Annotated in this window: 34 protein-coding genes and 1 pseudogene (1 of these 35 running past the window's edge); 28 read left to right on the plus strand and 7 right to left on the minus strand. The window is 63.0% G+C overall.

Going from position 1 to position 46578, the window contains the following annotated elements:
- From CHEJ32_RS0119780 to CHEJ32_RS0119795, 3 genes are all read right to left on the minus strand, one after another.
- Window positions 1–335 carry the beginning of an ABC transporter permease gene (locus CHEJ32_RS0119780; RefSeq protein ID WP_028035340.1) on the minus strand. The gene continues 439 nt to the left of window position 1, outside the view, so only the first 335 of its 774 coding nucleotides appear in the window; the start codon lies at window positions 333–335; its stop codon lies beyond the left edge, outside the window.
- A 99-nt stretch (window positions 336–434) separates the two neighbouring features.
- Window positions 435–1451, minus strand: coding sequence for an ABC transporter substrate-binding protein (locus CHEJ32_RS0119785; RefSeq protein WP_028035341.1), 1017 nt, complete (start codon window positions 1449–1451; stop codon window positions 435–437).
- 317 nt (window positions 1452–1768) lie between these two features.
- Window positions 1769–2587 carry a TIM barrel protein gene (locus CHEJ32_RS0119795; RefSeq protein ID WP_028035343.1) on the minus strand — a complete coding sequence of 273 codons (819 nt, stop codon included), beginning with the start codon at window positions 2585–2587 and terminating at the stop codon, window positions 1769–1771.
- A 201-nt stretch (window positions 2588–2788) separates the two neighbouring features.
- Between CHEJ32_RS0119795 and CHEJ32_RS0119800 the strand changes: the two genes are divergently transcribed.
- The 11 genes from CHEJ32_RS0119800 (at window position 2789) to CHEJ32_RS25435 (ending at window position 14999) form a co-directional block, all read left to right on the plus strand.
- Window positions 2789–4252: an NAD(P)-binding domain-containing protein gene (locus tag CHEJ32_RS0119800; RefSeq protein WP_028035344.1), complete on the plus strand. Its 1464-nt coding sequence runs from the start codon at window positions 2789–2791 to the stop codon at window positions 4250–4252.
- Window positions 4239–4877, plus strand: coding sequence for a 2-hydroxychromene-2-carboxylate isomerase (locus CHEJ32_RS0119805; protein ID WP_034658814.1), 639 nt, complete (start codon window positions 4239–4241; stop codon window positions 4875–4877). The genes CHEJ32_RS0119800 and CHEJ32_RS0119805 overlap by 14 nt, the downstream gene beginning before the upstream one ends.
- Window positions 4874–5875, plus strand: coding sequence for a dipeptidase (locus CHEJ32_RS0119810; RefSeq protein WP_028035346.1), 1002 nt, complete (start codon window positions 4874–4876; stop codon window positions 5873–5875). The genes CHEJ32_RS0119805 and CHEJ32_RS0119810 overlap by 4 nt, the downstream gene beginning before the upstream one ends.
- A 29-nt stretch (window positions 5876–5904) precedes the next feature.
- A complete protein-coding gene (locus CHEJ32_RS0119815) occupies window positions 5905–6981 on the plus strand; it encodes an ABC transporter substrate-binding protein (RefSeq protein WP_034658816.1) in 1077 nt (358 codons plus the stop codon).
- A 23-nt stretch (window positions 6982–7004) separates the two neighbouring features.
- Window positions 7005–8075, plus strand: coding sequence for an ABC transporter ATP-binding protein (locus CHEJ32_RS0119820; protein ID WP_028035348.1), 1071 nt, complete (start codon window positions 7005–7007; stop codon window positions 8073–8075).
- A complete protein-coding gene (locus tag CHEJ32_RS0119825; RefSeq protein WP_028035349.1) occupies window positions 8075–8941 on the plus strand; it encodes an ABC transporter permease in 867 nt (288 codons plus the stop codon). Before CHEJ32_RS0119820 ends, CHEJ32_RS0119825 begins: the two co-directional genes overlap by 1 nt.
- Before the next feature lie 7 nt (window positions 8942–8948).
- Window positions 8949–9746: an ABC transporter permease gene (locus CHEJ32_RS0119830; RefSeq protein WP_028035350.1), complete on the plus strand. Its 798-nt coding sequence runs from the start codon at window positions 8949–8951 to the stop codon at window positions 9744–9746.
- Window positions 9747–11249: a carboxylesterase/lipase family protein gene (locus CHEJ32_RS25420; protein ID WP_034658818.1), complete on the plus strand. Its 1503-nt coding sequence runs from the start codon at window positions 9747–9749 to the stop codon at window positions 11247–11249. It abuts the gene before it with no gap.
- Between the two features lie 20 nt (window positions 11250–11269).
- Complete coding sequence (locus CHEJ32_RS25425) at window positions 11270–12250, plus strand: LysR family transcriptional regulator (RefSeq protein WP_245261204.1); 981 nt, start codon at window positions 11270–11272, stop codon at window positions 12248–12250.
- 137 nt (window positions 12251–12387) lie between these two features.
- Window positions 12388–14001 carry an amidohydrolase family protein gene (locus CHEJ32_RS25430; protein ID WP_034658819.1) on the plus strand — a complete coding sequence of 538 codons (1614 nt, stop codon included), beginning with the start codon at window positions 12388–12390 and terminating at the stop codon, window positions 13999–14001.
- The gene (locus CHEJ32_RS25435; RefSeq protein ID WP_051469787.1) at window positions 13998–14999 is read left to right on the plus strand and encodes a GTP-binding protein; all 1002 of its coding nucleotides are present in this window, start codon (window positions 13998–14000) and stop codon (window positions 14997–14999) included. The genes CHEJ32_RS25430 and CHEJ32_RS25435 overlap by 4 nt, the downstream gene beginning before the upstream one ends.
- A 95-nt stretch (window positions 15000–15094) precedes the next feature.
- Here the strand turns inward: CHEJ32_RS25435 and CHEJ32_RS0119855 are convergent, their stop codons facing one another.
- Complete coding sequence (locus CHEJ32_RS0119855) at window positions 15095–16678, minus strand: aldehyde dehydrogenase family protein (RefSeq protein ID WP_028035351.1); 1584 nt, start codon at window positions 16676–16678, stop codon at window positions 15095–15097.
- An 11-nt stretch (window positions 16679–16689) separates the two neighbouring features.
- Window positions 16690–18042, minus strand: coding sequence for an aspartate aminotransferase family protein (locus CHEJ32_RS0119860; RefSeq protein WP_028035352.1), 1353 nt, complete (start codon window positions 18040–18042; stop codon window positions 16690–16692).
- Window positions 18043–18197: 155 nt separating this feature from the next.
- On the opposite strand from CHEJ32_RS0119860, the gene CHEJ32_RS0119865 reads away from it, so the two are divergent.
- Window positions 18198–19502: an FAD-binding oxidoreductase gene (locus tag CHEJ32_RS0119865; RefSeq protein ID WP_051469788.1), complete on the plus strand. Its 1305-nt coding sequence runs from the start codon at window positions 18198–18200 to the stop codon at window positions 19500–19502.
- A 7-nt stretch (window positions 19503–19509) separates the two neighbouring features.
- On the opposite strand, the gene CHEJ32_RS0119870 is transcribed toward CHEJ32_RS0119865, so the two are convergent.
- Entirely contained in the window at window positions 19510–20310 is an 801-nt protein-coding gene (locus CHEJ32_RS0119870) for an IclR family transcriptional regulator (protein WP_028035354.1), read from the minus strand.
- A gap of 296 nt (window positions 20311–20606) precedes the next feature.
- Here CHEJ32_RS0119870 and CHEJ32_RS0119875 point away from each other — a divergent pair, with 296 nt between their 5' ends.
- From CHEJ32_RS0119875 to CHEJ32_RS0119890, 4 genes are all read left to right on the plus strand, one after another.
- Window positions 20607–21791, plus strand: a complete 1185-nt coding sequence (locus tag CHEJ32_RS0119875) for an ABC transporter substrate-binding protein (protein ID WP_051469789.1) — start codon at window positions 20607–20609, stop codon at window positions 21789–21791.
- 130 nt (window positions 21792–21921) lie between these two features.
- Window positions 21922–22806, plus strand: coding sequence for a branched-chain amino acid ABC transporter permease (locus CHEJ32_RS0119880; protein WP_034658820.1), 885 nt, complete (start codon window positions 21922–21924; stop codon window positions 22804–22806).
- A 5-nt stretch (window positions 22807–22811) separates the two neighbouring features.
- A complete protein-coding gene (locus CHEJ32_RS25440) occupies window positions 22812–24608 on the plus strand; it encodes an ATP-binding cassette domain-containing protein (protein WP_051469790.1) in 1797 nt (598 codons plus the stop codon).
- On the plus strand, window positions 24601–25299 hold the full coding sequence (locus tag CHEJ32_RS0119890) for an ABC transporter ATP-binding protein (protein WP_028035357.1): 699 nt from the start codon (window positions 24601–24603) through the stop codon (window positions 25297–25299). The genes CHEJ32_RS25440 and CHEJ32_RS0119890 overlap by 8 nt, the downstream gene beginning before the upstream one ends.
- Before the next feature lie 38 nt (window positions 25300–25337).
- Here the strand turns inward: CHEJ32_RS0119890 and CHEJ32_RS0119895 are convergent, their stop codons facing one another.
- On the minus strand, window positions 25338–26252 hold the full coding sequence (locus CHEJ32_RS0119895; RefSeq protein ID WP_028035358.1) for a LysR family transcriptional regulator: 915 nt from the start codon (window positions 26250–26252) through the stop codon (window positions 25338–25340).
- A 145-nt stretch (window positions 26253–26397) separates the two neighbouring features.
- Between CHEJ32_RS0119895 and CHEJ32_RS0119900 the strand changes: the two genes are divergently transcribed.
- The 12 genes and pseudogenes from CHEJ32_RS0119900 to CHEJ32_RS0119955 form a co-directional block, all read left to right on the plus strand.
- A complete protein-coding gene (locus tag CHEJ32_RS0119900; RefSeq protein ID WP_028035359.1) occupies window positions 26398–27195 on the plus strand; it encodes a shikimate dehydrogenase in 798 nt (265 codons plus the stop codon).
- 44 nt (window positions 27196–27239) lie between these two features.
- Complete coding sequence (locus CHEJ32_RS0119905) at window positions 27240–28499, plus strand: FAD-dependent oxidoreductase (RefSeq protein WP_028035360.1); 1260 nt, start codon at window positions 27240–27242, stop codon at window positions 28497–28499.
- A gap of 18 nt (window positions 28500–28517) precedes the next feature.
- Complete coding sequence (locus CHEJ32_RS25445; RefSeq protein WP_305803859.1) at window positions 28518–30653, plus strand: FAD-dependent oxidoreductase; 2136 nt, start codon at window positions 28518–28520, stop codon at window positions 30651–30653.
- A gap of 22 nt (window positions 30654–30675) precedes the next feature.
- The gene (locus CHEJ32_RS0119915) at window positions 30676–31566 is read left to right on the plus strand and encodes an alpha/beta fold hydrolase (RefSeq protein ID WP_028035361.1); all 891 of its coding nucleotides are present in this window, start codon (window positions 30676–30678) and stop codon (window positions 31564–31566) included.
- A 2-nt stretch (window positions 31567–31568) separates the two neighbouring features.
- Window positions 31569–32528: a LysR family transcriptional regulator gene (locus tag CHEJ32_RS25450; protein WP_051469791.1), complete on the plus strand. Its 960-nt coding sequence runs from the start codon at window positions 31569–31571 to the stop codon at window positions 32526–32528.
- Window positions 32529–32630: 102 nt separating this feature from the next.
- Window positions 32631–33659: an ABC transporter substrate-binding protein gene (locus CHEJ32_RS0119925; RefSeq protein ID WP_028035362.1), complete on the plus strand. Its 1029-nt coding sequence runs from the start codon at window positions 32631–32633 to the stop codon at window positions 33657–33659.
- A 62-nt stretch (window positions 33660–33721) separates the two neighbouring features.
- The gene (locus tag CHEJ32_RS0119930; protein ID WP_028035363.1) at window positions 33722–34489 is read left to right on the plus strand and encodes an ABC transporter ATP-binding protein; all 768 of its coding nucleotides are present in this window, start codon (window positions 33722–33724) and stop codon (window positions 34487–34489) included.
- The gene (locus CHEJ32_RS0119935; protein ID WP_028035364.1) at window positions 34482–35279 is read left to right on the plus strand and encodes an ABC transporter permease; all 798 of its coding nucleotides are present in this window, start codon (window positions 34482–34484) and stop codon (window positions 35277–35279) included. The genes CHEJ32_RS0119930 and CHEJ32_RS0119935 overlap by 8 nt, the downstream gene beginning before the upstream one ends.
- A gap of 33 nt (window positions 35280–35312) precedes the next feature.
- Window positions 35313–36356 (plus strand): zinc-binding dehydrogenase, encoded by a 1044-nt coding sequence (locus CHEJ32_RS0119940; protein ID WP_028035365.1) that lies wholly within the window; start codon window positions 35313–35315, stop codon window positions 36354–36356.
- Window positions 36357–36363: 7 nt separating this feature from the next.
- Window positions 36364–37095, plus strand: a complete 732-nt coding sequence (locus CHEJ32_RS26390) for a hypothetical protein (RefSeq protein WP_051469792.1) — start codon at window positions 36364–36366, stop codon at window positions 37093–37095.
- A 731-nt stretch (window positions 37096–37826) separates the two neighbouring features.
- On the plus strand, window positions 37827–45557 hold the full coding sequence (locus CHEJ32_RS25460) for a DUF11 domain-containing protein (RefSeq protein ID WP_198023889.1): 7731 nt from the start codon (window positions 37827–37829) through the stop codon (window positions 45555–45557).
- A pseudogene (locus tag CHEJ32_RS0119955) lies at window positions 45455–46578 on the plus strand (DUF11 domain-containing protein); the annotation flags it as partial. The gene CHEJ32_RS25460 and the pseudogene CHEJ32_RS0119955, both read left to right, overlap by 103 nt.

Raw genomic sequence — 46578 nt, forward strand, 5'->3', positions numbered from 1 at the left:
ACCGGCACGACCGCCACCTTCGGGATCGAATTGAAAGCGACCAGGATCGGGTACACGGCGGAATAGATCGCTCTGTGCCAGCCGATTCCGATACCCAGAGCCACACCCACCACGATCGCCAGCCCGAACCCGACCACGGTGGTCCACAGCGTCACAAGCGCGTTGTCGAAAATCACCGCCCGGAAGGTCCACAGGGCCGCGAAGGTTTCGGTCGCGGTGGGCAGGATCATCTGCGGTATCGAGAAAGCGCGGCAGACGACCTCCCACAGGAGCAGGAGCAGAATGGTGAAGCCGAGCGGCGCGATCAGCTTTTCGGTCTTGCCTCCCCAGCTCATCGCGAACCTCCTCCGCAACGCGCCCAAACGGGTCTCGCCATTCCTAGCTGTAGTGATGTAGGCCATGCTTTCTCCCTTCCTCCCAGGGTTTCCCGCAGGTCACTCCTTGTACATGCGCTCCTCTAGCGGCGGCAGAAACTCAGGCGTGTAGATATCCTCCGCCTTCGGCCGGTTCTTGAATTCGTACGCGATCCCCAACTGGTCGATGGATTGCTCCAGGCGCTCCATATTGGCGTCGCCGAAGCCGTTCTTGCGTACGTCGTCGGTCAGGTAGTTGAGCCCGGCCACGAGTTTCAGCCGCTCCAGCTCCACGTCGGGATTGGCAACCGGATTGTGTTTTACGATGCTCTGGATCGCGCCTTCCGGGTCGCGGAAGGTTTCGAAGAAGCCGCGGATGGTGGCACGTACGAAGCCGCGCACGGCATCCGGGTGCTCCTGCATGAAAGCTGGGCTCGCCATCACTGCGCTGCCATAGAGGCTCACCCCGTAATCGCTCATCAGGAGCATGACCACGTCCTCGTCCGGCACGCCATTTGCCTTGAGCGCCAGCTTGTTGCTGGCAAAGGCGGTTACGGCGTCCACCTGACCTTGGGCGAGGAGGGTTTCGCGCACGGGGAAGCCGACATTCTCGATGGTCATCGTGGAATTATCGATGTCGTTCAGCTTCGTGAAGATCGGCCAGTGCGAATAGGCTGCGTCCGCCGCCGGCGCTCCGAGCCGCTTGCCTTCCAGGTCCTTGGGCTTGGTGATGCCCTTATCCTTGAGCGTGAGGATGGCGAAGGGCGCGGTGTTGTACGTGATGAGCACAGCCTTGATGGGCAGGGCATCGGGATTGTCGCGGTATTTGATGAGGGCGTTCAGATCCATCTGGCCCATGTCGTAAGCACCGGAGGCGATACGGTTGAGCCCGTCGATGCTGCCGGTGCCGGGCTCGATCGTGACCGCAAGCCCCTCTTCCTCGTAAAGACCTTTGTCGAGCGCCACCAGGAAAGGCGAGACATGGCCTTCGAAGCGCCACTCATGGATGAAACGCACGGGCGTCAACTCCTGCGCCATGGCCGGAACGGCCATCGCCATCAAGAGCGCCGCCATTGCAGCACGGAGAACCCTGCGCATGAAACTCCTCCCATTCATGGGCGCCAGCTGGCACCCGCGCGACCCGTTCCTGCGAACCGCCTCCGGAAAACTTTCCGGACGGTCGGGCAGGCCGAACCAACAAACCGCGATCGCTGGAACTTCAGTGGAGTTTTTTCTGGGCTTGTGCCGGGGCCAAGCGCGCTCGCTCCTTGCTGAGACCAGCGAATGAGCAATCATCTTCTAGTCGAATGACCGGAATTGATGCGCTTATACCCATGCGGCAAGTTCAGGTTAGTGCAATCTCGGATCACCTGTCAATCGGCTGAATCCCACCATCGGCCTTGTCTTGCCTTCGCTTAAGCCCCGCTTCGGTCGATGGTTTGCAGGATGAAGGCGATGCTCCTTTCCAGGGCCGGCCTTGGATCGGTCAGGCGGTGGACGGCTTCGGCGAAAGGTTCGAACGAGAAGGCGCCTTCAAAACCGGCACGGAGCAGCAGGGTTATCTGCCCCGTATTGTCCAACCTGTCCTGTTCCTCGACCAGCACGCGATGCCCGTCACGCATTTCCCTAACGGTCACGACGGGATCCGTTACGCCGGAGATGTGGACCAGCCCCGTGTGAGCGGGAAACAGGCCGGGCTCGCCTGCAACGAAGTGGTGGAAGGTATCGTGGACGAGGCGGAAGGTGTTTCCGGCTTCAAGTGCTTGGATGGCCTCGACTGCTTCTGATTTCAGCCGCAACGAGCAGGTCTCGAAACCGAGCGGCTCGATCAACCCCGTCACGCCGGCGTTCTCCAGCAACGGCCGAAGCCCCTGGAGCGCAACACGCAGGTTCTCCCTGGATACGGCTGTCCCGTCATTGGTCGGAACCAATACAACCGCCTTGGCACCACATTCGCCGGCATAGGCGATCAGCCGTCGTGCTTCTTCCTCGCGCGCTGCATTCCACTCGTTGAAGCGCTGCAGGGCGTTGATGGACAGGATGGTGAGGCCGCGCGCCTCAGCTTCCGAAGCGATCTGGCTCGGCCGGGTGCCGTCCAGGATGGCGTTGCCTTCAAGATCGTTGCGGATTTCAACGCCGACGGCGCCCACGCTCTTCGCGAGGTCCAAAAAATCGGGAATGGGAAGCGCCGGCGCGCACATATGGTTCAGCGCGAATACAGGCTTTGCTGCCATGTCTTCTTCTCCTCCTCGCCCTATTTGAACGAGGATGGCCGAGGAGAAAAGCTTTGGTCAACGGATTCCGGTGACCGCGACGGGAAGACTGGGCCGCTTGGGTGCGGCAACTCCGTCGGCAGACGCTGCCCGCTGCCTATTTACACTGCGTTTGGTGTATAATAGCGTACTTAAAATGCAAAAATAGAATTATAGAGAATTATGAGACCTTCGTCTCTCGGCGACCTGGAGCAGAGGGTTGCGCTCGACCTTCTGTGGTTGAACCAGCCGGCCAAGGACTGGGTGCCGCCGCGCGTCGTGGACGGCCAGGACGTCATCGACGTGGCGGTGATCGGAGCGGGTCTTTGCGGGCTGGCAGCGCTGGCGGCGTTGAAGAGGGTCGGCATCTACAACACCTGCGCCTTCGATCGTGCCCCCGCCGGGCGGGAGGGGCCGTGGATCACCTATGCCAGGATGGAGACCCTGCGAACACGCAAAGAAGCGGCCGGGCCGGCGCTCGGGGTGCCCTCCCTTACCTTCCGCGCCTGGTTCGAGGCTCAATTCGGTGCCGAAGCCTATGAGAAGATGGTTCTCATCCCGCGCCCGATGTGGATGGATTACCTGATCTGGTATCGCCGCATCCTCGAACTGAATGTCGTCAACGATACCGCGCTCACATCCCTCGGTCTGCGTCCCGACGGGCTGATCACCCTGGATTTGCAGGATAATGCCGGAGCCTGGCAGGTTCTCGCCCGGCGCGTCGTGCTTGCTACCGGGCTCGACGGGCTCGGCGCACCCTCCTTGCCGGACGTCGCCGGCCGGGTGCCCTCACGCTATGTCGGCCACAGCGCGGACTTGATCGACATCGCTTCCTTGCGTGGCAAGCGCGTCGCGGTGGTTGGGGCCGGGGCGTCCGCTATGGACAATGCCGCGGCCGCGCTGGAGGCTGGGGCCGCGCGCGTCGATATTTTCGTCCGCCGCCCCGATATTCCGCGCATCGACAAATTCACGGGTGTCGGGAGCCCGGGAATGACGCACGGATATCTCGGTCTGCCCGACGCCGACAAATGGTGGCTGATGGTCGAAGGCGAGCGCGCGCAGATTCCGCCCCCGCGCCACAGCGTGCTGCGTGTTTCGCGTCATCCCAACGCCTTTTTTCATGTCGCAAGCCCCATCGAAGATCTCAAGGAGGCTTCCGGCGGTGTGCTGGTCGTTACACCGAAGGGGCGCTACCCCGCTGATTTCGTGATCTTCTCGACCGGCTTTTCCGTCGATTTTTCGCGCAGGCCGGAATTTGCGATGCTTGCCGACAAGGTCCAGCTTTGGCGCGATGCGTATACCCCGCCCGCGGGCATGGAGCACGAGGGCATTGCTTCCTCGCCCTATCTTGGCCCTTCCTTCGAGTTTCTTCCCAAGGCCGGCCTTGATCCGGCCGTTGCCACGGCGATCTCCCATATTTCGTGCTTCGCCTATCCCGCGGTCCCCACGCACGGAAAGATCACCAGCGGCATTCCTTCGATCAGCGATGGCGCGATGCGGCTGGCACAGGGGCTTGCCCGGTCGTTGTTCGTCGAGGATCGAGCACATCACCTCGAGAAATTCCGCGCCTACGACACGCCGGAACTGCTCGGTGACGAATGGGAGGATGCGGATCAACGAGAGGACGCCGACCATGCTTCCATCTGACATGACCCTGCGGATCTTCTACGGCATTTCCTCTCCCTGGGCTTATCTGGGCGCGCAGCGGGCGGTCCAGATTGCACAGGAGGCGGGTGCGGCGGTTGAACTGCGGCCGATCCGCATCATCGAAGCCAATGGCGGCATTCCGCTGCGCACCCGGCCCAACGCACGCCAGCTTTATCATGAGGTGGAGCTGGACCGCTGGCGCAGACATCTTGGCATTCCGCTCAATCTCAAGCCCAAATTCTATCCCTGCAGGACAATAGAGCCTGCCGCCCAAGCCGTGATCGCAATTCAGAAAGCCGGACTTGACGCCATCGGCTTCTCCTATGCCGTCCAGCGGGCGCTCTGGGCTGAGGACCGGGACATCGCCGATCTTGCCACCCTGCGGGCGATCGCCCGCGCGACTGCGGGCGAGGAAGCAGAAGCGCTGGTACAGGATCCCCAACCGGAGCCTATTCTTGCCGAATGGCGCGGCAATCTTGCGGAAGCCGAGCGGCTGGGCATCTTCGGGACCCCGACCTATGTGGTGGGCGAAGAGCTGTTCTGGGGTCAGGACCGCCTGGATTTTGTCGCCCGTGCTCTGGCTGAGCAGAAGAAACGCGAAGCCCATAAGGAAGACGCTCAATGACCGACGCCAGGAAGCTCCACGACGAATCCATCATCATCGACGGCCTTCAGACCTGCCAATGGGGGCGCCCGATCTTCGAGGAAATGCGGGCCGGTGGTCTGACGGCCGTCAACGTCTCCTCGCTCCTTTGGGAGAATTTTCGCGAGGGCATCGCTTATGTCAGCGAGTGGAAACGCTATTTGCGCGAGAACAGCGATCTGATCCGTCCGGTCAGAACGGTCGATGACATCCACGCAGCCAAGAAGGAAGGGCGCACCGGCATCATCATCGGCTGGCAGAACACCTCTCCGCTGGAAGACAAGCTCGACTATGTGGAGATCTTCAAGGATCTGGGCGTGGGCATCATGCAGCTCACCTACAACACCCAGAACTATTCCGGCGCCGGCTATCTGGAGGAGGTGGACAGCGGGCTGACGGGGTTCGGCAAAGAGGTTTTAGCGGAGATGAACCGGGTCGGCGTGCTCTGCGACCTGAGCCATGTGGGCGACAAGACCACCGCCGACGTGATCGCCCATTCGAAAGCGCCCGTATGCATCTCGCATATCCTGCCCCGCGCGCTGAAGGATGTGAAGCGCAACAAGCCGGACGAGCTTTTCGTCGCCTGCGCGGAGAAGGGCGGCATCATCGGCGTCAGCCTTTTCGCCCCGGGACTGGCAGCCGGCAATGACGCCACGGTCGAGGATTATCTCGATGCGATGGCCTATGTTATCGATCTCGTCGGCGAAGATCATGTCGGCATCGGCACTGATTTCTCTCTCGATCGGCCACGTCCGGGCCCGTGGCTTCTCTGGGCGAACCGGGACAAGGGCACCGCGCGTAAGCTTACCGAGTTCGGCTCCGTGAAGATCAACAAGCCGAAGGGAATCGAGCGGATGACCGAGATGCCCAACCTGACCGCACGCATGCTCGCTCGCGGGTGGAGCGAGACGCTCGTCCGCAAGCTTCTCGGCCAGAACTGGTTGCGGGTCCTTGACGCCGCATGGCGTCCCGCCACCTGACCGTCAACCGCCCAACTGGAGGCACTCACATGACGATACGCACCAGCATATCCCGGCGAGCCGCAGTGGCCTCTGCACTCGCGATCGGGCTCTCTCTTCTTTCTCCCGCGGCCATGGCTCAGGATACGTCCGTCACGGGCACCGTGAACGTCATCGGCTTCAGCGGGGTCTTTGCCGAGAATTACGAGAAGTTCATCATCGAGCCGTTCGAGGCTAAATATCCCGGCATCGACGTGACATACCGACCGAGCAAGAATTCGGCCGAGACGCTGGCGCTTCTCACCTTGCAGCGCGGCAATCCGGAAATCGATGTCGCCCTGATCGACGTTTCGGTCGCCATCAAGGCCAATCAGGAAGGGCTGTTCGCCCAGCTGGATCCGGCCAAGGTGCCCAATATCGCGGATGCGCCCGATTGGGCCCGGCTGGACGGTGACCGGGCGGTGGCTTTCTCCCAGGACAATCTCGCGATCCTTTACAACACCGACAATGTGAAGGAGCCGCCGACGAGCTGGAACGATCTGACCGATCCCAAATACAAAGGCAAGATTGCGGCCAAGCTAGGCGACACCCGCGGCGTCATCCTGCTTCCGATCCTGACGAAACTGAAGGGTGGCGATTACAAGGAAAGCATCGATCCCGGCATGGAGATGCTGAAGGAGATCGCCCCCAATGTCTCCACTTGGGAGCCGGCGCCGGACTGCTACGCCGTCGTCCAGAGCGGGGAAGTGGATCTGTCGATCTGCTGGAACGGCCGCGCCCAGTATCTGCACGATACGCAGGGCGGCAAGATCGCTGTCGCGCTTCCCAAGGAGGGCTCAATCGGTCAGACCAACACGATCGGGCTGGTCGAGGGCTCCAAGAACAAGGAAGCCGCGGAGCTCTTTGTGAATTATGCGCTCAGCGCCGAGGCGCAAGCCACCTTTGCCGAGAAAAGCTTCTACGGGCCGGTGAACACGAAGGTCGAGCTTCCTGACGAGGTCGCAAGCCGCATCTACGGCTCGAAGGAGGCGCAGGCCGCGCAGATGTCGCTCGACTGGAATTTTGTCGCCGACCAGTATTCCCCCTGGATCCAGCGCATCAACCGCGAAGTCATCGCGCGCTATTGATGCGACAGGGACGGAAGGCCGCCATGGTTGATCATCACGTTGAAATCGAACAGCTCGTGAAGACCTATCCGGGCGCACAGAAACCTTCCGTCGACCGCGTCAGCTTCTCGCTGCCCCGCGGCGAGATGCTTGCCCTTCTCGGGCCATCGGGCTGCGGCAAGACCACCATCCTGCGCATGATCGCGGGACTGATCGCGCCGACCTCCGGCGCGATCCGCATCGATGGCCGGGACGTCTCGGCCATCCCCGTGCACAAGCGCAATATGGGCATGGTCTTCCAGTCCTATGCGCTTTTCCCGCACATGACCGTGGCGCGGAATGTGTCCTTCGGGCTCGAAATGCGAAAGGTGGGCAAGACCGAGATCGAGGAGCGGGTAAAAAAGGCCCTCGATCTCGTGAAGCTCACCGGGCTCGGCGAGCGTAAGGTCAGTCAGCTTTCCGGCGGCCAGCAGCAGAGGGCGGCGATTGCCCGCTCGCTGGTGATTGAGCCCGAATTGCTTCTGCTCGATGAGCCGCTCTCAAACCTCGATGCGAAGCTGCGCGATGAAATGCGGGACGAGATCCGCGAAATCCAGGCCCGTACAGGCGTGACCGCGATCTTCGTTACGCACGATCAGGACGAGGCGCTTTCCATGGCCGACCGGCTGGCGGTCATGTCCAATGGCAGGCTCGAGCAGATCGGCACCCCGCGCGAGATCTTCGACCGCCCGCAGACGGATTTCGTCGCCACCTTCATCGGCGCCGGCAATTTCTTCTCGGGCAAGGTCCGGGAGCCCGGGGTGGCTGAAGTGGAGGGGCTCGGCGAGCTTCGTTTTTCCGGCGAGGCGCCGACTGGATCTTCCGTCAAATTGATGGTGAGGCCGCACCGGCTCGTGCTTGACGGTACCGGAGCCGCCGGGGTGAACCGCTTTTCCGGCACGGTGGAACATATCGTCTATCGTGGCCAGACCCTTACGCTCACGGTGCGTTGCGGCACGCAGCGGCTTCAGGCGGATCTTCCGACCCATGCCGGCGTCCTTCCCGAAAAGGGCGGTGAGATCACCCTCGCCGTCGCGCCGGAGGACGTAACCTTCATAGAAAAGGCTGCGGCGTGATGAACCCGGCAGCCCGCTCCGCCGATGGTTCTCGCCGGGTGCTCCTGATGCTCCTTCTGCCGGGGCTGGTGGCGCTCGGCGTCACATTCGTCCTGCCGCTTCTATGGCTCTTCAGGGCTTCGTTCGCCTCGTCGGCCATCGGCGCGTTCAGCGGCGGCGATTGGACACTGTCGTCTTATGAAACGGTTCTGACCGATCCATTCTATTGGCTCGTCGCCTGGAACACGCTCGTTCTCGGCTTCAATGTCGCCGTTTTCACCGTGATCCTATCCTATCCCATCGCACTTTTCCTTGCGCGCACGGAGAGCCGCTGGCGCGGCGTTCTGACGGCACTTGCCGTCGCTCCACTCCTGACTTCCTCCGTCGTCCGCACCTATGGCTGGATGGTGATCCTGGGCGACCAGGGGGTCATCAACAGCACGCTTCAGGCGCTGTCGCTGACCGACGGAGTCGTCCGCCTCACCAACAACAGCTTCGGCGCGACGGTCGCGCTCATCGAAATCTTCATGCCCTACGCGATCCTCGCGATGCTGAGCGGCTTCGGACGCCTGAATACCCAACTGGAGGAGGCTGCCGCCATGCTGGGAGCCAACAGGCTGAAGGTCTTCACGCGCATCATCCTGCCCTTGAGCCTGCCGGGCGTATTGACGGCGGCGCTTCTCGTTTTCGTGCTCGCCATTTCCGCCTTCGTCACTCCGCGCCTGATGGGCGGCGGACGTGTCTTCGTTTTGGGTACGGAGGTATATAACGAGGCGACCGTGACGCTGAACTGGCCGCTTGCCGCAGCTCTTTCCGTGCTGCTGCTTGTCCTTTTCAGCAGCGTCATCGTCATTTACCAGCGCGCGCTTCGCGCCTTGGAAGCGTGAGGGCGCGATGAACCAGAGCACCCCATTCCTCGGTCGCTTTGCTTGGCGCACGCTCCTCGTGCTGCTTTATCTCTTCCTGCTGGCGCCGATCATCATCGTCTTCATCATCTCCTTTGATACGCGCCAGTATCTTGCATTTCCGCCTGAGAGTTATTCCTTCGGCTCCTATGCCAAGGTGTTCGCCAACCCCACCTTCATCTCCGCATTCGGCAGAAGCCTGATCATCGGGCTGGTCGTCGGTCTCGGCGCGGTGGCAGCGGGCATGCTGTTGTCGCTTTCGCTCGCCCGGCACGAGTTCCGCGGCAAGGGATCGGTCAATTTTCTCATTCTCGCGCCATTCTTGGTGCCGCATATCGTCCTTGCCGTGGGCATCATGCTCGTCATGGCGCCGATCGGCCTGCTCGATACCTATGCCGGAATCATCATCGCGCATCTGGGGATCACGATACCTTATACGGTTCGCACCATCATGATGAGCCTCATGTCGGTAGACCGGCGGGTCGAGGAGGCGGCGCTCGTCCATGGCGCGTCACCGGCGATGGTCTTCTGGCGCATCACGCTTCCGCTCGTAAGCCCAGGCCTGATCGCCGGCGGCGTCATCGCCTTCCTTATCTCCTTCGACGAAGCGACCATCTCGCTCTTCATCGTCTCGGTACGGACCTCGACCCTGCCAACGGAGATTTTCCATTATCTCGAATATTCAACCGACCCGCAGATCGCCGCCCTTTCGGTGATCCTCATCTTGATCTCGGTCGGCGTGGTCATCGCGGTCGAACGCCTGATCGGCCTGCGGAGGGCGCTTTAGATGGCTATTGTCGAAACGCTGAACGGCGCTGTCGAAGGCTTTTCCGAGAATGGGTATGAAGTCTTCCTCGGCGTTCCCTATGCGGCGCCGATCACGCCGGAACGGCGGTTTGCGGCTCCCGAGCCCGTCTCGCGGTGGGATGGAATCCGCTCCGCCCGGAGGTTGAGCGCCGTCTGCCCGCAGATCCCCACCTACGGTCCGGTTGGAAAGGCCGCCGCCTCGCAACTCGAATTCGGCACGGACTTCCTTACCGTGAACATCCGCACGCCTTCCGTGAAGGGCAGTGCTCCGGTGCTGGTCTGGATCCATGGCGGCGGCTATGCGGTCGGCTCGGCCAACGAGGCCGTACTTCAAAGCGGTGCCTTCGCCGCCAGCGGCATCGTGGAGGTGACGGTCAATTACAGGCTGGGAGCTCTCGGCTTCCTTCATCTCGACGGCGCGCCCGACAATCGGGGTCTCCTGGACCAGATCGCGGCATTGGAATGGGTGAGGGACAATATTGCGGCCTTCGGCGGCGATCCCCGGCGGGTAACATTTGCGGGCCGCTCCGCGGGCGGTTTTGCCGTAGCCGCCGTGATGGCGATGCCGCGCGCCCATGGGCTCTTTGCGAAAGCCATGCCGCAAAGCGGCGCAAGCACTGCTATCGCCTCGATGGAGGATGCGGAAAAGCTCACGCGCCGGCTGCTGCGACGTCTGGAGATAGACGCGGGTGCGCTGAAGGATCTTCCGTTCGAAGTGCTGCTGGTCGCCCAGCGCGATCTCTGCAACGAATCCTATGAGCAGCATGATTTCGACCGCGACGGGTCCGCTGCGATGCTCGGCGTTCCGTTCGTGCCGGTGATCGACGGGGTCTCCCTTCCGGAACACCCCGAGATGGCTGCGCGCCATGGCCGCACGGTCCAGGTGCCCATGATGATCGGCTGTACCACCGGTGAATATGTCACCCATGCCACGGCCCAGCCCGAGATGGATTTTGCCATTGCGGCAAAGCTCCTTCACGAGCGGGTCCGCCCGATGGGACTGACGGGGGAGGAGATCGTCCACCGTTACCGGCAGGCGCTGCCGGAGCACACGCCACGTGGCATCTGGCGGGCTGTGGCGGGTGACCTCGTCTTCCAGAACCCCGCCACGCGCTTTGCGCGGCTACATGCCGATCACCAACCCGTTTTTAAATATCTCTATGGTTCGATCGAACCTGATGAGATGGGGGCTCCGCATGGCGCCGAGGTGGGGGAAGTGTGGTATCGCGACGGCATGGATGTGAGCCATCTTCCAGCGCGCCAGACGGTGACGGATCGTCAATTCGCCAGGGATGTGCATGACGTCTGGGTATCTTTCCTTCGGGACGATGCACCGCAAGCGCCGGCCGGCACTTGGAACCGCTATTTGGCGTCGGAGCCGGCAGTTCTTTGGCTGGAGAAGGGAAACTGCCGGATGGCGCCGGATCCGTTCGATGATAGACCTGCCCTATGGAGCACGGGGGCCACAGCGGCCGCATCGTGAATCCAAGGAGATCCGAATGATTGCGGTTCCACTGTCAAAGCGTCTCCGGCGACCAACTGATCCTCACAGGCCAGTTGATGGTTCCCGATTATCTTGAAACCAGGCAGCTTGAGGCTTTCGTGGCGGTCATGTCGATCGGCAGCATGACCGGCGCAGCGAAGGCGCTCGGCAAGTCCCAGCCGGTGATAACGCGCCTTATCCAGGATTTGGAACAGGAACTCGGCTTCCCCCTCCTGCACAGGAATGGACCGCGGATCGCCCCGACCGAGCAGGGCGTGACATTTTTTGCGCAAGCGGAACTCTTCCTGAGCGGCTTGCGGACGATCAGCGAGCGCGCGCGCCAGATTGCCGAGGCCTCCGCGCGGCCGATCGAGGTCGCATCCATACCGGCCCTTGCGGCAAGCATTGTGCCGCGCGCCCTCGATGGATTGCCCGAACATTTGTTTCCCGATCATGTGCATCTGCAGAGTACAGCGTCGGAAAACGTGGTGCAGGCCGTAGCTGCGCGTACGGCAGATGTGGGCGTCGCCAGCCTGCCCTTGGACAATCCCGGCATCGACGTGCACTGGATCGGAGAGGTGCCTTGCGTCGCCGTGGTTTCAGAATCCGACGAGCTTGCATCGAGGGAAACGCTTGGCCCGCCCGATCTTCAGGGAAGGAGACTGATCGCCTCCGCCAATCCTTACCGGTTTCGGATGCGTATCAACCAGGCGCTGGATGCGCATGGGATCGAACCAAGCGGCGTGATCGACAGCAACGCCACCTATGTTTCGCTCTCCCTTGCACGGGTAGGCCTCGGTGTCGCGGTGGTGGAATCGGCGACGATTTCCGGTCTCCCGGTCGCCGGCATCAAAGTCATTCCACTCGATTTCGACATTCCCTTCCAGTGGGGCGTGATCACGGCCACAGGGCGCCCGATGGCGCCGACGATCAGCGCACTTATTGATGCCATAGAGGCGAGCGCTTCGAGAATTCAGGGCTTCCGCAAGCATTCGGGCTGATTGCTCCACATGTGAGGAGGTTGCGCCGGTTTGCCGCCCAGCGCGGGCGATCTTCTTTGCCCAGATGGATTGACGGGCATGTTTGTGCGTGCGAAATTCCGAAAAACGGAAAATAGAACCAAAATTCGGCACCAATCATGACCCAAAGCACCCTCGGTGAGACCCTTCCGGGCGATGAACTTGCAAACGCGATGGCCGCGCGTGGCTATCCCGCTGTCGAGCCAGCCAGGACGCGTGACCGCGGCATAGGCCCGTTTCGCCGGCTGGTCCTGCGCGGGGCACGCATCCTGGACGGCACGGGTGCGCCGCCGGTCGGACCATACGACATCGTGGTCGAGAACGGCCGCATCAAGGAGGTGGTTCTGGTCGGTGTGCCGAAGATGCCGATTAAGCCGGAGCGGCGGCCTGCGCCCGGTGACCACGAGATCGACTGCACGGGCAAGCTGGTGACCCCCGGCTTCGTGGATGCGCATGTGCATATCGGCACATATTACCATGCGGCGAGCGGGCCGATGCCTTCCGCCGACTATGTCTACAAGCTGTGGCTGGCGCACGGAATCACGACGGTGCGCGAGATGGCCTGCATGAACGGCGTCGGCTGGACGCTGGAGCAGAAGGAGGCTGCCGCTGCCAACAGGATCGCCGCGCCCAAGATCGTGGCGCACGCCTATTTCCCTGCGGTGGATGAGTTCGTGAAGACCATCTACACGGTCGAGCAGGCACGCGCATGGGTGCGCGCGGTGAAAGAGCGTGGCGTCGACGGGTTGAAGTTTTTCGGCGCGCCGCCGGCCATCATGCAAGCGGCTCTCGAAGAAGCGAACAATCTCGGCATGCGCTCGGGCTGCCATCACGCGCAGATGTCCGTATCGAAGGTAAATGCCCTGCGCAGTGCGAAATGGGGTCTTACCTCGACCGAGCATTTCTACGGCATTCCGGAGGCGATGTTCACCGACCGGGCGGTGCAGGCCTATCCTGTCGGATACGACTTCATGGATGAATCGCTACGCTACAATTCAAGCAGCCAGAATTTCATCCAGGCCGCCGAGCCGGGCAGCGCCAAATGGCAGGAGACCCTGGAGAAATTCCTGGAACTCGGCCATTCCTTCGTGCCCACGCTGGCGATCCTGGAGGCCAATCGCGACCTGATGCGGGCACGCCGCGCGGATTGGCACGACGAATACACGCACAAGACGCTGTGGACCTATTTCCAGCCGCATCGCGGCGGACATTGTTCGCATTGGTACCGCTGGACAACGACCAACGAAGTGCAGTGGAAGGAACACTTCCGCCGCTGGATGCGCTTCTGCAACGACTACAAGAACATGGGTGGCAGGGTTTGTCCCGGCAGCGATGCCGGTTTCACCTTCCAACTCTACGGCTTCTGCTTCATTCGCGAATTGGAGCAGATGCAGGAAGCCGGTTTCCACCCGCTGGAGATCTTTCGGGCAGCGACCTCGGAAAGCGCTGCGCTTCTCGGTATTGACCACGAGACGGGCACGATCGAGCCCGGCAAATGCGCCGACCTGCTCGTCCATCGATACGACCCGCTGGAGGACCTGAAATATCTCTATGGTACCGGCGCCTGGCGGCTCAATGACGACACCCGGCAGACGGAGTGGCATCGGGGGATCCAGTACACGATCAAGGACGGCGTCATCTATGATCCGGCCGAGCTTTTGGCGGACGTGCGGGAGATGGTTGCCGAAAGCTTTGCCGAGGGCGAGGACACGAGGCCTCGCACGCGCCGATGACGACGGCCGGCGAACTGCCTGAATTCTTCCTGCTGAGCGGATTCCTCGGCAGCGGCAAGACCACGCTGCTTCTCGACCTGCTGGGGGAGGAGGAGTTCGAGGACACCGGCGTGATCGTCAACGAGATCGGCGAGATCAATATCGACGGCTCGACAGTCGCCTCCGCCCAGTCGGGATTGCAGCTCGCGCAGCTCAGCAATGGCTGCGTCTGCTGCTCAATGATGAGCGATCTGCCTTTGACCGTGGCCGCACTCATGGACGAGAATGAGCGGCTCGGCCGCCGCCCGCTGAGACGCATCATCCTGGAGACCAGCGGCCTCTCGCGGCCCGCCCCCATCATCCGCCAGTTGCTTGGGCTACCGGTGCCCTTCCGCATCTCCGTCCTTTCCACCTATGACTGCGTGAACGGTGCGCTGACCAGCGATCAGTTCGAGGAAGCGGCGGCGCAGTTGGCGGCAGCGCAGACGATTGTGCTTACCAAGACCGATCGTGTCGCCGGGCCGGAGCGCCTCAAGGCGGTCGAACTCGTCGGCGCCCTCAACCCGCTGGCGCGTGTCGTGGACGAGGATCGGGGCCGCGAGCGGGTTCGCTCAGCCTTCAAGTTCGCTGCCGGTGAGACATGCTTTGCGGATATCATCGCGCGGGACCGAGCGGTTCCGTCCCCGCACGAACGCGCGGGCGTTTTCATCGCCCGGCCGAGCGCGCCGACCGAGCCGGACCGCCTATTCGAGTGGCTGGACAATCTCGCAGCCTATTGCGGGCCACGTCTTCTGCGCACCAAGGGCATCATGCGAATGGAGCAGGGGCAGGGCGCGATCCTGCTCCAGAGCGTCGGCACCGTCTTCGACCCGCCTCGCAGGATCGCAGATACCGGCATGGACGATGCAATCGTGATCATTGCGCGCGATCTGCAGCTGGAAGAGTTTGCCGCCATCACGCCAAACCTGCCGCTCAAAATCCGCGACACGCGCAGGCAGCGGCCGTTCGTCTGCGTCTGATCCGGTCTCGCTCGGCAGGAAGTCCACGCGATCCTGCAGTATAAGAAAAAGGCGCGGCTTTCGACCGCGCCTTTTCCGTAGCCTTGAAGGGAGCATCACCGCATGATCGTGCGGCTTTGCTCGCGCATGAACTGCGGGAGGTACCAGGAGCCGAGGCCTCCCTTGGAACCTGTGCCCGAGCCCTTCCAGCCGCAGAACGTTTGGATGCCGGGCCAAGCGCCGGTGGTGGCGCCACTGGCGCGATTGGCGTAGACCACGCCCGCTTCCACCGTATCGAGGAATTCTTCCAGCTCCGCCTGGTCCTCCGTATAGATGCCGGCCGTCAGGCCGTATGGCACAGCGTTGCCGCGTGCAATCGCATCCTCGAGATCGGTGAAAGTGCGCACCGTGAGGAAGGGCATGAAGAGCTCCTCGCGATGCAGCGCATGATCGTCGGGTAGGCCAGTCACGATGCTAGGCTGGACGAAGTACCCGTTGTCGTAGAGGCCACCTCTGAGCAACGAGCCGCCATGCACGGTCGCGCCGGCAGCTTTGGCGGCTTCGACCGAGCGAAGGAAACGATCGCGTGCGGCTTCATTGATCAGCGGACCCATGAAGACATCCCGCTCGTAAGGATCGCCGATCTTCAGCGCTTTGGATGCTTCCACCAGACGCTCTATGAAGGGCTGCGCAATGGCTTCGTGCAGGAAGACCACGGAGCCGGCGGAGCATTTCTGGCCTTGCAGGCCGAAAGCCGACCGCACCATTCCGGAGACGGCGGTATCCAGATCGGCCGAGGCAGCGACATAGGTCGGGTTCTTCCCTCCCATTTCCGCCAAAACCGGTTTGGCATGCGCGCCGGCAGTACCGAAGCTGCGCAGGAGTTGCATGCCGACCGCATGCGAACCGGTAAAGGCGATTCCATCCACGCCTGGATGGGCAGCAAGCGCTGCACCGGTCTCGTTTCCGCCATTGACCAGGTTGAAAACGCCTTCGGGGAACCCGGCCTCAATAAAGCAGTCGGTGATGAGCCTTCCCGTCAACCCGGCCATCGGGCTCGGCTTGAAGACGACCGTGTTGCCGGCAAGCAGTGCGCAGATCGACATGCCGATCGACAGCGCGACAGGGAAGTTGAACGGCGCAATCACGGCGAAGACGCCGTAGGGCCGTAGAACGTCCAACGTTTCCTCGCGCTCCTGGGCGCGCTTCAAGGCCCTGTCGAAGCCCCGATTGGCTTCCATTTCGCCGCTATAGAAGCGCAGGATATCGATCGCTTCCTCGATCTCGCCGATCGCTTCCATCCGGGATTTGCCGACTTCCAGCAGACACGCGGCGGCAACCTCGAATTTTCGGGCCTCAAGGATATCGGCCGCCCTGCGGGCCATCGCAACCCGACGCTCCCAGCCGCCCCTGCGCCATGAAGGAAAGGCCGTGCGCGCCGCTTCGACGGCGGAGGCTACGGCCTCAGGCGATGCGGCAAAGAATGTGCCAAGGCTGATCGAGCGTTCGACGGGATAGGGGGCGGTATAGGAGACGCCCTCGCGGCTGTCGCTTCCCCCTATGAAGTTCGGGTGCTCGCGACCAAGCTTCTCTTTCACCTCGGGGATCATGCGGTCCAGCACAGCATGCACGCCGGAGAAATCCTCGTTGATGTTGGAATAGGTCACGCGGGGCAGGTTGCTCGCGGCGCTCTGGCTCATGGCGGCTCCTTTCATCTTGAAATGCTCGAGGCTGGGTCAGTGCTGGCAAGGCAGCGGTCGATTGCGGTTCCAAGGCGCTCGACAGCCGTGGTCAGCTCGTCGTCGGAAACTGTGAATGGCGGAGCGAGGAGGACATGGTCGCCTCTAGCACCGTCAATCGTGCCGGCTCCCGGATAGATGCACAGCCCCGCCTTCATCGCTTCGGCCTTGATGCGCGCGGCAATGCCGAGCTTCGGGTCGAAGGGCGATGCACCCTCCCGGTCGGCCACCAGCTCGATGGCCTGGATAAGCCCACGGCCGCGAATGTCGCCGACATGGGGATGCTGGCCGAAGCGATCCTGCAGCAGAGCGGCGAGCCTTTCGCCCTGGCGCAATGCGCGCTCTACCAGTTCCTCTTCAGCGATGATCTTCTGTACCTCCAATGCGGCGGCGCAGGCGAGCGGATGGCCATTATAGGTGTGGCCATGCTTGAAGGCGCCGGAACCGCGCGCGATCGTGTCGTCGATGTCGCTGCTGAGATAGACGGCGCCAATAGGCATGTAGCCGCCGCCCAGCCCCTTCGCGTTGGTGAGGATATCCGGAACGATGCCCTCCTGTTCGAATGCGTGGAAGGTTCCGGTCCGCCCGGTGCCGCACATCACCTCGTCCAGGATCAGAAGGATGCCGTGACGGCTACAGATGTTCCTGATCTTGCGAAAATAACCGGCGACCGGCGGCACCGCCCCGGCCGTCGCGCCCACGACCGTCTCCGCCATGAAAGCCATGACGGAAGTACTGCCGAGGCGCGCGATCGTCTGCTCAAGTTCGGCGGCGAGCCGGTCGGCATAGTCTTCGAGGCTCTCGCCGGGCGCGCGGCCGCGATAATCGAAGCAGGGCGAGACGTGCTCGACGGTCATCAACAACGGGGCATAGTCGGCCCGGCGCGCCATGTTCCCGCCGACGGCAAGGGCGCCGAGCGTGTTGCCGTGATAGCTTTGGCGGCGCGAGATGACCACGCTGCGGCTCGTCTCACCACGTTCGACATAATACTGACGCGCAAGCTTCAGCGCTGTCTCGACCGCTTCGGACCCGTCGCTGACGAAATAGACCTTGGATAGCGGTTCAGGCGAGCGTGCGATCAGCAGATCCGCGAGTTCCTCCGCCGGCGCGCTCGTGAAGAACGAATTGTGCGCATATTCGACCTTCCCCGCTTGCCGGGTGATCGCCGCAATGACGCGCGGGTGGCCGTGGCCGATACAGGAAACAGCCGCGCCTCCCGAGGCATCCAGATAGCTTCTACCCTCGCTGTCGATGAGCCAGCTGCCTCGCCCCTCGACAACCATAGGCGGCATTGAGTGGCTGGAACGGTGGAGGATGTGGCTCATCCCAAAGGTCTCCGGATCATTGAACCCTTATCGACGCGATCAGCGCGATTGACGCAGACCATACATGCGAAGTATGTACCGGTAAATGGTATTTTATACCGAAAAACGGTTTAAGCATTCTCCACGGCGCGAGCGCGCCCAACACTCGGCTTTCCATGTCTGACATCACGACTCCCGACTTCAAGTTTCAGCCCTATTGGTGGGACGCCGCCGCTCCCGTTCCATTCGAGGAGCGCGATCCGAAAAACGGGTATGACGTGGTGATCATCGGCAGCGGGTTTACCGGTGTCAGCGCTGCCCTCCACCTCGCGCGTGGGGGACATGAGGTCGCTATTCTGGATCGGCAGAACCCCGGCGAGGGCGCATCGCGCCGCAATGCGGGCTTCATCGGGCGGGTGCTCAAGAAATCCTATTCGGAACTCGCAGCAGCCAAGGGTAAGGATAAAGCCCGAGCGATCTATGGCGAATTGAATGCGGCCTACCGCTTCACGTTCGATCTGATCGAGAAGGAGGATATCGCCTGTTTCGCTGCGAGGCCGGGGAGGTTTATCGGCGCGACTTCGCGCGGACATTTCAATGCGCTTGCCAAGGATCTGGCGGTTCTCGAGGCGGATATGGGGTTTGCGCACACCATGTTACCGCGCGAACGGGTGAGGGAGGAGCTTGGCACGGATGTGTATGAAGGCGGGGCGGTTATTCCCGATAGCGGCTCGCTGCATCCCGGTCTTTATCATAAGGGACTTCTGGACCGGACCGTCGCCGCGGGCGTGGGCGTGTTCGGCAGGACCGAGGTTTTGGCGATACGGGAACTTGCGAACGGCAAATGCGAGGTGCAGACCGATAGGGGGACCATCATTGCGGATCACGTGGTGGTGGGCACCAATGGCTATACCTCGCGGCTGGGCTGGTTTCGACGCCGGGTGGTGCCGTTCCGTGCCTATATGGCCGCTACCGAGGAGATGCCCCAGGAACTTCTCGACCGACTCATTCCGCACGGCCGGACGGTGATCGATTCCAACACCAATATCGACTTCTTCCGGCCCGCGCCGGATTCGCGCCGCATCCTGTTCGGCGGCGCGACGGCGGCTCCCCTTGGTGGACCGGAGGAAATTGCGAGGCGTATGAAAGGCATCATCGACCGGGTGCTGCCGGAGGCGCGGGGATTACGCCTTAGTCACGCCTGGGACGGCTATTGCGCCGGCACATTCGACCTGATGCCGCATATGGGCCGGAACGGCAATGTCCACTATGCCATGGGCTACAATTTTGCCGGCGTGACCATGGGCAGCACGTTCGGCAGGAAAATCGCTGCGCGCATTCTTGGAGAACCCGACCAGGACAGCATCTTTGCCGCCAAAGGGTTTCCGACCATGCCCTTCTACACGGGCAAGCCTTGGTTTCTCGGGCTCGCCATGCGCTATTTCGACTGGCACGATCGGCAACTGGCCCGCAGCGCCTAGTGAGACCCTAGCGGGGTTTCGGCTTAATTGCGTTTTTCCCGTTCGGGGCGAAGACATGGGCGAATTCCGCTGCCGTATGCTCCAGCTTCTGTAGCAGGGCCGGCACGGATTGCGCGCCGATCCGCTCGGCTGGTCCGGTCATGCCGAGGGCATAAATCGGTGGCTGGCCAGGAACCAGCACGATGGGGTAGGCGATCGTGAACAGGCCGCGCACATGCTCGCCGTTCTCGATCGCGTAGCCCTGCTCGCGGATCTTGCGATATTCCTCTTCCAGCTGGCTGCGGTCGAGCAGGGTCCGCGGCGTCAGCTGGTTCAACTCGGTCTCCAGGATCGCCTCGCGCAGGCTCGGCTCCTGTAGCGCCGTCAGCAGCTTGCCCGTGGCCGTCGCATGAGGCGGCAGCGGATGCCCCGGCATGACATAGACCCCCACGCTTGCATCGGGCGATTCCATGACGACCGATCTGATCGTCGCGCCATAGAGACGGGCAATGAAGCATGTCTCGCCGGTTTCATCGGCCAAGGACTTCAAGAGACGCTTGCTGGCAAGCTCGATCCAGGCGGTGTCCGACTGCAGGATCTGCGACAGCCGCCGGCCGAGCGTATAGGAGCCGCGCCGATCGCCCGGTTCCACCAATCCGCTCGCCGAAAGGGCTGCAATCAGGCGGTTCACCGTCGTCTTCGGCAGGTCGAGCATGGTCTCGAGTTCGCGTATCGTGAGACCTTCGGGCGAGCTGACGACCGCTTCGAGGATTGTGATATAGCGCTCCAACGGGCCGGATTTCGGTTCGTGGTTTCTGGTCTGCGTCACCGGTCCCTAATCCTTCCTCTGCTGATAGCCCGACTCGGGGGACTTTACCTTCAAAGGATTTGTCGAAACGGGTCAACCGGGGTTCGCAATGTCCAGCCGCGCCGTCACCGCAATTGACTCACCCGCAGTAGCTCGTCTATATCACCGGAAAATGAATTTTTGTACCGAAAAATGGTACTAAAGAAAAAGGAGCCGCTGCGGGTCGGGCGAAGGCTTCTAAACACGCATCCGAAGTTTTCGACGCGGCTTCGAATGGGTGCAAGGATTGTCGTCGAGTATCAATGGTGAGGAACCACATGAAATTGACACGTCGCATATTTGCCGCGCTCGTCGCCACTGCCATGGGCGCGGTCGCCCCGGCGCTCGCGCAATCCGATGAACCCATCAAGCTGGGCGCCTTCGTTCCGGTTACCGGTGCGGGAGCCCTGGGGGAGGCTTCGTTGGTGGCTGTCGAACTCGCGGTCAAGCAGATCAATGAGGCTGGCGGTATTGCCGGGCGCCAGGTGCAAATGACGGTCGCCGATTATCAGACCGACCCGACGATCGGCGTCGGCGAGGCCAACCGCCTGGTGCACCAGGTCGGCATCGACATGGCCGTCGGCCCGACCTACAGCCAGGTGACGCTTGCCGTTCTGCCGCTGCTGAGCGCAGCGCAGATCCCATCGATCAATGTCTCTGGTTCCTCCACCATCACCCCCGCCGCCGGCCCGTACAGCTTCAGCATGTTGCCGAATGCCGAGACGCAGGCACGCGCCATGGTGGACAATGCCGCATCGCAATTCGGCGCCAAGAAGGTCGCAATCTTCTCCGACAATGGCGCGCAGGCCAAGACTGCCGTAGCCGAGATCCAGAAAGTCCTGGAGGAAAAGGGCATCGAGCTCACCGGTATCCAGGAATACAACTACAACTCAAAGGACCTGACACCTCAGCTGCTCGCACTGCGCTCGGGCGAGCCGGATGCGATCCTGCTCTTCACGTCGACCGGTGACGATACCGCCAATGTGCTGCTCAGCCGTGCCCAGCTCAACTGGGACGTCAATATTTCCGGCAGCTACGGCGTTTCGCTTGCCACGCAGGCGCTTGCCGCCGGCGGCCCCGAGCTGTTCAAGAACGTGATCGCGTTGAACTATGCCGGCTTCACCTACTGCAAGGCGGACGGCAAGCCGCAGAAGGCGATCGATCTGGTGGAAGCGGTAAGGGCCTACAAGCCTGGTTCCGCCGATCGCTATCCCATGAACTTCCTGGCCCTCTTCTACGACTCGGTCTTTATTCTGAAGGCCGCGGTGGAGGGCAACGGTGGCGACACCTCCGGTCCGGCAGTGGCGAAATGGATCGTGGAGAACATCTCCTCCTTCGACGGTGTCAACAAAGGTCTGGCTGCAAGCGCCGAATCCCACTTCCTCGTCGGCCCTGAGGCGCTTTCCGTTGTGAAGCCCGACACGATCGATGAATACGGCATCCAGGAGCGCGCCGGCTGCTGACTTCCCATCGGGCGCCGTCTAGCGGCGGCGCCTGCAGGCCGCACAAGGACGCTGCAGGCGAGTGAAACTACGCATCGTGCTTTCCCAAGGCCGTTTGGCTTTCAGGCCGATGCTGTAGCGGAGTGTGAATATGAGCATTGACGAACTGGCGCTGATCCTTGTGCGCGGTCTGGGGCAAGGCGCGATCTACGCCCTGATCGGCATGAGCTTCAATATCGTGGTGAATTCGAGTGGAATCCTGAATTTCGCCAATGGAGCGCTCCTGGTCCTCGCCGGGGTGCTGGCCTATTTCATCCTGCCCGCAACACCGGATTGGACGATCTGGATCCTGGCGGCGGTGGGGATCGCGGCTTGCCTTTTCGTTTTCGTGTCGCTCCAGGGTGTGTTGACCCTGTTCCCGCTCAAATCCTCTGTTGAACAGCACTCCTGGCTGATCACCACCATGGCGATCTCGGTGATCCTTTCGGCAGGAATCCATCTTTATGGCGGCTCTCTGGCGTTCCGGGTGCCGAGCATTCTGCCGCCCGTTTCCGTGTTCGGGTTGAGCACGCCCTCGGCCTATTTCCTTTTGATGGCGCTTGCCGTGTTCTGGTTCGTTGTCATCCGCTGGTTCCACCAGAAGACCTTCACGGGGCTTGCGATGAGCGCGATCGCGCAGGATCTTGACGCGGCCAAGGTGGCAGGCATTTCGGTGAAGCGTATTCAGCTTGTTGCTTTCGGCATCTCCGGACTGGTGCTGGCGACCACCGGCTTCGTGGGTGCGCCCGTTATCAACATCTCCGCCGACACGGGCATAGGCTATCTACTCAGCGGCTTCACGGCCCTCGTCATAGGCGGTCTCGGCAGCAATCTCGGCGCCATGGTCGGTGGCGCGCTGGTTGGCGTCATCTCCATGTTCGCGGCCTACCGCTTCGGCGGCATTTACCAGGACACCGTCACCATGGGCCTTCTGATCGCCGTCCTCATGCTCCGGCCTGAGGGTATCTTCGGTCTCGCGGCCGCCCGGAAAGTTTAGGAACCATGTCTCAAGATATAGCCCTGGATACCGCTTCCACTCCTCCGGCCGCATCGCAGCGCCTGAAACTGCCGTCTTCCGTCTGGCTGGGCATTCTGGCGATCGCAGCTTCGATTCTTGTTCCGGGCGCGCTCGGCAATCAGTACTGGACGTACACATTTACCCTGGTGACGCTCTATATCGTCGTCGCCATCATGCAGAACATGCTGATCTCCGAAGCAGGTCAAATGTCGTTCGGCCAAGGTGCGGTCTTCGGCATCGCAGCCGTGACTGCAGCGGTGATGACAGGCCTGCACGGCCAGCCCTTCTGGCTATCGGCGATCGGCGGCGTCGGCGCGGGCCTCGTTCTCGGCGCGCTGTTTGCCGCTCCCGCGCTGCGCGTCCAGGGATATTATCTGGGCTTCGTCACCCTGAGCGCAGCACTCGTCTTCCCGCAATTGCTGATCGCGTTCGACAGCATTACCGGCGGTGTCAACGGTGTGCCGGCATTTGTCATGTCGCTCGCGACGCCCGTCTACGGTTCGATCACGCCTCTGTCCATTCTCGCGGTCCTCTTCGCCGCCTTCGCGCTGCTGTTCCACGCGGTGCTTCCGCATACGGTGCTGGGCCGCAGGATGATCATCGTCTCGAACAGTCCTGAGGCTGCCCAGGCGCTTGGCATCCATCCCGGAACGATCCGCTCGATCGCCTTCCTGATTGCCGCGTTCGGCACCGCGATCGCGGGCGTGCTTTATGTGCCTCTGGTCGGTTTCGTCGGCCCGACGGCATTCCGGGTCGATTTCTCCATCTTCTTCTTTCTCGCGGTCATTGTTGGCGGGCAGGGCAAGCTGCTCGGCCCGATCATCGGAGTGTGGCTTCTCCATCTGGTGCCCAACGTCTTCCTTGCCGATTTTTCGCACTACCGCTTGCTCATCTACGGCGTCGTCGCACTTGCGGTGATGCTGGCATTTCCTGACGGCGTCGTCGGCACCCTGTCTAAGTGGATTACCTCACGCCGCAGCGGCTCGGAGAAGGTGACCGTCTCGCTGCACGACGCGCTCAGGAAGGATGACGAGCTTGCCGCTTCGCCTGCACCGCGCCCGGAGGACGGCGCCGCCCTCATTGAGGTTCGGGAGGCACGCAAGTCCTTCGGGAACGCAGTCGCGCTGGGCGGAGCATCGCTTTCCGTGAAGGAGGGCACCATTCACGGGCTGGTCGGCCCCAACGGTTCGGGCAAGACGAGCATGCTCAATACGATCTCCGGCTTCATGCCGCTCGACAGCGGCAAGGTGGAGCTGTTCGGTCGCAACGTCACCAGGCTCGCGCCTTGGCGCCGCACGCGCATGGGGGTTGGCCGCACCTTCCAGACACCGCGCATCTTCGACCGTTTGTCGATCTGGGAAAACGTGCAGATCGGGCGTGAAGGCTTCGGTCGCGCCGGAGGTGAGAACGGCCTGGCGAAACTCGGTTCGCTTGCCGCCAGGTGGCGACGGCAGGATCCTTCGCTTCTTCCGCATGGCCAGCGGCGCTTGCTCGAAATCCTGCGGGTGATGGAATCCGATGCTCGCGTGATCCTGCTGGATGAACCCGCAGGCGGACTGTCGCCGGAGGAAAGGGCGGATCTTGCGTATCTGCTCGTCTATTTCCGCGACAAGCTGGGCAAGACGATCCTGCTCGTGGAGCATGATCTCAGGATGGTATGGAACGTCGCGGACGAAATCACGGTCATGGAGACCGGAACCGTCGCGGCATCGGGAATGCCTGAAGAGATCAAATCCAATCCCAAGGTCAGGGCGCTGTTTACCGGAGGCGGGGATGCTTGAGGTCCAGGGGCTTGAGGCCGGCTATGGCCGGGTACCGATCCTGCGCAATATCAACCTCGTTGCACCGGCTGGGCAGCTCACTCTTGTGCTGGGGCCCAATGGGGCTGGCAAGTCCACCCTGCTGCGCACACTGGCAGGGCTGAACCGGCCGACGGCCGGTAGCGTGAAGGCAAACGGGCGCGAAATTACCGGTCTGGCGCCGGAAAGAATGGTCGCGAACGGCTTGCGGCTTGTGCTGGACGGGCACCGCGTCTTTCCGCGGCTCAGCGTGAGGGAGAATATTCGCCTCGGCGTGCGCGGAGACGCTTCCGACCTGGAGACGCGGCTCAAGGATGTCTACGAGGTGTTCCCGATCCTGCATGAAAAGCTGGATGACGCCGCCTCGAGCCTGAGTGGCGGACAGCAGCAGATGCTGGCGCTCGCCCAAGCCTTCGTCGCACGCCCAGATATCCTTCTCGTCGATGAGCCTTCGCTGGGTATTGCGGAGATGCTGATCCCGACGATCCTGGCGTTTCTGAAGCGTTGGGCAAGCCTCGGGACAGCCGTGCTCCTGGTCGAGCAGCGCATCGACATCGCGCTGAAATACGCAGACGGTGTCTATGTGCTGCGCGGCGGCGAAATCGTTCTAAGCGGCGACTCCGCCACATTGTCCGAGGGCGGGGCCATCGAGCGTCTCTATCTTGGAGATTAGCATGCTGGCCGAAAGCCGGGATCGGCTTCGGAAAACGGTCAGGCGGTGCCGATCCCACGCGAACGGGCTATGCCGGTCAGCGCCTGGATCAGTTCGTCCGTCGCCTTGGGGCGCGGGCGAAACCGGCACCAGTGCACATAGGCCGGGATCTCCACGCTGTCTTCGACCGGGATCGCCACCAGCTCCATCCGCTCGCAATCCATGGCAGAAAACTCGTCGATGACCGAAACGCCGATATTCTCATAAACGAAGGAGATCGCCGCCTCCACGAAATGGACGAACACGTCGGTCTTGCGGCTGACGCCTGCCCGCGCAAAGGTGGCATCGATATAGCGGCCGTGTGGTGTTTCGGAGCCGAAGGAGATCAGCACCTCGTCCGCCAGCATCCGCGGGGAGATGGAACTGTGATGGGCCAGCCGATGGGTCCGCGGCATCAGGCAGACGAGCTTGCCCTTCGCGATCACGGCCGTCTCGAGCGTCGGGTCGTTGGCCTCCGCGATCGTGGTAACGCAGGATCCCTGCCCGAAGAGAAGATAGTCGCGGATGTCTTTTTGGGAGAGGAAATCGCAATAGAAAGTGCGCGAACTGTAGCGCTCCTTGAGCACCTTCAGGGCTTTCGGTACCAGCCGCATGCCGATGCTCGGGGTGGTGCCGAAGCGGAAGACCGACGTGTCGCCCGTGGCGATCGAGTGTATGGCTTCCGATAACCGGTCGAACTGGCCGTAGACACGCTCCACCTCAACGAGGATGAGCTTCGCTTCCTCCGTAGGCACCAACCGGCCGCCAATGCGCTCGAACAATGTGGCGCCGATCTCATCCTCGAAGCGGCGGATCGTCATGCTTAGGCTCGGCTGGGAGACGCCGAGCTGTTGGGAGGCCGAGGTAAGCGAACCCGTCGCCATCACTGCGCGGAAAACCTCGATCTGCCTTTCCTTCAATCTCGGCTTGGCCATTACTTCAGTACCCAAAAGCGCGAAGGTCTATAACTTCGCATTATAGGACGCCTTTCATATTCTATTGGCCCGCGGGAGGGAAGGCCGGCATGTTCTCAGCCGCGGCAGCAAGATTACAAAGGCGGCGGCCGCGGAGGACACGCAGATGATCAAGGGCAGCACGCGCCTCGTCGCAATAATCGGCTCGCCGGTCGCACAGGTGAAATCGCCGGAAAATTTCAACGCGGCGTTCGCGCAGTCGGGCAGTGATGTGGCGATGATTGCGATGGATATCGCGCCGGAAGGCGTAGCGGACTTCCTGTCCATGGCGCGGCAGTGGAAGAACCTTGACGGGTTCGTGGTGACCATACCGCACAAACAGGCGGTTGCAGCCGGCATTGACGAGATCACGCCGCGGGCAGCACTGCTCGGCGCTACGAATGTCGTCAAGCGCGAAGCCGGTGGCAGGCTTATCGGCGACATGGTGGACGGGATGGGTTTCGTCGAAGCAGCGCGCCGAAACGGTTTTGTGCCCGATGCCAAGCGCGCGCTCGTCATCGGTGGCGGCGGCGCGGGCAGCGCGATAGCGCACGCGCTTTGCGAGGCGGGTGTCGCCTCGCTGGCGATCTCCGATATCGACATTGCCCGGGCGGAGCGCCTTGCGGGGCTTTTGCGCGCCGAATTCCCGGCGACCCAAATCGGCACGCAAGCCGGCGATCTCGGAGCGCTCGACCTGGTGGTCAACGCAACGCCGCTCGGCATGAAGGAAGGCGATCCGGTTCCGCTCGCCGAAAATGCACTGGCCGCGTTGAAATCGTCGGCGCTCGTCGCAGACGTGGTCACCTCGCCGGAGGTGACGCCGTTCCTTAAAGCCGCGATGGCGCGCGGCCTTCCGATACAGACAGGACCACAGATGGCGAAGGCGCAACTCGCGCTCCTCGGCGGCCATATGGGCGTGCTCTAGCGCGTCCCGCGGTAATTTCCAGCAAAGGCGTATCCACGAGAGGCATGACTAAGACCGTTGAGAAATATGATGTGGTGGTGGTTGGTGCGGGGGCCGGCGGCATAGCGGCAGCCGTGGGAGCCGCCCGGACAGGCGCGAGGACGCTTCTGGTCGAACGCTACGGCTTCATGGGCGGGGCGGTCACGAATGCGCAGGTGCTCGCCTATTGCGGATTTTTCGCCCGTGGCGAGACGCCAAGGCAGATGGTGCTCGGCATAGGACAGGATCTCCTTCTGGAACTGAGGGCGCTGGGCATCGATATCGCCCCGATCGTCTCCAAAAGCGGCTACTGGATCATCATGCTCGATCCAGAGGCGGCGAAGCTTGGCTTCGATCGCCTGGCGTGCAGAAACGACGTCAATATACGCCTGCACACGCGCCTGACCGGCGCCGAAGTGGAAGGTGAGCGCATTCGTTCCGTTACACTGGTCGACCATTCCGGGATGACGACCGTCGAAGCTGATGCCTTCGTGGATGCCAGCGGTGAAGCGACGCTTGCGACGCTGGCTGGCGTACCGCTGAGCCAGCCGGGCGGCGCAAATGCGCATCTTCAGGCGGCATCCTTTCCCATCCGCATCGGCGGGGTACCCGAAGACGTGGTCTTCGACCGCAAGATCATGGCCGCTCTCATCGCCGACCATAACAAGACAGCCGAGATGCCGATTTTGCGGGCCGATGGCGGTGTCGTTTCGCGTCTGCCGCTCAGCAACGACATATGGTGGATGGCGATCGATCTGGAAACCGACGGCATCACCGGCGAGAGCCTGACGGAAGTGGAACTCAAGGCACGCGAACTTGCCTGGCGAAACCTGGAGGTCCTGCGCCGTCATCCCGGTTTCGAAAAAGCCTATTTGGTTTCAACCGGCCCGCAGATGGGGATCCGGGAGACACGGCGGCCGTTCTCGCGCGCCGATGTGGTCGAGCAGGATGTCGTGGAGGGTCGCCGCCATCCGGACGGCATTGCCCGCGCGAGCTGGCCAATGGAAGTTCACGAAGCTCCCGGCCGCGCGCGGTTCGTGGATATCGGTGGGGAAGGCTTTTTCGATATTCGCGCCGGCGCGATCGAGGCGGTCAACATCGCCAATCTGCGGCTGGCCGGAAGGGTCATAGGTGCCGATCCGAAGGCATATGGCTCCATCCGGGTGATGGGCACAGCCTTTGCCACCGGGCATGCGGCAGGCGTATCTGCGGCACTCGCCGCAGGGGGGCATACCGACATCGCAAGACTGCGAAAGACATTGGAAGAGCAGGGCGCCGTCATCTGACGGCGTGGGGAGGAGCGAATGGACCGAAGCGGCATAGCAGAGGGCTACGACCTGATCGTGCTTGGCAGCGGTGCGGCCGGGCTCTCCGCCGCCGTCACCGCTGCCCACCATGGCCTGAAGGTCCTGGTCGTGGAGAAGGAGGCGCATTTCGGCGGCGCCTCGGCCATCTCCGGCGGTACGATCTGGATTCCCGGCAACCGGCAGGCTTCGGAAGCGAAGCTCGACGCGTCTTTGGAGAAAGCCAGAACCTACCTGATCCACATGGTCGGCGAAGGTATCGATCAGACGCTGGTCGATGCCTTCCTCGAACGGGGAGGTGAGGCGCTGGCCTTCCTGGAAGAAAACTCGGAGCTGAAGTTCAAGGTCCGGCCGTTCTCTCCCGATTATCACATGGAGCTGGAAGGGGCTTCCGACGGCGGCCGGGCATTGGAAGTCCTGGAATATGACGGTGGCAGGCTCGGCGACCGCTTCAGGGAGCTTCGCAAGCCCCCTGAGGGCATGCTGCTGTTCGGTGGGATGATGGTCAACAGGGCCGACGTGCAGCATTTCCTGAATGCGCGTCGTTCGTGGAGGTCTTTCAAGCATTGCCTGGGGCTGCTCGTCCGCTATGCAAAGGACAGGCTTTCCCATGAACGCGGAACACGCCTTGTGGTGGGAAATGCGCTGATCGCCCGTCTCGCCCGCTCCGCTCTCGATCTGGGTGTCGATCTCCGGACTGGTCTGAGGGTCGGCCGGCTGATCGAGGAGAATGGTCAGGTCTGCGGCGTCGTGGTGGAGACGGCGGAAGGCGAGCGGCCGATCCGCGCCCGCGCCGGCGTGGTGCTCGCAACCGGAGGCTTCGGAGCGTCCGAAGATGCAGGCCGTTGGCGGCCAAACACCGATGCGTCACATCGGTCCATGTCGCCCGCGGGAAATATCGGCGACGGCCTTGCGTTGGCCTCCGCCGCGGGTGCCTCCCTCGGGGAAGGGCTCGTGTCGAATTTCTACTGGACTCCCGTCTCGGTGCTGACGCATGAGGACGGTCGCGAGGAGAAATTCCCTCATCTCGTCACCGACCGTGCGAAGCCGGGCATAATCGCGGTGAACAAATATGGTCGCCGCTTCGTCAATGAGGCCGATTCCTACCATCGTTTTGTGCTTGCCATGCAGACCGATCCCGAGGCAAACTCGCCCTGCCATCTGGTCTGCGATTCAGCCGCGTTGGGCGCCTACGGTATGGGCCTGGCGCGCCCCGCGCCCGTTTCCAACGCGGCGCTGGTGAAGAGCGGCTATCTCATCGAGGCCCAAAGCATCGGTGAGCTCGCCTCCCGGATCGGCATCGATCCCGGTACGCTGAAGGAGACCATCGAGCGCTATAACGACGAAGCGGCGCTCGGTGCCGATCCCGAGTTCGGCAAGGGAAACAGCTCCTACAATCGGTCGATGGGCGATCCGAACCACAGGCCCAATCCCTGTCTCGCCCCGATCCGCCAGGCGCCGTTCTATGCGATCAAGCTCGTCACCGGCGACCTGGGCTCCGCGCGAGGAGTCCGTACGGACGCGAATGCGCGCGTGCTCGATGGCGGGGGATGGCCCATCCCGGGGCTTTACGCCGCAGGGAACGATATGAATTCGATCATGAACGGGACCTATCCCGGTCCGGGCATAACGCTCGGCCCGGCCCTGACTTTCGGCTATCTCGCCGCGCTCCATGCCGTTAAAGCGGCCCAAGTCGGAGCCGATTTTAAGAAAACACCATGCGTAGGTCCGGGGGTTTACAGCACCCTTTTTACGTTCGAAAGGACACACCGCACTCCAGGCGCGTCAAGCGGTCTCAATGAAGGAACATGCACGATGATCTATGAAATGCGTACCTATACGCTGAAGCCCACCAAGATGGCGGATTGGCTCGCCCTCTACAAAAACCATGCCCTTGCCGTTCAGCAGGAATATCTCGGCAAGCTGGTGGGCTTCTTCACCACGGAGTTCGGGACCACGAACCAGGTTGTGCATATATGGGCCTATGAGAGCCTGGACGATCGCACCGCACGCCGGTCGAAGATGGCGGCGGATCCGCGCTGGGCCGAGTTCAGCGCGAAAAACAAGGAGCTCGACGCGATATTGGAGCTGAAGTCCTCGATCCTCAAGCCGACGGATTTCTCTCCGCTGAACTGAGCAAAGAAAGAATGGATTTCCGATGAACGCCACCGCCGAACTGTTTCCGGGATTTCGGGAAGTTCAGATCGAGACGTCCCAGGCACGGCTTTCCGCGGTCATCGGCGGCTCTGGCGAGCCGGTCCTGCTCGTTCATGGCTATCCGCAGACCAAGGCGGCCTGGCATCGTGTCGCCGGTCCGCTCGCGGAACGATACATGGTCGTCGCCGTCGATCTTCCGGGTTATGGCGACAGCCGCGTCCGCGGCGAACCAGCGGATCCCGGCAGCAAGCGCTGGATGGGTGCCCAACTGAACGAGATGATGGCAGCGCTGGGGCACGGAAGCTATGCTGTCGTCGGGCATGATCGTGGCGCCCGTGTAGCCTATCGCATGGCGCTGGACATGCCCGAGATGGTGAGGGCGCTTGCCTCGCTGACGGTGGTGCCGACGGTCGATGTCTGGGCGGGTGCCGACAAAAAGTTCGGCATGGGGGCATTCCACTGGTTCATGTTTGCGCAGCCCTTCGACCTGCCTGAACGGCTTCTGGCCTCGGACCCGGACTATTTCCTCGACCTCACACTGAGGAAGATGGCGGGTAGCCTCGACAACCTCCATCCAGTCGCTTTGGCCGAATATCGCCGTGCCTTTCGCGATCCAGCGGTGCGGCACGCAATGTGCGAAGACTATCGTGCCGGGGCTGGCATCGACGAGCGACATGATCTGGAGGACAGGAGCGGCGGCCGCAAGATCGATTGCCCCGTCCTCGTGCTGTGGGAAGAGGGCAAGACTTTCGCCGGGCGCATACCGATCGATATTTGGAGGGATTGGGCCGCTGATGTTTCCGGCGGCGGCCTGCATGGTGGTCACCTGCCTGCCGAACGCGCTGCCGACGATGTCCTCGCCGCTCTCCTGCCGTTCCTGGGGCGGGCGTAGCGATGGGCGACGTGCAGACACGCGAGACGAATGCTGACGGCGAGCCCGTGCTGAGCCTGCGCCAGATCGAGGTATTCCATGCCGTGGTGCTGGCCCGCTCCATCACCGGCGCTTCCAAGGTGCTGAACGTCTCGCAACCCTCTCTCAGCCGCACCATAAGGCGCATGGAAGATCTCCTCGGCGTAGAGCTTTTCGCGCGGGAGAAGGGTGGCCTTGTTCCGACCTCCGAGGCGCTGCTGATCTTCGGCGAGGTGGACAATATCGTACGTCAGATTTCCGGCCTTTCCGGTCAGATTGCACGCATCATCCGGGGGGAGGCGACCGTGTTCCGCGTCGGCGCGACGGCAAGCGTTGCACGCGCCCTGGTTCCGCAGGCTTTAAAGGCGCTTTCCGTGACGGTGCCTTCGCTGGAGCTCTTCTTTGATGTGCTCGCCGTGGACCAGATGGAGGACTACCTCGTGACCGGCCGCGGCGAGTGCCTGGTCACCATCGCGAAAATGCGGCATCCGCTCATTTCCTCCGGACAAGTCGGCAAGGCCGGTCTGGTGGCCATCGTCCCGCGCAGCCATGCCCTTGCATCGCGCGATCTGATTTCAGCGCAGGATCTGGAAGGCGTGGATTTCATCGCCTTTCCCGCCGGCGGTGCTCATCACATCGTGGTCGACAAGTTTCTCAAGGAAGCCGGCGTCTCGGTCAACATCAAAGCTGTCGTTCGCTTTTCGGACACCGCGCTGGCGCTCGCCAATCAGGGGATGGGAATCGCGCTCGTCGATGCCCTTACGGCAATGGGCCCGATCGGCGATCAAGTCGTGGTGAAACACATCGAAAAATCGCCGGATTTCGACGTATCAGTCCTCTGGAACCGCAAGCGCCCGCGCTCCAACAATCTGAAGAAACTGATTGACATACTGCATAGGAGGCTCGACGAGCCTGATCTCATCGCACGAGCAGGTATGCCATGAAGGCATGACTGGCGAATAAATCGGTTATTGAATGACGGCGTTGCGACTGCAACAAAGTTCACAACAGCCCGAAGAGGCAGAACCTGGGAAGGAAGAAACGGAATGCAGAAATTCTCACTGAATCGGCGGCAGACACTGATCGGCCTTGGAGCCGCAGGCACCATGCTGGGGCTCGGCATCCCTGCGCGCGCGAACACGAAGGTCAATCTCGGCGTGATCCGCCTGGCCAGCCACGCCCCCAGCTTCATTGCCTTCGAGCGCGGCTACTACAAGGACGAAGGCCTTGATGTAGAGCTGAAATATTTCGAAGCGGCGCAGCCGATGGCGGTCGCCATTGCTTCCGGCGATGCGGATTACGGCGTGACCGCCATGAGCGGCGGGCTCATCAGCCTGGCCGAGAAGGATGCCGTCAAAGTCATCGGCGGCGCGCTGACGGAAGAGAAGGGGCTGGTGGGAGCGATCATTCTTGCTTCCAACAAGGCTTATGAGGCCGGCCTCACGCATCCCAAGGAATTGGCCGGCAAGAGCTTCGGCATAACCACTGCGGGCTCCTCGTTCCACTTCATGGCCCACAAGATCGCGCAGGCCAACAATATTCCGCTCTCGGAGATCACCCTGCGTCCGCTGCAGAAGGTGGGTGCCGTCGTCGGTGCGCTCTCATCGGGCCAGATCGATTCCTGGGCCATCCAGTCCAGCATCGGCAAGAAGATGATCGCGGAAGGTTCGGCCAAGGAGATCGGCCTGGTTTCCGACTATGCGCCGGACTATCAGGTCACGACCGTGTTCACCTCCACCAACAATGCGGCGAACGAGCGCGAGAAGACCGAAGCCTTCATCCGCGCCTATTCCAAGGCCGTGGACGATTACAACAAGGCTTTCGTGGACAAGACCGCCGATGCCGAAGAGGTCGATGCGATTGCCCAGATCTGCCACAAATATGTGGAGGCCGATCTGCCCTTCGAACAGGCCAAGAACAACCTCGTCGAAGGCTCGATGCGGATCAACAAGAACCTTGCCCTGTCGCTGAAGTCGGTGACCGAGCAGCTCGAATGGTTCAAGTCCGAAGGCATGGTGAAGGGGAACATCACCCCCGAGATGCTTTTCGACACGTCCTACGTCGAAACCATCTGATCCATTCCCACCATTGTTCTCGAATTACGGAGGCCCCTTGCGGGCCTCCGCTGGAGTATCCCATGGATTTGCTGATCGATAATGTCAGCCACACCTATGGCGCCGTCGAGGTGTTGCGTGACATCTCGCTCGAAATCCCCCAAGGCCAGATCGTGTGTCTGATCGGCCCTTCCGGGTGCGGAAAGTCTACCCTGCTGCGTTTTCTCGGCGGCCTTGAAAAGCCGACGAAAGGCGCCGTCCTGCAAGTGGGCGAGCCAGCGAAGGATTCGCTCAACCCGCTCACCTATGTGTTCCAGCACTTCGCGCTGCTGCCCTGGCGCACCGTGGAGGGCAATATCGCGCTTGTGCTCGAGGATCACGCCATTGGCCGTGCCGAGATGGACAGGATTATCACGGACGTGCTGGCACGCACCCGCCTGTCAGACTTCCGGAAGGCATTGCCCAAGCAGTTGTCCGGCGGCATGAAACAGCGCGTCGCGATCGCCCGTGCGCTCGCCGTGCGCCCGGCGGTCATGCTGATGGACGAGCCGCTTTCCGCGCTCGACAGCCAGACGCGTGAACTCCTGATGGACGATCTCGTCGCGCTTTGGACCCGCCAGCCCTTCACCGCCGTCTATGTGACGCACAATCTTGCCGAGGCCGTCCGTCTCGGCCATCGCATCGTCGTTCTTTCGCGCCGGCCCGGCCGCATCCGCGAGATCGTCGATATCGATATGCCTCTCGACCAGCGGACGCTGGCGAACACCGAGCTCGAAGCTAAGCAGGCGCAGCTTTGGGACCTGATGCGAGAGGAGGCGGCCGCCGCCGACCAGGAGTTGCTCGATGTCTGATGTCATGGTCCGCCCGGTCGAGTTCCGCGGCCGCGGCTTTGCCCCGCAGCATGTGAGGGGAATCGGCCTCGTCGTTTTCGTCGTGCTGATCGCCCTTGCCGAGATCGGCACGCGTTCCGGCTTCATTTCCGCGCTGACGCTTCCGCGCCCCTCCGCCGTTCTGCAAACCTTCGTGCAGCTTTATGAGACGGGTCTGTTGTGGAAGCACCTGCTCCCTTCTCTTAAGAGGCTTTTCGTCGGTGCCTTCCTTGGCATTGCGGTGGGCATTTCGCTCGGCGTTCTCATTGGTCTTTTCAGTCTTATCCGCGCCGGGCTTGTGCCGTTGGTCGCGGCCTTGTTCCCGATTCCGAAAATCGCGCTCCTGCCGCTTTTCGTCATCTGGTTCGGCATCGACGAAGCCTCGAAATATGCGCTGATCGCGTTTGGCACCTTCACGCCCACTGTCGTGGCCACCTATGGCGCGGTGGACAATGTCGATCGCAGCCTGATCAGGATGGGCCAGAGCTTCGGGCTTTCCTGGTGGTCCATCGTCCGCAAGATCGTCCTGCCGGGCGCGTTCCCGGCAATCCTCTCGGGTCTGCGCGTGTCGATCTCGATCGCCATCATTCTGCTGGTGGCCGCCGAGATGCTCGGCGCGGAATATGGCGTCGGCTCCTACATCCTCGAGGCGGGCGCGCTCTACGACCTCGAGCGGTTATTCGCGGGCGTGACGATCCTGTCGATCATGGGCCTCATCATGAACTGGCTGATCGGCCTCGTCGAAAAGCGTTTCCTCGGCTGGCGCGGCTAGAACCGCGCCGCCTACAATCGAGAGTGTCGAAACATGCTGGCTTTGCAGAAGGTGCGGCCCGGCTCGGGAATCGAGCTGCGCCGCCTGCCCAAGATATCGGAAGTTCTCGCCGGGGAGGTGTTGATCCGAACCGAGGCGACCGGCATCTGCGGAACCGATCTCCATATCGCCGAGTGGACGCCCGGATACGAATCCATGCAGTCGGCGATGCCGGTCACGCTCGGCCACGAGTTCGCCGGCACCATCGTCTCCACCGGTTCGGCCGTCGATGGCCGGTTCATCGGAACGCGGGTGACGGTGCGGCCTTCCGTGACCTGCGGGACATGCGACGCGTGCCGCGCGGGCGACGAGGAAAACTGCACGGGCAGGCGCGGCATCGGCATCGGCCGCAACGGTGCCTTTGCCTCTCACGTGGCGGTCCCCTTCGCCAATTGCGTGGTTCTGCCCGACGGGCTTGATTTCGAGATCGCCGCGCTGACCGAGCCCATGACCGTCTGTGCGGAAGCCGTCGACACCGGTGAGGTGAAGAAGGGCGACCGCGTGCTGGTGCTCGGTCCCGGCTTCATCGGCCAGGGAATCGCGCTTTTCTGTGATGCAGCAGGCGCATCGGAAGTCGTGATCTGCGGCCATAACGACGCGGCCCGGCTGAAGACGCTCAACGAACTCGGCTTCGCCAATACGGTGGACACGGCCGGAACGACTCTTTCGCAAGCACTGCTGCCGTTCCTGGCGCGCGGCAAGTTCGACGTGGTGATCGAGGCGACGGGCGCTCCGCAGGTCATACCCGAAGCGCTCGCATCTCTGAAGAAAAGGGGCATCCTGGTCGTGGCGGGCATTCACCCGAGACCCGCCGCCATCGACCTTACGCAACTCGTGCGCAACCATCAGCAGGTGCGGGGCTCCTACCGCGCTCCGATTGCCACCTGGCATCGGGTTTTGAACTATCTCGCGGCGAACCAGGACCGCGTGCGCAGACTGATCACGCATCGCTTCGATCTGGCAGATGCCGAAGAAGGTTTTGCCCTGGCGCGGGACAAGATCGCTTCCAAGGTCGTCATCCGCCACCCGCAGGATTGAAGCGCCGATGTCTTCAAAAGGCACTGCCTTCCTCGCCCTGTGGAACGGCTTCGACCCGGCGCTGCTCGATGAGTATGAATGCTGGCACACATTCGAGCATGTGCCGGAGCGGCTGAGCGTTCCCGGCTTTCTCTCCGCCAGGCGTTACGCAAACGGCTCCGGCGCTGACCGCCGCTATTTCACGCTCTACGAGATCGAGGCGCTCGACGTTCTCGAAAGCGCCGCCTATCGCGAACTCGTGGACGAGCCGACATCCTGGTCGGCGAAGATGCGCCGCTCCTTCAGCGGCTTTCGCAGATATCCCTGCCGCCGGCTGGCAGGGGCAGGCAGGGGGCAGGCGGGCGCGGCGGCGACCCTCGTCCTCTCCCTGGCAAGATTGGGGGACGAGGCGGAACGTCTCGCCTCGCTCCTGGGCGAGCAGCTTTCTTCAGGCAGGATCACCTCCTTCCAGGTTGGCCTCTCGATTGCCAACCCGCATTACAAGGTGTTCAGCCAGGATTTTTCTGCCGACGAAGGAGCTTCCGTCGTCGTGGCCGTGCTCGAGGCAACCACGCGTCCGGCATTGGACGAAGCGGGGCGCGAGCTTGCGGCTGTCGCGGCGGCGTTTGCCGGCGCGGGAGCGGCCGACTGGGAGGTCTTCGACCTGCTCTACGCGATCGGCAGGGGGGACCTCCCCTGGACGGAACGATGGCGGCTTCCCCCGCGCGAAGACCTGCGCATCCTTTTCCCGAGCGGCTGATCGCCTCGCTTGCGTCCAACCGGACAGAGTGATTCGCAACTAAAGATGGAAAGGGCGGGCGGGAAAGCCTGCCGCTGCGGGAAATCCGCTTAATCAATCCTTAACCAGGGCGGTCTGGACCGGAATAAAATGGCAGAATGCCGGAATTTATTGAAATCCATAGGAGTCTTTTGAAAGACACGCCTGTCCTTTTCGTGAATCGTCCGTCCCCAAACATCGTCCGGGCTGGGGGGCTCGAAGTTGGCGCTGCGGTGCGGAACGCGCGCATTCTCTAGGTGAACTGAGGTTCCCCCCTCGACCGGTCGATGGATTTTTGAGGGGGCCCTTATATGCGAAAGCCAATTTCGCTGCGTCGTTTTGCGCGTGGTGTAGTCATCGAGCCTGCTCGCGCGACGAATCTTTCAGGGGAAATTGCCCGATGCTCCATTGATCGGCACCCCCGGCTTAATCGCGCTGCGGCCTTTGCGTTTGCCTTGGGAGCGCTGGTTCTGTGGGGCATGCCCGCTCAGGCTCAGCTCTCAGGAACCCCGACTGCAACCGATACCGTGGCCCCCCGCCCGGCTGCTGCTCCGGCGGCCTATCCGCCACTCGCCGGCGGTGGTGGGGCTCTGTGGACAGGCGGCTCCCGCGTCTTTGCCGCCGACCCTAACGCTTCCGCCGGGGATGGATTCCAAGTCTACCGCGGTGTCGCGGCAGCTCTCAGTGCACCTCGCCCTGCTTGCGATAGCGGTGTGGCTAGGGTCACTGCGTCGGTTCGTGTAACCAACAATGGACCGGGCGATGGCAGTGGCTATGTCGGGCACCTCAGCCTCTTGGATGCCAGTAATTCGGATGTCAGCCGGCACGATATGGGCCCCTCCGCTGGCCCTTATCCCCCTGGATTTACCCGCGTTCTCACCGTCTCTGGAAACGTTGCGGCTGCAGATCTTGCGGCTGGGCAGGTCCGTGTTGGTCTCTGGCTGGAGACATTCCACACCGTTTCCAAGTCTTGGACTGCCAACCAGTTCCAAGCCACTTATGAGTATGACACCACTGGGTGTGAGACCGACCTCTCCATCACCAAGGACGATGGTCAGGAGGCTTACACGCCCGGCGGCACGCTCAATTACACCATTGTGGTCAGCAACAACGGTCCTGCCGACGCGCTCGGCGCGCAGGTGAGCGATCCGCTCCCTGCCGGCATTAGCACCGCAAGCTGGACTTGCGGCGGCGAGACCGGTGGCGCTGCATGCGGCGCGGCAAGCGGCACGGGCGGAATCAGCACGACCGCCGACCTGCCCGCGGGCTCTTCCGTCACCTACACGCTGAGCATGACCGTGCCGGTCGGCTTCGGCGGCAATCTGACGAACACGGCCACGGTGGCTGCGCCTGCCGGGATGACCGATAGCGACCCGGCGAACAACACGGCGAGCGACACCAACACGCAGTTCACGTTTCCGCCGGATCCGACCCCGAACGCCTGCAATATCGCCACCAATGGCTCTTTCGAAACCCCAAACATCCAGACGACGCCGCAAGGCCCGGGCGAGAATACAGCTTATGTGAACGGCTACGCCATCTGGCGCACAAGCACGGCACCCATCGACGGCTGGCAGATTGTCGGCGGCACCGTGGACAGGCTGCGCTACTTCAACAATGCAAGCGAGGGCGCACAGAGCATCGATCTCTGGGGCACGGCACCTGCAACAGTCAGGCAGACTTTCACCGGGTTGGTGCCGGGCCAGCAATATACGTTTTCGATTGATTATTCCGGGTTGTCGAGAACGGGTTCGACGGCGGCGGTTCAGCTGGGCAACGGGGCCGGGATCACACCGGTAACGATCGCGACACTGGCGCCCGCAGCCGATGCTGTCAGTAACGGAAATGCCGGTCTTCCTAACACACCACAAAATTCAGTTACCTGGAGCACGTACCGCTACACTTTCGTGGCGGCGGGCACGGAGGCGACGGTCCAGTTCGTCAACAGCGCCGCCCCGGGACCTTTCAATACCGGCCTCTTCATCGACAATTTCGTCTTTGCCGGCAACGCGCCTTGCGAAGCAGACCTGTCGATCACCAAGGATGACGGCGTGACGACCTACACGCCGGGCCTCGACGCCACCTATACCATCGTCGTCAGCAACGCCGGCCCCGGGCCGGTGGGAGCCGCAGAAATCAGCGATCCGCTGCCGGCGGGTGTTACCAACGCCACCTGGACCTGCGGCAATGAAACCGGTGGGGCTGTCTGCGCCGTCCCGAGCGGCACGGGCGCCATCAACACGACGGCCAACCTGCCGGCGGGTTCCTCCGTCACCTACACGCTCTCCTTAGGCGTGCCGGCGAGTCAGACCGGCGACTTCACCAACACGGCGACGGTGACCGCGCCCGACGGGATTACCGACCCCGATCTGTCCAATAACGAGGCCAGCGACACGGACACGATGGAGCCGCCGCCCACTTCCGGTATGTGCTCTCCGCGCCAAGTGGCGCAGAGTGCAACGTTCACGTTGGCACCGCTGCCAGTCAGCGGCACCGTTACAAAGACGTCAGCGAACGGCTGGAACAGCGGACGTCCGTGGTCGACTCTCGGCGGCAACTACACCATCCAATGGAATTTCAGTCAGCCCGTGCCGGCCAGGTGGTTTCAATTCGCGGTCCAAGACATAGACGCGAACTCGACAGGCGCGCAGGTGGCCGTGAGCTTGGGCGCCGGCAGCACCGCAACGGTCAGCCAGCTGATCAAGATTTCCGGCGAGCTGGTCCACAATGGATCAGGCATTATCAGCCGCGCGCCTTCGACGACCAACAATCATAATGGCGTCTTTCGCTTCGATTCCGACGGCGTGATCACCTCGCTCAGACTCTCCGCCACGAATATCAGCTCCGGGGACCAAATCGCTCACCTGCTTTACGTCCGCCCGGCATGTTTGACGGTGTCGAAGGTAAGCGAGGAGGGGACGGGCAGCTTCCAGATCGACATGACCAATGTGGTGGAGGCGGGCGGCACCGCCGTGCCCAGCACCACGCTGACGACGACCGAGGCGGGGACCGCCGTCTCTTCGTCCGACTACAATTCGGTTCCCGGTAGGGACCTGGTGCTGAGCGAGGTTGTCCCGGCCGGCTGGAGCGCGGAGTCCGCGGTCTGCACCGACCAGAATGCGGGGACGACCGGCAATCCGACGGTGATCGGCAGCTTCGCCTCGCCGGCGATCACGATTCCGGCGGCCAATGTGCGGCCGGAGGCCGACATCCGGTGCCTGTTCACCAACGTGCCCGGCGAGCCTCAGGTGAGCGTCGTCAAGGAGCTGGTGGGCGAGAGCATCACCGCCAACAATGTGGCCGAGCCTGGCGAGGTCATGACCTACCGGGTGACGGTGACGCATGAAAGCGGCGGGGCCTTCGAGAACTTCGAGTTCATCGAGAACATCCCGAATGGCGCGACCATGACGCGTGTCGTGGGCGCCGACGGCTTCACCGATCCGGTCGCCGGGGCCTCGACGGTGCTCCTGACCGTACCGGAAGTGCCGGTCGGCGGCGAAGCCGTGGTCGAGATCGACCTGACGGTGGCCGCGCCCATCCCGCTAGGCATCACCGAGATCCGCAACCTGATCAGCGGCGGCGACGTGCCGGAGGATTGCGCGGCCTGTTCGGTGACGACGCCGACGCCGCCCTATACGCCGAGTTTCCCGGAAACGGTGTCGTGCTCGACGCCGGGCGCGTTCTTCAACACGGCCTATAATGGTACGGGCGGCAGGAAGACGACCGGCTTCGACAATTACTGGCAGGTGGCGCTGACCACGACCAATGTCACCGGTGCGCCGCCGGCGGGGCTGACCTGGGGCGGGGCGACGGTGGTCACCAACCCGCCGGCCGTCTACATGACCTCTCCCTTCGGCAATGCCGGCTGGATTTCCAACAGCTCGACCGCGGCGCATCCGAACCCCCAGATCTCGTACGACATCTTCTATCGCTACATTTTCAATCTGGATTCGGCCGTGGATCCGTCGAGCCTCAGCCTCGACATGAGTTTCTACTCGGACAACGCAGTCTACGAGGTCTGGGTGAACGGCCAGCCGCAGGGCATTCGCTCGAACTACGGAGGAGGGGACCCCTATTTCTATGCCGGCTTTACCGCAGCGGGCGGAGCCACGGGCTCGATGGCCGGCAGCTGGCGCAGCGGGCTCAACGAGATCATCGTCCACGTGAAGTCCGGGCCCGGCGCTCAGGCCTTCATGGCGCAGATCAACACGGATGCGATCTGCCAGCCGAAGATCACGCTGCGCAAGGTCGTCGTGAACGACAATGAAGGGGTTGCGACGGCGGCGGACTTCACGCTGCGGGCGACGGGCGTGGCGCCGCTGACCGAGGTGATCGAAGGGGTGATGGGATCGGCCGCGGTCACCAATGCCTCGGTTCCCGCCGGCACCTACACGCTGGGCGAGGACGGCCTGCCCAATTATGTGGCAAGCCTCTATAGCTGCGCCATCGACGGCGGTGCGGCGCAGGAGATGGCCGGCAATCAGCTGACCCTGGCCAATGGGCAGAACGCGATCTGCACCATCACCAATGACGACCAGGACCCGCAGCTAACCGTCGAGAAGACGGGCACGCTGAACGATCTGGACGGCGACGGCCTGCTCGATCCGGGCGAGACCATCAGCTATTCGTTCCGGGTGGAGAATACGGGCAATGTGACGATGACCGATGTGACGGTCAACGATCCGCTGCTCGCCAACGCCAATATCTCGGTAACGCCCGGGCCGCAGACGCTGGCGCCGGGTGGCGTCGCCACCTTTACGGCGACCTACACGCCGACCCAGGCCGAGATCGATGCCGGCCAGGTGGAGAACACGGCGACCGGCGTCGGCACGCCGCCCGACGGGCCGCCGGTGGAAAGCCCGCCGGACACGGTTGTCGTGCCGCCGGACCTGACGCCGGGGCTGACGATCGTGAAGACCGGCACGCTGAACGACCTCGACGGCGACGGCTTGCTCGATCCGGGCGAGACCATCACCTATTCCTTCCGCGTGGAGAACACCGGCAATGTGACGATGACCGGCGTGACGGTGAACGATCCGCTGCTGGCCAACGCCAATATCTCGGTAACGCCCGGGCCGCAGACGCTGGCGCCGCGTGGCGTGGCCACCTTCACGGCGACCTACACGCCGACCCAGGCGGAGATCGATGCCGGCCAGGTGGAGAACACGGCGACGGGCACCGGCACGCCGCCCGACGGCCCGCCGGTGGAAAGCCCGCCGGATACGGTTGTCGTGCCGCCGGACCGGACCTCGGGCTTGCGCCTTGAGAAGACGGGCACGCTGAACGATCTCGACGGCGACGGGCTCCTCGATCCGGGCGAGACCATCACCTACACCTTCGTGGTCGAGAACATCGGCAATGTGACGATGACCGGCGTGACGGTGAACGACCCGCTGCTGGCCAACGCCAATATCGCGGTGACGCCGGGGCCGCAGACGCTCGCGCCGGGCGCGACCGCCACCTTCACGGCCACCTACACGCCAACCCAGGCGGAGATCGATGCGGGCCGCGTGCAGAACACGGCCACCGGCACCGGCACGCCGCCAGATGGCCCGCCGGTGGAAAGCCCGCCGGACACGGTTGTCGTGCCGCCGGACCTGACGCCGGGGCTGACGATCGTGAAGACCGGCACGCTCAACGACAGTGACGGCGACGGGCTGATCGATCTCGGCGAGACCATCACCTATTCCTTCCGCGTGGAGAACACCGGCAATGTGACGATGACCGGCGTGACGGTGAACGACCCGCTGCTGGCCAACGCCAATATCGCCGTCACCCCCGGCCCGCAGACGCTGGCGCCGGGCGGGGTCGCGACCTTCACGGCAACCTATGCGCCGACCCAGGCCGACATCGATGCCGGCCGCGTGGAGAACACGGCGACCGGCGTCGGCACGCCGCCAGATGGCCCGCCGGTGGAAAGCCCGCCGGATACGGTTGTCGTGCCGCCGGACCGGACGCCGGGGCTGACGATCGTGAAGACCGGCACGCTCAACGATAATGACGGCGACGGGCTCCTCGATCTCGGCGAGACCATCACCTATTCCTTCCGGGTGGAGAACACCGGCACAGTGACGATGACCGGCGTGACGGTGAACGATCCGCTGCTCGCCAACGCCAATATCTCGGTGACGCCGGGGCCGCAGACGCTGGCGCCGGGCGGGGTTGCCACCTTCACGGCGACCTACACGCCGACCCAGGCCGACATCGATGCCGGCCGCGTGGAGAACACGGCGACGGGCGTCGGCACGCCGCCAGATGGCCCGCCGATTGAAAGCCCGCCGGATACGGTTGTCGTCCCGCCGGACCAGACGCCGGGGCTGACGATCGTAAAGACCGGCACGCTCAACGATCTCGACGGCGACGGGCTCCTCGACCTTGGCGAGACCATCAGCTACTCGTTCCGGGTGGAGAACACCGGCACGGTGACGATGACCGGCGTGACGGTGAACGACCCGCTGCTGGCGAATGCCAATATCGCCGTCACCCCCGGACCGCAGACTTTGGCGCCGGGTGAGGTCGCCACCTTCACGGCAACCTACACGCCGACCCAGGCGGAGATCGACGCGGGCCGCGTGGAGAACACGGCGACCGGCACCGGCACGCCGCCCGACGGCCCGCCGGTGGAAAGCCCGCCGGACACGGTTGTCGTTCCGCCGGACCTGACGCCGGGGCTGACGATCGTGAAGACTGGCACGCTGAATGACCTCGACGGCGACGGGCTCATCGATCCAGGTGAAACGATCACCTATTCCTTCCGGGTGGAGAACACCGGCACGGTGACGATGACCGGCGTGACGGTGAACGATCCGCTGCTCGCCAACGCCAATATTTCCGTGACGCCGGGGCCGCAGACGCTGGCGCCGGGGGGAGTTGCGACCTTCACGGCCACTTATGCGCCAACCCAGGCCGACATCGATGCGGGCCGCGTGGAGAACACGGCGACCGGCACCGGCACGCCGCCCGATGGCCCGCCGGTGGAAAGCCCGCCGGACACGGTTGTCGTGCCGCCGGACCAGACCTCGGGCTTGCGCATCGAGAAGACCGGCACGCTCAACGACAATGACGGCGACGGGCTCATCGATCTCGGCGAGACCATCACCTACACCTTCGTGGTCGAGAACATCGGCAATGTGACGATGACCGGCGTGACGGTGAACGACCCGTTGCTGGCGAACGCCAATATTGCCGTCACCCCCGGCCCGCAGACGCTGGCGCCGGGCGAGGTCGCGACCTTCACGGCGACCTACACGCCAACCCAGGCCGACATCGACGCGGGCCGCGTGGAGAACACGGCGACCGGCACCGGCACGCCGCCCGATGGCCCGCCGGTGGAAAGCCCGCCGGACACGATTGTCGTGCCGCCGGAACAGACGCCGGGCTTGCGCATCCAGAAGACCGGCACGCTCAATGATCTGGACGGCGACGGGCTGATCGATCTCGGCGAGACCATCAGCTACTCGTTCCGCGTGGAGAACACCGGCACGGTGACGATGACCGGCGTGACGGTGAACGATCCGTTGCTGGCGAACGCCAATATTGCCGTCACCCCCGGCCCACAGACGCTGGCGCCGGGCGGAGTCGCCACCTTCACGGCGACCTACACGCCGACCCAGGCCGACATCGACGCGGGCCGGGTGGAGAACACGGCGACCGGCACCGGCACGCCGCCCGATGGCCCGCCGGTGGAAAGCCCGCCGGATACGGTTGTCGTGCCGCCGGAACGCACGCCGGGACTGACGATCGTGAAGACCGGCACGTTGAACGACCTCGACGGCGACGGGCTGATCGATCTCGGCGAGACCATCAGCTACTCGTTCCGGGTGGAGAACACCGGCACGGTGACGATGACCGGCGTGACGGTCAACGATCCGCTGCTCGCCAACGCCAATATCTCGGTAACGCCGGGGCCGCAGACGCTGGCGCCGGGTGAGGTCGCGACCTTCACGGCAACCTACACGCCGACCCAGGCCGACATCGATGCCGGCCGCGTGGAGAACACAGCGACGGGCACCGGAACGCCGCCGGACGGTCCACCGATTGAAAGTCCGCCGGACACGGTTGTCGTTCCGCCGGAACAGACCTCGGCCCTGACGATCGTGAAGACCGGTACGCTGAACGACCTCGACGGCGACGGGCTGATCGATCTAGGCGAGACCATCAGCTACTCGTTCCGGGTGGAGAACACCGGCACGGTGACGATGACCGATGTGACGGTCAACGATCCGCTGCTCGCCAACGCCAATATCTCGGTGACGCCGGGGCCGCAGACGCTGGCGCCGGGCGAGGTCGCGACCTTCACGGCAACCTACACGCCGACCCAGGCCGACATCGACGCGGCCGCGTGGAGAACACAGCGACCGGCACCGGCACGCCGCCGGACGGTCCGCCGGTGGAAAGCCCGCCGGATACGGTTGTCGTGCCGCCGGAACAGACCTCTGCCCTGACGATCGAGAAGACGGCCACGCTCAATGACGAGGATGGCGACGGCTTCCTCGATGCGGGCGAGTCGATCACCTATACTTTCGTGGTGGCGAACACCGGCACGGTGACGATGACCGATGTGACGGTCAACGACCCGCTATTGGCCAATGCCGGGATCTCGGTCACCCCCGGGCCGCAGACATTGGCGCCGGGCGCAACGGTCACCTTCACGGCGACCTACACGCCAACCCAGGCGGAGATCGACGCCGGCCAGGTGGAGAACACGGCGACCGGCACCGGCACGCCGCCCGACGGCCCGCCGGTGGAAAGCCCGCCGGACACGGTGGTGGTCCTGCCACAGCCGGCCAGCCTGGTGATCGTGAAGACCGGCACCTTCAACGATGTGGACGGCAACGGCTTTGCCAGCGTCGGCGACACGGTGACCTACAGCTTCACCGTCAGCAATGACGGCGGCCAGACGGTCACGGATGTGTGGCCGGTGGATGCCGGGCCGACCTTCAACGGCCAGCCGGCGGCGGGCACCTTGTCCCGGTTCCAGCCGGACCCGGTCACCCTGGCCCCCGGTGCGAGCCAGGTCTTCACAGCGACCTACACGCTGACCGAGCGCGACATCGAGAATGCCGCCGGGATTCAGGATGCCACCTCCAATGCGGCGACGGCGCGTGGCCAGGCCAGCAGCGGCGAGATCATCTCCGACACCTCGACCTCGATCATCACCCTGCCTGTCGCGGCGAGCGACATCACGGTGACGAAGGTTGCGAATCTTCGCTTCATCCGGCGCGGCGAGCAGGCGCCGTTCACCATCCGCGTGACCAACAATGCCGGCTCCCTGGCCTCGGGCCTGACGGTGGTCGACACGATCCCGGCCGGCTTCCGCTATGTGGAAGGCTCGGCGCGGGTGGGTGATGCGGAGGTGACGCCGGTGGTCGCCGGGCGGCAGCTGCGCTTCGAGAACCTGTCGGTGGCAGGCCGCGGCGAGATTGCGATCACGCTGCGGCTTCAGGCGCTTTCGACGGCGGGTCC

It is taken from the genome of Chelativorans sp. J32 (assembly GCF_000518985.1).
GTDB lineage: Bacteria > Pseudomonadota > Alphaproteobacteria > Rhizobiales > Rhizobiaceae > Chelativorans.

What these genes read in the sequence shown, in the direction of transcription:
- CHEJ32_RS0119895 (WP_028035358.1), bottom strand. Translation starts at nt 26,252, where the DNA reads ATGGCCAAGCCGAGATTGAAGGAAAGGCAGATCGAGGTTTTCCGCGCA.
- CHEJ32_RS0119900 (WP_028035359.1), top strand. Translation starts at nt 26,398, where the DNA reads ATGATCAAGGGCAGCACGCGCCTCGTCGCAATAATCGGCTCGCCGGTC.
- CHEJ32_RS0119925 (WP_028035362.1), top strand. Translation starts at nt 32,631, where the DNA reads ATGCAGAAATTCTCACTGAATCGGCGGCAGACACTGATCGGCCTTGGA.
- CHEJ32_RS0119815 (WP_034658816.1), top strand. Translation starts at nt 5,905, where the DNA reads ATGACGATACGCACCAGCATATCCCGGCGAGCCGCAGTGGCCTCTGCA.
- CHEJ32_RS0119915 (WP_028035361.1), top strand. Translation starts at nt 30,676, where the DNA reads ATGAACGCCACCGCCGAACTGTTTCCGGGATTTCGGGAAGTTCAGATC.
- CHEJ32_RS0119785 (WP_028035341.1), bottom strand. Translation starts at nt 1,451, where the DNA reads ATGCGCAGGGTTCTCCGTGCTGCAATGGCGGCGCTCTTGATGGCGATG.
- CHEJ32_RS25445 (WP_305803859.1), top strand. Translation starts at nt 28,518, where the DNA reads ATGGACCGAAGCGGCATAGCAGAGGGCTACGACCTGATCGTGCTTGGC.
- CHEJ32_RS0119905 (WP_028035360.1), top strand. Translation starts at nt 27,240, where the DNA reads ATGACTAAGACCGTTGAGAAATATGATGTGGTGGTGGTTGGTGCGGGG.
- CHEJ32_RS0119890 (WP_028035357.1), top strand. Translation starts at nt 24,601, where the DNA reads ATGCTTGAGGTCCAGGGGCTTGAGGCCGGCTATGGCCGGGTACCGATC.
- CHEJ32_RS0119825 (WP_028035349.1), top strand. Translation starts at nt 8,075, where the DNA reads ATGAACCCGGCAGCCCGCTCCGCCGATGGTTCTCGCCGGGTGCTCCTG.
- CHEJ32_RS25420 (WP_034658818.1), top strand. Translation starts at nt 9,747, where the DNA reads ATGGCTATTGTCGAAACGCTGAACGGCGCTGTCGAAGGCTTTTCCGAG.
- CHEJ32_RS25450 (WP_051469791.1), top strand. Translation starts at nt 31,569, where the DNA reads ATGGGCGACGTGCAGACACGCGAGACGAATGCTGACGGCGAGCCCGTG.
- CHEJ32_RS25440 (WP_051469790.1), top strand. Translation starts at nt 22,812, where the DNA reads ATGTCTCAAGATATAGCCCTGGATACCGCTTCCACTCCTCCGGCCGCA.
- CHEJ32_RS0119795 (WP_028035343.1), bottom strand. Translation starts at nt 2,587, where the DNA reads ATGGCAGCAAAGCCTGTATTCGCGCTGAACCATATGTGCGCGCCGGCG.
- CHEJ32_RS0119810 (WP_028035346.1), top strand. Translation starts at nt 4,874, where the DNA reads ATGACCGACGCCAGGAAGCTCCACGACGAATCCATCATCATCGACGGC.
- CHEJ32_RS26390 (WP_051469792.1), top strand. Translation starts at nt 36,364, where the DNA reads ATGTCTTCAAAAGGCACTGCCTTCCTCGCCCTGTGGAACGGCTTCGAC.
- CHEJ32_RS0119935 (WP_028035364.1), top strand. Translation starts at nt 34,482, where the DNA reads ATGTCTGATGTCATGGTCCGCCCGGTCGAGTTCCGCGGCCGCGGCTTT.
- CHEJ32_RS0119940 (WP_028035365.1), top strand. Translation starts at nt 35,313, where the DNA reads ATGCTGGCTTTGCAGAAGGTGCGGCCCGGCTCGGGAATCGAGCTGCGC.
- CHEJ32_RS0119860 (WP_028035352.1), bottom strand. Translation starts at nt 18,042, where the DNA reads ATGAGCCACATCCTCCACCGTTCCAGCCACTCAATGCCGCCTATGGTT.
- CHEJ32_RS0119865 (WP_051469788.1), top strand. Translation starts at nt 18,198, where the DNA reads ATGTCTGACATCACGACTCCCGACTTCAAGTTTCAGCCCTATTGGTGG.
- CHEJ32_RS0119880 (WP_034658820.1), top strand. Translation starts at nt 21,922, where the DNA reads ATGAGCATTGACGAACTGGCGCTGATCCTTGTGCGCGGTCTGGGGCAA.
- CHEJ32_RS25430 (WP_034658819.1), top strand. Translation starts at nt 12,388, where the DNA reads ATGACCCAAAGCACCCTCGGTGAGACCCTTCCGGGCGATGAACTTGCA.
- CHEJ32_RS0119875 (WP_051469789.1), top strand. Translation starts at nt 20,607, where the DNA reads ATGAAATTGACACGTCGCATATTTGCCGCGCTCGTCGCCACTGCCATG.
- CHEJ32_RS0119800 (WP_028035344.1), top strand. Translation starts at nt 2,789, where the DNA reads ATGAGACCTTCGTCTCTCGGCGACCTGGAGCAGAGGGTTGCGCTCGAC.
- CHEJ32_RS0119820 (WP_028035348.1), top strand. Translation starts at nt 7,005, where the DNA reads ATGGTTGATCATCACGTTGAAATCGAACAGCTCGTGAAGACCTATCCG.
- CHEJ32_RS25435 (WP_051469787.1), top strand. Translation starts at nt 13,998, where the DNA reads ATGACGACGGCCGGCGAACTGCCTGAATTCTTCCTGCTGAGCGGATTC.
- CHEJ32_RS0119830 (WP_028035350.1), top strand. Translation starts at nt 8,949, where the DNA reads ATGAACCAGAGCACCCCATTCCTCGGTCGCTTTGCTTGGCGCACGCTC.
- CHEJ32_RS0119930 (WP_028035363.1), top strand. Translation starts at nt 33,722, where the DNA reads ATGGATTTGCTGATCGATAATGTCAGCCACACCTATGGCGCCGTCGAG.
- CHEJ32_RS0119855 (WP_028035351.1), bottom strand. Translation starts at nt 16,678, where the DNA reads ATGAGCCAGAGCGCCGCGAGCAACCTGCCCCGCGTGACCTATTCCAAC.
- CHEJ32_RS0119805 (WP_034658814.1), top strand. Translation starts at nt 4,239, where the DNA reads ATGCTTCCATCTGACATGACCCTGCGGATCTTCTACGGCATTTCCTCT.